Annotated in this window: 55 protein-coding genes and 1 tRNA gene (1 of these 56 cut by a window edge); 25 read left to right on the top strand and 31 right to left on the bottom strand. The window is 71.6% G+C overall.

The window, feature by feature from the left end; translation table 11 throughout:
- Window positions 1-967: the 3' portion of a magnesium and cobalt transport protein CorA gene (locus tag C4U03_RS33770; RefSeq protein ID WP_200827653.1), read on the top strand. The gene continues 137 nt to the left of window position 1, outside the view; only the last 967 of its 1104 coding nucleotides appear in the window; its start codon lies beyond the left edge, outside the window; its stop codon occupies window positions 965-967.
- Window positions 968-1089: 122 nt separating this feature from the next.
- Here the strand turns inward: C4U03_RS33770 and C4U03_RS33765 are convergent, their stop codons facing one another.
- The 8 genes from C4U03_RS33765 to fbaA form a co-directional block, all read right to left on the bottom strand.
- Window positions 1090-1953: a hypothetical protein gene (locus C4U03_RS33765; protein WP_103943869.1), complete on the bottom strand. Its 864-nt coding sequence runs from the start codon at window positions 1951-1953 to the stop codon at window positions 1090-1092.
- Between the two features lie 108 nt (window positions 1954-2061).
- Entirely contained in the window at window positions 2062-4317 is a 2256-nt protein-coding gene (locus tag C4U03_RS33760) for an esterase-like activity of phytase family protein (protein ID WP_103943868.1), read from the bottom strand.
- Window positions 4318-4423: 106 nt separating this feature from the next.
- The gene (locus C4U03_RS33755) at window positions 4424-5350 is read right to left on the bottom strand and encodes a glycerophosphodiester phosphodiesterase family protein (RefSeq protein WP_103943867.1); all 927 of its coding nucleotides are present in this window, start codon (window positions 5348-5350) and stop codon (window positions 4424-4426) included.
- 204 nt (window positions 5351-5554) lie between these two features.
- Entirely contained in the window at window positions 5555-6838 is a 1284-nt protein-coding gene (locus C4U03_RS33750; RefSeq protein WP_103943866.1) for an adenylosuccinate synthase, read from the bottom strand.
- A 270-nt stretch (window positions 6839-7108) separates the two neighbouring features.
- The gene (locus C4U03_RS33745; RefSeq protein WP_200827652.1) at window positions 7109-7528 is read right to left on the bottom strand and encodes a DUF3151 domain-containing protein; all 420 of its coding nucleotides are present in this window, start codon (window positions 7526-7528) and stop codon (window positions 7109-7111) included.
- A gap of 49 nt (window positions 7529-7577) precedes the next feature.
- The gene (locus C4U03_RS33740; RefSeq protein ID WP_235018307.1) at window positions 7578-8093 is read right to left on the bottom strand and encodes a GNAT family N-acetyltransferase; all 516 of its coding nucleotides are present in this window, start codon (window positions 8091-8093) and stop codon (window positions 7578-7580) included.
- 103 nt (window positions 8094-8196) lie between these two features.
- Complete coding sequence (locus C4U03_RS33735; protein WP_103943863.1) at window positions 8197-8655, bottom strand: winged helix-turn-helix transcriptional regulator; 459 nt, start codon at window positions 8653-8655, stop codon at window positions 8197-8199.
- A gap of 127 nt (window positions 8656-8782) precedes the next feature.
- Complete coding sequence (gene fbaA / locus C4U03_RS33730; RefSeq protein WP_103943862.1) at window positions 8783-9805, bottom strand: class II fructose-bisphosphate aldolase; 1023 nt, start codon at window positions 9803-9805, stop codon at window positions 8783-8785.
- A gap of 315 nt (window positions 9806-10120) precedes the next feature.
- Between fbaA and C4U03_RS33725 the strand changes: the two genes are divergently transcribed.
- Both C4U03_RS33725 and C4U03_RS33720 read left to right on the top strand, forming a co-directional pair.
- Window positions 10121-10825 (top strand): DedA family protein, encoded by a 705-nt coding sequence (locus C4U03_RS33725; RefSeq protein ID WP_235018306.1) that lies wholly within the window; start codon window positions 10121-10123, stop codon window positions 10823-10825.
- 69 nt (window positions 10826-10894) lie between these two features.
- Window positions 10895-11299, top strand: coding sequence for a hypothetical protein (locus tag C4U03_RS33720; RefSeq protein WP_103943861.1), 405 nt, complete (start codon window positions 10895-10897; stop codon window positions 11297-11299).
- Window positions 11300-11351: 52 nt separating this feature from the next.
- On the opposite strand, the gene pyrE is transcribed toward C4U03_RS33720, so the two are convergent.
- A complete protein-coding gene (gene pyrE / locus C4U03_RS33715) occupies window positions 11352-11888 on the bottom strand; it encodes an orotate phosphoribosyltransferase (RefSeq protein WP_103943860.1) in 537 nt (178 codons plus the stop codon).
- A gap of 145 nt (window positions 11889-12033) precedes the next feature.
- On the opposite strand from pyrE, the gene C4U03_RS33710 reads away from it, so the two are divergent.
- Complete coding sequence (locus tag C4U03_RS33710; protein WP_235018305.1) at window positions 12034-12606, top strand: hypothetical protein; 573 nt, start codon at window positions 12034-12036, stop codon at window positions 12604-12606.
- Window positions 12607-12753: 147 nt separating this feature from the next.
- On the opposite strand, the gene C4U03_RS33705 is transcribed toward C4U03_RS33710, so the two are convergent.
- From C4U03_RS33705 to C4U03_RS33695, 3 genes are all read right to left on the bottom strand, one after another.
- Window positions 12754-13341 (bottom strand): tetratricopeptide repeat protein, encoded by a 588-nt coding sequence (locus C4U03_RS33705; protein WP_235018304.1) that lies wholly within the window; start codon window positions 13339-13341, stop codon window positions 12754-12756.
- Between the two features lie 118 nt (window positions 13342-13459).
- A complete protein-coding gene (locus C4U03_RS33700; protein ID WP_103943858.1) occupies window positions 13460-14806 on the bottom strand; it encodes an NYN domain-containing protein in 1347 nt (448 codons plus the stop codon).
- Between the two features lie 376 nt (window positions 14807-15182).
- Window positions 15183-16784 carry an alkaline phosphatase D family protein gene (locus C4U03_RS33695; protein ID WP_103943857.1) on the bottom strand — a complete coding sequence of 534 codons (1602 nt, stop codon included), beginning with the start codon at window positions 16782-16784 and terminating at the stop codon, window positions 15183-15185.
- A gap of 262 nt (window positions 16785-17046) precedes the next feature.
- Between C4U03_RS33695 and C4U03_RS33690 the strand changes: the two genes are divergently transcribed.
- Both C4U03_RS33690 and C4U03_RS33685 read left to right on the top strand, forming a co-directional pair.
- On the top strand, window positions 17047-17943 hold the full coding sequence (locus C4U03_RS33690) for an SDR family oxidoreductase (RefSeq protein WP_103943856.1): 897 nt from the start codon (window positions 17047-17049) through the stop codon (window positions 17941-17943).
- 33 nt (window positions 17944-17976) lie between these two features.
- On the top strand, window positions 17977-19611 hold the full coding sequence (locus tag C4U03_RS33685; protein ID WP_103943855.1) for a long-chain fatty acid--CoA ligase: 1635 nt from the start codon (window positions 17977-17979) through the stop codon (window positions 19609-19611).
- Window positions 19612-19687: 76 nt separating this feature from the next.
- Here C4U03_RS33685 and C4U03_RS33680 read toward each other — a convergent pair whose 3' ends face one another.
- Together C4U03_RS33680 and C4U03_RS33675 are read right to left on the bottom strand one after the other, a co-directional pair.
- On the bottom strand, window positions 19688-19882 hold the full coding sequence (locus C4U03_RS33680; protein ID WP_103943854.1) for a DUF397 domain-containing protein: 195 nt from the start codon (window positions 19880-19882) through the stop codon (window positions 19688-19690).
- A gap of 2 nt (window positions 19883-19884) precedes the next feature.
- A complete protein-coding gene (locus tag C4U03_RS33675) occupies window positions 19885-20733 on the bottom strand; it encodes a helix-turn-helix domain-containing protein (RefSeq protein ID WP_103943853.1) in 849 nt (282 codons plus the stop codon).
- Between the two features lie 240 nt (window positions 20734-20973).
- Here C4U03_RS33675 and C4U03_RS33670 point away from each other — a divergent pair, with 240 nt between their 5' ends.
- The 4 genes from C4U03_RS33670 to C4U03_RS33655 all read left to right on the top strand — a co-directional run bounded on the left by C4U03_RS33670 (window position 20974) and on the right by C4U03_RS33655 (window position 24379).
- On the top strand, window positions 20974-21432 hold the full coding sequence (locus tag C4U03_RS33670; protein ID WP_146087613.1) for a hypothetical protein: 459 nt from the start codon (window positions 20974-20976) through the stop codon (window positions 21430-21432).
- Entirely contained in the window at window positions 21429-21701 is a 273-nt protein-coding gene (locus C4U03_RS33665; protein ID WP_103943851.1) for a hypothetical protein, read from the top strand. Before C4U03_RS33670 ends, C4U03_RS33665 begins: the two co-directional genes overlap by 4 nt.
- 429 nt (window positions 21702-22130) lie before the next feature.
- Window positions 22131-23363, top strand: coding sequence for a PucR family transcriptional regulator (locus C4U03_RS33660; RefSeq protein WP_146087612.1), 1233 nt, complete (start codon window positions 22131-22133; stop codon window positions 23361-23363).
- Window positions 23364-23626: 263 nt separating this feature from the next.
- Window positions 23627-24379: a MerR family transcriptional regulator gene (locus C4U03_RS33655; RefSeq protein WP_103943849.1), complete on the top strand. Its 753-nt coding sequence runs from the start codon at window positions 23627-23629 to the stop codon at window positions 24377-24379.
- 50 nt (window positions 24380-24429) lie between these two features.
- Here C4U03_RS33655 and C4U03_RS41445 read toward each other — a convergent pair whose 3' ends face one another.
- Window positions 24430-24627: a VOC family protein gene (locus C4U03_RS41445; protein WP_327374190.1), complete on the bottom strand. Its 198-nt coding sequence runs from the start codon at window positions 24625-24627 to the stop codon at window positions 24430-24432.
- 36 nt (window positions 24628-24663) lie between these two features.
- On the opposite strand from C4U03_RS41445, the gene C4U03_RS33645 reads away from it, so the two are divergent.
- Both C4U03_RS33645 and C4U03_RS33640 read left to right on the top strand, forming a co-directional pair.
- Window positions 24664-25233, top strand: coding sequence for a TetR/AcrR family transcriptional regulator (locus C4U03_RS33645; protein ID WP_103943848.1), 570 nt, complete (start codon window positions 24664-24666; stop codon window positions 25231-25233).
- A 230-nt stretch (window positions 25234-25463) separates the two neighbouring features.
- Window positions 25464-26225 carry a glucose 1-dehydrogenase gene (locus C4U03_RS33640; RefSeq protein WP_103943847.1) on the top strand — a complete coding sequence of 254 codons (762 nt, stop codon included), beginning with the start codon at window positions 25464-25466 and terminating at the stop codon, window positions 26223-26225.
- 231 nt (window positions 26226-26456) lie between these two features.
- Here the strand turns inward: C4U03_RS33640 and C4U03_RS40775 are convergent, their stop codons facing one another.
- From C4U03_RS40775 to dnaK, 6 genes are all read right to left on the bottom strand, one after another.
- Entirely contained in the window at window positions 26457-26624 is a 168-nt protein-coding gene (locus tag C4U03_RS40775) for a hypothetical protein (RefSeq protein ID WP_160147184.1), read from the bottom strand.
- Window positions 26625-27067: 443 nt separating this feature from the next.
- Window positions 27068-29659, bottom strand: coding sequence for an ATP-dependent chaperone ClpB (clpB, locus tag C4U03_RS33630; protein ID WP_103943845.1), 2592 nt, complete (start codon window positions 29657-29659; stop codon window positions 27068-27070).
- 21 nt (window positions 29660-29680) lie between these two features.
- Complete coding sequence (locus C4U03_RS33625) at window positions 29681-30127, bottom strand: heat shock protein transcriptional repressor HspR (protein WP_103943844.1); 447 nt, start codon at window positions 30125-30127, stop codon at window positions 29681-29683.
- 4 nt (window positions 30128-30131) lie between these two features.
- Entirely contained in the window at window positions 30132-31292 is a 1161-nt protein-coding gene (gene dnaJ, locus C4U03_RS33620) for a molecular chaperone DnaJ (RefSeq protein ID WP_103943843.1), read from the bottom strand.
- A gap of 134 nt (window positions 31293-31426) precedes the next feature.
- Window positions 31427-32050 (bottom strand): nucleotide exchange factor GrpE, encoded by a 624-nt coding sequence (gene grpE / locus C4U03_RS33615; protein ID WP_103943842.1) that lies wholly within the window; start codon window positions 32048-32050, stop codon window positions 31427-31429.
- A complete protein-coding gene (dnaK, locus tag C4U03_RS33610) occupies window positions 32047-33897 on the bottom strand; it encodes a molecular chaperone DnaK (RefSeq protein ID WP_103943841.1) in 1851 nt (616 codons plus the stop codon). The genes grpE and dnaK overlap by 4 nt, the downstream gene beginning before the upstream one ends.
- A 542-nt stretch (window positions 33898-34439) precedes the next feature.
- Here dnaK and C4U03_RS33605 point away from each other — a divergent pair.
- The 6 genes from C4U03_RS33605 to C4U03_RS33580 all read left to right on the top strand — a co-directional run bounded on the left by C4U03_RS33605 (window position 34440) and on the right by C4U03_RS33580 (window position 39961).
- On the top strand, window positions 34440-35051 hold the full coding sequence (locus C4U03_RS33605) for an RNA polymerase sigma factor (RefSeq protein WP_103943839.1): 612 nt from the start codon (window positions 34440-34442) through the stop codon (window positions 35049-35051).
- A complete protein-coding gene (locus tag C4U03_RS33600) occupies window positions 35051-36193 on the top strand; it encodes a CU044_5270 family protein (RefSeq protein ID WP_103943837.1) in 1143 nt (380 codons plus the stop codon). The genes C4U03_RS33605 and C4U03_RS33600 overlap by 1 nt, the downstream gene beginning before the upstream one ends.
- Before the next feature lie 120 nt (window positions 36194-36313).
- Window positions 36314-36895: an RNA polymerase sigma factor gene (locus C4U03_RS33595; protein ID WP_103943905.1), complete on the top strand. Its 582-nt coding sequence runs from the start codon at window positions 36314-36316 to the stop codon at window positions 36893-36895.
- Window positions 36888-38033, top strand: a complete 1146-nt coding sequence (locus C4U03_RS33590) for a CU044_5270 family protein (RefSeq protein WP_103943835.1) — start codon at window positions 36888-36890, stop codon at window positions 38031-38033. The genes C4U03_RS33595 and C4U03_RS33590 overlap by 8 nt, the downstream gene beginning before the upstream one ends.
- A 165-nt stretch (window positions 38034-38198) precedes the next feature.
- Complete coding sequence (locus C4U03_RS33585) at window positions 38199-38750, top strand: RNA polymerase sigma factor (protein WP_103943833.1); 552 nt, start codon at window positions 38199-38201, stop codon at window positions 38748-38750.
- Entirely contained in the window at window positions 38747-39961 is a 1215-nt protein-coding gene (locus tag C4U03_RS33580) for a CU044_5270 family protein (RefSeq protein ID WP_103943831.1), read from the top strand. Before C4U03_RS33585 ends, C4U03_RS33580 begins: the two co-directional genes overlap by 4 nt.
- Before the next feature lie 71 nt (window positions 39962-40032).
- Here C4U03_RS33580 and C4U03_RS33575 read toward each other — a convergent pair whose 3' ends face one another.
- On the bottom strand, window positions 40033-40740 hold the full coding sequence (locus C4U03_RS33575) for a hypothetical protein (protein ID WP_103943829.1): 708 nt from the start codon (window positions 40738-40740) through the stop codon (window positions 40033-40035).
- Between the two features lie 588 nt (window positions 40741-41328).
- Between C4U03_RS33575 and C4U03_RS33570 the strand changes: the two genes are divergently transcribed.
- Window positions 41329-43485, top strand: coding sequence for a (Fe-S)-binding protein (locus C4U03_RS33570; RefSeq protein WP_407701465.1), 2157 nt, complete (start codon window positions 41329-41331; stop codon window positions 43483-43485).
- A 75-nt stretch (window positions 43486-43560) separates the two neighbouring features.
- Here C4U03_RS33570 and C4U03_RS33565 read toward each other — a convergent pair whose 3' ends face one another.
- Window positions 43561-44301, bottom strand: a complete 741-nt coding sequence (locus C4U03_RS33565) for a hypothetical protein (protein WP_103943827.1) — start codon at window positions 44299-44301, stop codon at window positions 43561-43563.
- A gap of 159 nt (window positions 44302-44460) precedes the next feature.
- On the opposite strand from C4U03_RS33565, the gene C4U03_RS41440 reads away from it, so the two are divergent.
- Window positions 44461-46503: a BTAD domain-containing putative transcriptional regulator gene (locus C4U03_RS41440; RefSeq protein WP_200827650.1), complete on the top strand. Its 2043-nt coding sequence runs from the start codon at window positions 44461-44463 to the stop codon at window positions 46501-46503.
- Window positions 46504-46633: 130 nt separating this feature from the next.
- Here the strand turns inward: C4U03_RS41440 and C4U03_RS33555 are convergent, their stop codons facing one another.
- Window positions 46634-47503, bottom strand: coding sequence for a deoxycytidylate deaminase (locus C4U03_RS33555; protein WP_103943825.1), 870 nt, complete (start codon window positions 47501-47503; stop codon window positions 46634-46636).
- Entirely contained in the window at window positions 47500-48075 is a 576-nt protein-coding gene (locus C4U03_RS33550) for an adenylyltransferase/cytidyltransferase family protein (protein ID WP_160147183.1), read from the bottom strand. Before C4U03_RS33550 ends, C4U03_RS33555 begins: the two co-directional genes overlap by 4 nt.
- A gap of 103 nt (window positions 48076-48178) precedes the next feature.
- On the opposite strand from C4U03_RS33550, the gene C4U03_RS33545 reads away from it, so the two are divergent.
- The 4 genes from C4U03_RS33545 to C4U03_RS33530 all read left to right on the top strand — a co-directional run bounded on the left by C4U03_RS33545 (window position 48179) and on the right by C4U03_RS33530 (window position 50958).
- Entirely contained in the window at window positions 48179-48916 is a 738-nt protein-coding gene (locus C4U03_RS33545) for a helix-turn-helix domain-containing protein (RefSeq protein WP_103943821.1), read from the top strand.
- Between the two features lie 220 nt (window positions 48917-49136).
- Window positions 49137-50036, top strand: a complete 900-nt coding sequence (thyA, locus tag C4U03_RS33540; RefSeq protein ID WP_103943819.1) for a thymidylate synthase — start codon at window positions 49137-49139, stop codon at window positions 50034-50036.
- Complete coding sequence (locus C4U03_RS33535) at window positions 50033-50527, top strand: dihydrofolate reductase (protein ID WP_103943817.1); 495 nt, start codon at window positions 50033-50035, stop codon at window positions 50525-50527. The genes thyA and C4U03_RS33535 overlap by 4 nt, the downstream gene beginning before the upstream one ends.
- Entirely contained in the window at window positions 50524-50958 is a 435-nt protein-coding gene (locus C4U03_RS33530; RefSeq protein WP_103943815.1) for an HIT family protein, read from the top strand. Before C4U03_RS33535 ends, C4U03_RS33530 begins: the two co-directional genes overlap by 4 nt.
- Here the strand turns inward: C4U03_RS33530 and C4U03_RS33525 are convergent.
- Entirely contained in the window at window positions 50953-51927 is a 975-nt protein-coding gene (locus C4U03_RS33525) for a dCTP deaminase domain-containing protein (protein ID WP_407701466.1), read from the bottom strand. The genes C4U03_RS33530 and C4U03_RS33525 overlap by 6 nt on opposite strands.
- Before the next feature lie 178 nt (window positions 51928-52105).
- On the opposite strand from C4U03_RS33525, the gene C4U03_RS33520 reads away from it, so the two are divergent.
- Window positions 52106-52179: transfer RNA gene (locus C4U03_RS33520), tRNA-Gly, on the top strand.
- Between the two features lie 89 nt (window positions 52180-52268).
- Here C4U03_RS33520 and C4U03_RS33515 read toward each other — a convergent pair.
- The 5 genes from C4U03_RS33515 to C4U03_RS40770 all read right to left on the bottom strand — a co-directional run bounded on the left by C4U03_RS33515 (window position 52269) and on the right by C4U03_RS40770 (window position 55746).
- Entirely contained in the window at window positions 52269-53618 is a 1350-nt protein-coding gene (locus tag C4U03_RS33515; RefSeq protein WP_103943811.1) for a tyrosine-type recombinase/integrase, read from the bottom strand.
- Window positions 53618-53878: an excisionase family DNA-binding protein gene (locus C4U03_RS33510; RefSeq protein ID WP_235018303.1), complete on the bottom strand. Its 261-nt coding sequence runs from the start codon at window positions 53876-53878 to the stop codon at window positions 53618-53620. The genes C4U03_RS33515 and C4U03_RS33510 overlap by 1 nt, the downstream gene beginning before the upstream one ends.
- Complete coding sequence (locus C4U03_RS33505) at window positions 53875-55233, bottom strand: replication initiator (RefSeq protein WP_103943902.1); 1359 nt, start codon at window positions 55231-55233, stop codon at window positions 53875-53877. The genes C4U03_RS33510 and C4U03_RS33505 overlap by 4 nt, the downstream gene beginning before the upstream one ends.
- Before the next feature lie 143 nt (window positions 55234-55376).
- Window positions 55377-55532, bottom strand: a complete 156-nt coding sequence (locus tag C4U03_RS41435) for a hypothetical protein (RefSeq protein ID WP_200827649.1) — start codon at window positions 55530-55532, stop codon at window positions 55377-55379.
- Between the two features lie 43 nt (window positions 55533-55575).
- Complete coding sequence (locus C4U03_RS40770; RefSeq protein WP_160147182.1) at window positions 55576-55746, bottom strand: hypothetical protein; 171 nt, start codon at window positions 55744-55746, stop codon at window positions 55576-55578.
- Between the last annotated feature and the right edge of the window lie 79 nt (window positions 55747-55825).

The following is a 55825-nucleotide window of genomic DNA, read 5'->3' as shown; positions in this document are numbered from 1 at the left end:
GCAGCGCGTCGACACCGAGACCGTCGCCGACGCGGTACGGCTGGTCCGGGACGGCGAGCTGAACCGCAACGACAACGGCATGGGCTTCGTGTGGGTGGGGCTGCACGAGCCCGACGCCGCCGAACTGGAGCGCCTGGCCCCGGTCTTCGGCCTGCACCCGCTGGCGGTGGAGGACGCCATCCACGCCCACCAGCGACCCAAGCTCGAACGCTACGACGACGTCCAGTTCTTCGTGATGAAGACGGTCGGCTACGCCGAGCACGGCCCGGACGGCAGCGACCTGGTCGAGACCGGCGAGATCATGGTCTTCTGCGGCGCCGACTTCGTGGTCACCGTGCGGCACGGCAGGCAGGGCGAGCTGGGCCCGGTCCGCACCCGGCTGGAGGCCGACCCCCGGCGGCTGGCCCTGGGACCCACCGCCGTCCTGCACGCCATCGCCGACCGGGTGGTGGACGGCTACATGTGCGTGGCCAACGCCGTCCAGGAGGACATCGACGAGGTGGAGGAGGCGGTGTTCTCCCCCGAGCGCACCGACGAGTCCCGCCGCATCTACCGGCTCAAGCGCGAGGTCATCCAGCTCAAGCGGGCGGTCGGCCCGCTGGCCGGCCCGCTGCGCAGCCTGGCCGGGCGCCGCTTCGTCCCGGCCGAGATCAAGGAGTACCTGCGCGACGTCGAGGACCACCTGACCCGCGTCCGCGAGCAGGTCGAGTCCTACGACGAACTGCTCAACCCGATCCTGCAGGCCCACATGACCCAGGTGACGGTCGCCGACAACCAGGACATGCGCCGCATCTCCGCCTGGGGCGCCATCATCATGCTGCCCACCGCCGTCACCGGCATCTACGGCATGAACTTCGACAACATGCCCGCCCTGCACACCGAGTGGGGCTACGTGCTCGTCCTGGCCGTCATCGGCGTCATGTGCCTGGCCCTGCACCGGGGCTTCCGCCGCAACGGCTGGCTGTAGGACCGTCCGCAGGCCGGCCGCGGTCCCCGCCGGGACGCGGCCGGCCCCGGTGGCGCGCGGCGGGAGGCGGGACGTCCGGGGCCGCGGCGAACGGGGCACCCGGCGAAGACGGCGATTGAGGATCAGTCGAAGAGGTCACCGGCCGAGGCGGCGCTTACGGCCCGGCGAAGCCAGACACCGAGCTGCTCCAGGTCGGTGCAGCCGACGATGCGGGCACGGACCTCGTCGGTCACCTCGACGCCGCGGCTGTCCAGCACGGTCAAGACCGCCTTGGCCAGGCCCTCGGCCTCGGCCTCGGCCTTGGCCCGGCGGAAGTAGTCGCTCTTGTACTCGTGCTGCTTGGTCTGCATGATCGCCTCCAGAAGCTTCCCGGCCGCTTGGGGAAGCATTGCCAGCAGTTCGTCAATATATGCCTGGGCCTCGGCCGTGCCGTCCAGACCGGCGCGGTGGAAGACGTCGAACATGCCGGCGAAGACCTTCTCCGCCTCCGGTTCGGTGCCGTGCACCAGCGCCGACAGCACCGCCAGCTCCACGTTCCGCGTCGCCTCGTCCGGATCGATGATCGTCGGCATCTCGTCCGGCCCCAGTACCAGCGGCGTGATCACCAGGCCCGGGTGCCCCATCTGGATCGGCACCCGAGCCTGCCTGGCGACACCACGGTCCGGGCAGATCACCAGCAGGGCCACCGGGCATCGCCGCCGGCTCCACAGCGTCCCCAGGTAGGCCGGCCAGCTCCAGCGCTTCTCCTTGACCGGGCCGCGCTGCACCTCCACGATCAGCGCCAGCGCCGGATTGTTCCCGGACAGCAGGCTGACCACCGAGTCGGCGCGGTACTCCGTCGGCTTGTAGTCGTTCAGCGCCCCGGACTCGACCCGGGCCTCCTCGAAGTCCGGGACCTCCGGGTGCACCAGGCGCAGCAGGTCCGCGGCCAGTGATGGTCGTTCCTGGATCAGTTCGAGCCAGATCTCGTGTTCTCGTGTCGGCACATGTGGACACTAAGGGTGGTCATTCGTATGCGTAGGGCAAACGACGATAAGCGGGGGTTATTCCGATTGGTCCCCGCCGCCGTGGGTGGCGGCGGGGGTCGGTGCAGGTCAGTGGCCGAACAGGTGGCGGGCGGTGCCGGGTGAGGAGAAGACGGTCTCGCCGGTGGCGTCGTTGACGCCGTCGTTGTCGGTGACGATCCAGACGCGGCCGTCTCCGGCGACGGCCAGGCCTTCGACCTTTTCCTGGACGTGGCCGCCGAAGCCTCGCAGGTCCGGCAGCAGGTCGCGGTCGAGCCGCTTGGGCAGCACCGGGAGGGTGCCCGCGGCGGGCGTGCCGGTGGGCAGAGGTATGGAGTAGATCTTCTTGTGTGCGGCGGATGGGCCGGCCGCCTTGTCCCGCTCGACCACCGCGAGCCGGTCGCCGGTCACGATCAGCTCCGACAGCCCGTTCCAGTTGCCGGACGAGGCCGACGGCTCCAGTTCGTAGCCGAACCAGGCCCACGCGCCGGTGGCGACGCTGTAGCGGCCCAGCCGGACCACGTCGGCCGGGTCGCCCGGCAGTGGCCGCTGCAACGTCACCCAGACCTGCTCGTGGGCGCCAGCGCCGGTCACCGCGACGCCTTCCAGGCCCTGCTTGCCCACCCGCGCGGCGATGTCGTCCGGCAGCGGGATCTCCTGCTGGACGGCGCCCTGCTTGTCCAGCCGGACGAGCAGGTTCCGCTCGTACAGGGTGCCGGTCTGGCTCGCGTCGCCCTCGGACGCCAGCCAGAACCCGCCGTGCGGCCGGGCGATGATGCCCTCGGCGTCGTAGGCGGCCGGGGCACCGCCCTTGGTGACGGTCAGGGCCTTGGTGATCGTGGCGGGGCTCGCCTGGGTGTTGATCCGGTAGATCTTGGTGGGGGCGTAGAACGAGTCCGACACCGCGTACAGGCCGTGCCGGTCACCGGGCACCGGCGACAGGCTCGACAGCGCACCCCAGCCGATCGGCTCCCTGGCCACCAGGCCGGGCACGTTGGGCTTGCCCAGCCGGAAGACCTGGACGCCCGCCCGCAGTCCGATGTCGGCGTCGTCCTCCTCGCTGGAGACGATGAACAGGCCCCGCGATGGCACCGGCAGCAGCCCCTCAGGTCCGGCGTTGGTCGGCAGGAACTGCACGAACCTCGGCTTGGACGGCCGGGACACGTCGTAGACGGCGACGAAGTTGGCCCGCTCGGAGCCGACGAAGGCGTACCGGCGGCCCTGGTAGGTCGCCACGGCCAGGCCCTCGGGCTCGGTGCCCTTGTTGCCCGTGCGGTCCTCGTTGTGGTGGCCGTAACGGACGGCCAGATGCTCGAAGGTGTTGCCCGCGTCCCACAGCACCCTGCCGGTGTCACTGAAGACGGTCCAGCCCCGGCTGCCGCCCTTCCAGTCGCCCTCGTTGGCGGTGGCCAGGGTGTGGTCGTCGATCCAGGCGACGGCGTCGGGCTCGCGCGGCACGTCCTTGATGGAGCCGGTGAGTTCCACCGTGCCGTTCTCGTCGGTGTCGATGCCGGTGACGGTGACCCGGCCCGTCGAGAAGACCCGTTCGACCTTTCCGGTGCGCAGGTCGACGACGGCGACGCCGTTGTTCTCCTGCAGCGTCACGGCGACCTTGCCCGCGTCGTTGATCGCGACGTACTCGGGCTCGGGGTCGGCCGGGGTGTCCAGCCCGGCCTGGGCGAACGCCGGCAGCGCGGTGCCGTCTGCGGCCGTGAACGGCACCTTGCGCAGTCTCCAGCCCGCCGGGTCGCCGCCGGTGAGATCGAGGATCTGCAGGAACCCGCCGGGAGCCTGCGGCAGGCCGCCGTCGCCGGCGTCCTCGTCCCGCTCGTTCTCGATGGCGATCGCCGCGTACCGCCCGTCTTTGCTGAGCGCGATCGAGTCGGGCTGTCCGCCGAGTTCCAGGCTGCGCACCCTGGTGCGGTCGGCGAGCCGGATCACGTCCAACCGGCCGGACGGGTCGGTGTGGCTCTCACTGGTGTCGATGACGGCCAGCACGTACGGCCCGGCCACGGCGACCGAGGTGGGCTCCTCACCGTCGGCCAGGGGGAACGTCCCACGGCCCTGCGGCCTGCCCGGGTCGGAGATGTCCAGGAACCCCAGCCGCCCGGCCGCCGCGTCGGTGTAGACCAGCGTCCGCCCGTCCTCGCTCACCGCGCTGATCTCCGCCACGGTCGCGTCTTCGGCGGGCGTCCCGGCGGGCCGGTTCTCCAGCACCGGGTAGGTGGCCGCCCGCTCGAAGAGCCCCTGCGGGCTGGCCTCCGCCGGCGGTACGGCGACCAGCCCGGTCAACCCGATCGTGATGGCGGCGGCGGCCAGGCCCGTCCGCCGGGTGCGTGACTTCATCGCGGCTCCCGTTCGACTGTCGAAGATCGGGACGAAACTGGCAGCCTGCGGAGTCCGGCCGGCGAACCCGGAGCGGCCTCCAGATGAAGATCGCAGGTGGGAGCCGCTAGGGGAGGTGGGCGGCCGGGGTGCAGGGGGCCGGGCGGGGCAGGTCGTAGGACGTCAGGACCTGGTGGAGACGGTCGGGGTAGTCGGTGACGATGGCGTCGACACCGTACTCGATGAAGCGGGCCATGTCGCCGGGGTCGTTGACCGTCCAGACCGCGACCGGGAGGCCGAGGCCGTGGGCGTCGTGCACCAGCTGGGAGGTGACCAGGTGGTGTTCGGGGGAGATGACGCTCGCGCCGGCGGCCACGGCGGCGGCGGTGGGGTCGTCGGGGGACAGCCCGGCCAGCCAGCCGGTGCCGGCGGCGAGGGTCTTGCGCTCGACGAGGGCGACGCGGGCGGCCTGCGGGGCGTGGCTGCGGGCCTCGGCCAGGACGCGCCAGTCGAAGGCCAGGAAGCGGGAGCGGGCCAGCAGGCCGAAGGCGTCGAGGACCTCGGCGACGGCGACGACGAAGCGGCGGATCTCGTCGTCCGGCCAGCCGGGGTCGGTCTTAAGCTCGACGGCCGGGCATATGCCGTCCAGGCCGTGCAGCAGCTCGCAGACCTCCGCCAGGGTAGGCAGCCGGGTGCCGGGCAGCGGAAGCTGGGTGAGGATGAGCGGGTCGCCGTCCTGGCCGGGGCCGATCCTGCGCACCCCCGCGTCCACCGTTCTGATCTGGGCGAGCGTCAGGTCGCGGATATCGCGGCCCACGTACGGGAAGAGTGGGTCGCCGGGGGTGGCCGGGGCGGTGTCGGTGGTGGTGAGCGGGGACAGCGCCTGGTCGTGGTTGACCACCACCACGCCGTCGGCGGTCAGGCCCACGTCGAACTCGATGGCGTCGACGCCGAGTTCGAGGGCGTACGCGAAACCGGGCAACGTGTTCTCCGGTCGCAGCCCCCGCGCTCCCCGATGCCCGTGCACCTCGACGCGTCCGTTCTGGAACGTCACCCCGGGCACGTTACGCGGAGTAACCAAACGTCCCCCGATCAGCCGGTTACGGCCTTCGGAACGGCCGCCGACCCAAGAGTAGACACCCTGGTGGCGTGTGCATCGGCTGTTTGGGCAACAGAAGCGCCGATCGTGGCGGATCGCACAGGATCAAAGGTGCATACGGTACGTGACCGGCGGGCGCGGCGCGCCCGCCGGCGGAGGTCACACCAGCGGGCGCAGCGACAGGGTCTGGTCGCGGCCGGGGCCGACGCCGATGGCCGAGATCTGCGCCCCGGACATCTCCTCGACCGCCCGGACGTAGGCCTGCGCGTTCGGGGGCAGGTCCTCGAACGTCTTGGCGCCGGAGATGTCCTCCTTCCAGCCGTCGAAGTACTCCAGCACGGGCTTGGCGTGGTGGAACTCGGTCTGGGAGGCGGGCATCTCGTCGTGCCGGACGCCGTCGATGTCGTAGGCGACGCAGACCGGCACCTGGTCCAGGCCGGACAGCACGTCCAGCTTGGTGAGGAAGTAGTCGGTGATGCCGTTGACCCGGGTGGCGTAGCGGGCGATCACCGCGTCGAACCAGCCGCAGCGGCGGTCGCGCCCGGTGGTGACGCCGTACTCGCCGCCGGTCTTGCGCAGGTACTCGCCCATCTCGTCGAGCAGTTCGGTGGGGAACGGCCCGGAGCCGACCCGGGTGGTGTACGCCTTCAGGATGCCGATCACCTTGTTGATCTTGGTGGGGCCGATGCCGGATCCGGCGCAGGCGCCGCCCGCGGTGGGGCTGGAGGAGGTGACGAACGGGTAGGTGCCGTGGTCGATGTCGAGCAGGGTGCCCTGCGCGCCCTCCAGCAGCACGACCTTGTCGTCCTCCAGGGCCTTGTTGAGGATCAGGGTGGTGTCGGCGACGTACGGGCGCAGGCGCTCGCCGTACTCGACGTACTCCTGCACGATGGGGCCGGTCTCGATCCGGCGCCGGTTGTAGACCTTGGTGAGGACCTGGTTCTTCTCGCGCAGCGACAGGTCCAGCTTCTGGGTGAGGATGTTGGGGTCGAACAGGTCCTGCACCCGGATGCCCATCCGGTTGATCTTGTCGGCGTAGGCCGGGCCGATCCCGCGGCCGGTGGTGCCGATCCGCGCCTTGCCCAGGTACCGCTCGGTGACCTTGTCCAGCGCCCGGTGGTGCGGCATGATCAGGTGCGCGTTCGCCGAGATCAGCAGGCGCTCACAGGAGACGCCGCGCTCGGCCAGCCCGTCGATCTCACCGAGCAGCACGCCCGGGTCGATCACCACGCCGTTGCCGATGACCGGCACCACGTCCGGCGACAGCACCCCGGACGGCAGCAGGTGCAGGGCGTAGCTGTTGTCCCCGATGACCACGGTGTGGCCGGCGTTGTTACCGCCCTGGTAGCGGACCACGTAGTCGACGTCCCCGCCGAGCAGGTCGGTCGCCTTGCCCTTGCCTTCGTCCCCCCACTGGGCTCCGACAAGCACGATGGCAGGCATCAGGTCATCCCCTTCCGCGGCACACCGGCGGCGCGGCGCACATCCCCTCTCATGACGAAGGCCCCTGTGCGCAAGCGCTAAGGGGCCTCTTGCGTGCAAATCGTACCCGGAGTCGGGCCGCCGGGAAACCGCGCCAGGCCGATCACAGGTCCCTGAGCAGGCCGTTGACGTCCCGGAACCGTGACGAGTGCGGCATCACGGCACCTGCGGGGCGGCGGTGACGCAGGTGCCGCAGGTGCCGCAGGTGCCGTGACCGGGCCGGCCGTGTCGTCAGGCGTCCAGGTGGTCGGCGGCGGTGGCGCTGCTGTCGCGCAGGAACGTGCGGCAGCGGTCGGCCTCCTCGTTCTCACCGATGGCGGCGGCGGCACGGGCCAGCGCGTGCAGGGCGCGCAGGAAGCCGCGGTTGGGCTCGTGCTCCCAGGGGACCGGGCCGTGCCCCTTCCAGCCCGCCCGGCGCAGCTGGTCGAGCCCCCGGTGGTAGCCGGTCCGGGCGTAGGCGTACGACTCGATCACGTTGCCGTTCTCGAACGCGCGGTCGGCCAGCGCCGCCCAGGCGGCCGAGTGGGTGGGGTGCTTGGCGGCCACCTCGACCGGGTCCACGCCGTCGTTCAGGGCGGTCTGGGCCTCGGTGTTCTCCGGAAGTCGGGTGGGCGGCGGTCCGCCGAGCAGGTTCTGGGTCATGTGCGCCATCGTAATTCGGACGGCGGGGCGGGCGTCCCGGCGGGTCGGGGCGGATCGGTCAGGCGGGCGCGCCGAGCGGTAGCCGGAAGTGGGCCGAGCCGTCCTCGTGCCAGGGGCGGACCAGGGGCCAGGCCGTCCGGATGGCCGACAGGGCCGGGCGGTTGCCGGGCAGCACTCCGGCGTCGAACGCGGTGATGCCGCGCCGGGCGGCCGTCAGGGCGAGGCAGCCGACCAGCAGCCGCCCCACCCCGTGCCGCTGCCAGGGGTCGGTGACGAGCACGGCCAGTTCGGCGCGGTGGGGGTCGGCGGGGGCGCGGACGTACTCGGCGATGCCCACGATGTCGTCGTCGACCAGCGCCACCAGGGCCTCGCGGTCCCAGTGGTCGAGGCGGTCCAGGTGCCGGACGTAGGTGTCGGGGATGTGCGGGGTGCCGGCGAAGAACCGGGAGTACAGGCTGTGCGTCGAGAGCCGGCCGGACATCCGGCGCAGCCGCGGCCCGTCGGTGATCCCGTACGGCCGCACGCGCACGTCGCCCAGCCACGGGGAGCCGCCCTCGTCTTTGAGTTGCGTCATAAAACTCATTGGATCCCAAAGAGTTTCGTGAAGCAACCCTCTATCGGTCACACTGCCGGCGGAAGGCAGCGGGAGGGAACGGTCAGCCGGTGGGAGGGGACGGTCAGCCGGCGGGCCGGGCGCCGGGGCCCGGACGGGGCTCGACGTCGGAGGGGCCCAGGGCGGCGCCGCAGGAGTCGCAGCCCAGCCGGTCGGTCAGGGTGCCGCCGCAGCCGCGGTGCACGACGACCATCGGAGGGCCGTCGGCGGCGTAGTAGCGGTCGCCCCACTTGAGCAGCATCATCATCACCGGCCACAGCTCGACGCCCTTGCGGGTCAGCCGGTACTCGTAGCGGTCGGGGCGTTCCTGGTAGCGGTGCCGGCGCAGGATGCCCTCGTCGCACAGCCGGTTCAGCCGGTCGGTCAGCACGTTGCGCGCCATGCCCAGCCGCGCGGCGAAGTCGTCGAAGCGCCGCACCCCTTCGAAGGCGGTGCGGATCACCAGCAGCGTCCAGCGGTCTCCGACGACCTCCAGCGACCGGGCGATCGAGCAGTTCTGGCTCTCGTACGTGCGGGGCAACACGGCTACGAGGCTACCCGGGTTGCGTCAGAAAACGCCCTGTCGAGCAGCCGCCCGTCACGCGAACGGCCGTGGCCGCGCTCCCGAGGGGGCGCGGCCACGGCCGGACGGGACGTGGGACGTGCGGGCGTCAGCCGAGCTTCTTGCCCGCCGACAGCAGGTTCTCGCAGGCGGTGACCACGCGGGCGGCCATCCCGGCCTCGGCGGCCTTGCCGTAGGAGCGCGGGTCGTACTGCTTCTTGTTGCCGACCTCGCCGTCCACCTTCAGCACGCCGTCGTAGTTGCGGAACATGTGGTCGGCGATCGGGCGGGTGAAGGCGTACTGGGTGTCGGTGTCGATGTTCATCTTGATGACGCCGTAGGAGATCGCCTCGCGGATCTCCTCCAGGGAGGAGCCGGAGCCGCCGTGGAAGACCAGGTCGAACGGCTTGTCCTGGCCGTGCTTGGCGCCGACCGCCTCCTGGATCTCCTTGAGCACCTCCGGGCGCAGCTTGACGTGGCCCGGCTTGTAGACGCCGTGCACGTTGCCGAAGGTGGCGGCCAGCATGTAGCGGCCCTTGTCACCCAGCCCGAGGGACTCGGCGGTGGCCAGCGCGTCGCCGACGGTGGTGTAGAGCTTCTCGTTCATCTCGCCGACGATGCCGTCCTCCTCACCGCCGACCACGCCGATCTCCGCCTCCATGATCACGCGGGCCTTGGCGCACTCCTCCAGCAGCTCCGCGGCGATCTGCAGGTTCTCGTGCAGCTCCACCGCCGAGCCGTCCCACATGTGGGACTGGAACAGCGGGTCCAGGCCCTTGGCCACCCGCTCCTGGGAGATCTTCACCAGCGGCCGCATGAAGCCGTCCAGCTTGTCCTTGGGGCAGTGGTCGGTGTGCAGCGCGATGTTCACCGGGTACTTGTCGGCGACGACGCGGGCGAACTCGGCGAACGCCACCGAGCCCGTCACCATGTCCTTGACGGCGGTGCCGGACAGGTACTCGGCGCCGCCGGTGGAGACCTGGATGATGCCGTCGCTCTCGGCCTCGGCGAAACCGCGCAGCGCCGCGTTCAGCGTCTGGCTCGAGGTCACGTTGATGGCGGGGAAGGCGAAGCCCTCCTGCTTGGCGCGGTCGAGCATCTGCGCGTAGACCTCAGGGGTCGCGATGGGCATTGTGAACGTCCTTTCTTTCACGCCTGTCCGCAGCGAGGTGCCATGACCGGCCCTGTGACTGGGGCCCGCCCCATCGGGGGACGCCACCGGCCAGCCTACGGCCAAGTATCCCGGACCGGCGGCCGCGAAACACCTCCGGGGTGCTCTGGACCGATCCCGGTTCCCCTGGTGACAGGGCATGTCAGGGGCGGTGTCACGAAGCCGGGCCACCGGTGCGGGACGGCGGGGACGCGGGGCGGCCACCGGGACGCCGGAGGCGGGACGGCCTTGGCTCTTCGGGAGGAAAGGCGTGGCCTGGACAGATAAGCTCACACCGTGGAACTCGCGGTGAACTTTCTCGACCCTCAGTCCCTGATCGTCACGTTCGGCGTGATCGGCATCCTGGCGATCATCTTCGCCGAGACCGGGCTGCTGTTCGGTTGCATCCTGCCCGGTGACTCGCTGCTGTTCGCGGCGGGTGTGTTCACCGTGGGGTCGGCGGCCAGCGGCATCGGCCTGGACCAGCCGCTGTCGCTGCCGGTGCTGCTGGTCGGGGGGCCGCTGTGCGCCATCGCCGGGGCGCAGCTCGGGCACTGGCTCGGCGCCAAGTACGGACGCCGGCTGTTCGACCGGCCGGACTCGAAGATCTTCCGCCAGGAATGGGTGGAGAAGGCCGAGCACTACTTCGACAAGTTCGGCCCGGCCAAGGCCGTGGTGCTGGCCCGCTTCATCCCGATCGTGCGGACGTTCCTCAACCCGCTGGCCGGGATGCTGGGCATGGATGCCCGCAAGTTCTTCCTCTGGAACGTGATCGGCGCCGTGCTGTGGACCGACGGGCTCTTCCTGGCCGGCCACTTCCTCGGTTCGAAGATTCCGAACATCGAGACCTACATCATGCCCGGAATCGTGGTGATCGTCCTACTTTCGATCATTCCGATCGTGCGTGAGGTGATGAAGGGACGCCGCGAGGCGCGCCTGAACGCCGACAAGAATGCAGCAGAACAGTCGCGAGCGTCGCTGAGCGGTGACAGTTCTCGCTAACCTCCCCATGTGGGACGTCACCGGTCGGACCCTAGAGGTCTTGCGCGCATACTCTTCGCGACCCTTGCCGTGGCAGCGGCACTGGCTCTCGTCGTCATCGGCGGGCTCGCGCTGGTCAACGCGCTCACCTCGCCGCCGCCGGGGCCCGCGCCGAGTTCGGCCCTGCCCTCGACCCAGAGCGTCGAAGAACCGGGCGGCTCGCAGGAGCCGCCCTCCGTGGACCCGTCGGCGGCCCCGCTGGTGATCACCGTCACCGGACGGCCCACCACCGTCTTCGTGAAGGTGCCCGGCAGCGACGGGGCGGTCCTGCTGCGCGGCGAACTCGGTCCGGGCGAGACCCGCAAGTACGACCAGGCGCCGCTGGACGTCGTCGTGTCGGACTCGGCCTCGGTCGAGGTGCGGATCTACGGCGAACTGCAGACCGACACTGACGGCGGACGCGGCCAGTGGGCCGTGCCCGCCAGGTCCGGCTGACCCACCCCACGTCCCTCCACCGCCCGGCCCGTGTCGCAGGCCGGTGAACGGGTCAGTCGACGCCCAGGTCGGAGACCTGGTAGGCGGAGCGGTAGTCCAGGCCCTCGGCGCGGATGCGCTCGGCGGCCCCCCGTTCGACGATGGTCGCCACCCCGACCACCTCGGCGCCCGCCTCACGCAGCGCCTGCACGGCGGTGAGGACGGAGCCGCCGGTGGTGGAGGTGTCCTCCACGGCCAGCACGCGCCGGCCCGCCACGTCCGGGCCCTCGACCCGGCGCTGCAGGCCGTGGGTCTTGTCGGCCTTGCGGACGACGAACGCGTCGAGCCGGCGGCCCTGGGCGTGTGCGGCGTGCAGCATCGCCGCGGCGACCGGGTCGGCGCCGAGGGTCAGCCCGCCCACCGCGTCGTAGGCCAGGTCGGCGGTCAGGTCGAGCATCACCCGCCCCACCAGCGGGGCGGCCCGCCCGTCCAGCGTCACCCGGCGCAGGTCGACGTACCAGGTGGCGCGCCGCCCGGACGACAGCGTGAACTCGCCGTGCACGACGGCCTTCTTCTTGATCTCTTGCAGTAGTTCTTCGCGGTCGTTCACGACAAGAACCCTAGTCGCGCCCTGGTGCAGCCTGCGCGGCACGGTGCACCGGGACGGGGCGCGGCGTGGCGGGGCATGCCACGGCGGGCCGGGCGGGTGTACCTTCGGTTGATGCCGCGCCGTTTCCACAGGGTCGCATAGCGCCATGACGCCCGGCTCGCTGATCCTGCTGCACCCTCCCCACGCCACCGCCGGCGCCTGGGGAGGGCTTCCCGAACTGCTGCGCTCGTACGGGCTGGACGTGATCGCCCCCGACATCCGGGAGGGCGGCGGGATGCGGTATGTGGCCCGTGCCTCGCTGGTGATCTCCGCCGCCGGTCCGAACGTGCCGCTGGTGCTCGTCGGCCGGGGCGCCGCGGGCCCGCTGCTGCCGGCCGTCGCCGCCGCCCAGCGCGCGGCCCACCGGCCGATCGGCGGCTACGTGTTCGTGGACGCCGACCTTCCCGTGCACCGCCGCCCCTCCGGTCCCGACCACGACGGGCACGACCACGGGCACGACCACGGGCACGGGAACGGCAACGCCTTCGGCCCGGCCGAGGGCGCGGTGCCGGTCCCGGCCGACTGGCCGGAGGCGCCGTGCGGATATCTGAGCACGCGCGACGAGCAGAACCCGCCGATACGCCAGGCCAGGCTGCGCGGCTGGCCGATCAGAACGCCGCACGCCCACTCCGGCGGCGACATCGCACGAGCACTGAACGACCTCATCGCCGCCCTGTGAAGCCACCCGGCGGACCTTGGCAGGCGCACGTGGCCACCTGAGGAGCCTCGCGGATGTGACATCGCGCGAGGCGCCGCGCGGATCGCCGGGCACGGTGCCCGAAGGACCGCAGGGGCCCGCCCCGGCGGGTCGCGCGCCGGGCGCCGGTCAGGGGGCCTTGAGCAGGTCGTCCAGCATCGCGTCGTACTCGTCCTCGGAGCGTCCGAGGTCGATCCTGGCCCGGTAGCGCAGCCGCAGCAGTCCCTCCAGGCTGTCCTCGGCGACCACCAGGTCGTCGCCGGGGCCGGTGCGGCGCTCGCGCAGGGCGAGCACCATGTCGGCGCCCGCCGTCGCCCACTCGTACGCCCCGGCCAGGTCCCCCTGCGCGTACAGCACCTCGGCCACGGTCCGGTAGACCTCGGGGTCGCGTGGCGCGTCCGCGCGGATCTGCTCGATCAGGTCCCGTGCCTCGTCGGGGCGGTCCAGCTCGAACAGCGCGTCGGCGAGGTAGGCGCGCGGGTCGCCGTAGGTCTCGCCGCCGTCCTCGATCGCCTGACGGTAGAGCTCGGCCGCCTTGCCATGATCGCCCGCGTGCTGCCACTGCTCCCCGGCGCGCAGCAGCACCTTGGCGCGGGAGACCCCTCCGGACACCGACGCGGCCAGCTCCGACAGCCGCCGCGCCGCCGACGTGTGATCGCCCGTGCGCAGGGTGGCGAACTCCAGATCGTCGAGATCGTCTTCCGTCACATGCGTCACGCTTCAACGCTACCCGCCGGTCGGCACCCGAAGCGGGGGATTTGCGGATGATCGCGAATCCGATTCGATTTCGTCCCGGCCCGCCCGACCTGCGACGCGACGGCCGGTCACCCGGGGGTTACCGGCGAGAGCGCTCCAGGGCGTCCCAGAAGCCGCGGCGCAGCGCGTGCCGTACCTCGTCGTGCAGCAGGAAGTCGATCGGCAGCGAGGAGCCCTGCAGCAGCCGGGCCTCCAGGTCCGAGGGCATCCGCGGCTTGCGGGCCAGCACCGCCTCCAGCCAGAGCGCGGGCGCGTCCCGGGCGACCGACTCGCCGAAGTCCTGGCCCTCCTTGTGCGCGGCCTTCACCGCGTCCGCCAGCGTCGGGGTGCTCTGCTGCACAGCAGGCAGCGGGGACAACTGCTGCTGCGGGCCGGTGTAGGAGATCGGCGGCGACGACGGCTGGGGGATCGGCTGCGGGCCGGTCGGCGTGGGCGAGGGCGGCGGCCCGTACTGCGTCATCCCGCCGGGTGGGGAGGACGGCGGGGAAGGCGAGGGAGTGGGGGCGGACGGGATCGGGGGCGAGGGGGCGGGAATCTGCGGGCCGGTGGACGCCGAGCCGTTGACCCCGCCGAACCCGCCGAAGCCGGAGCCCGCGGGCGGTCCGGACGGCTGGTCGAGGGGCGGGGAGCCGTAGTTGCGCGTGCCGGTGGTGCCCAGCGAGCCGCCGTACCCCGACCCGGAGCCCGCGCCGTTCGGCAGCGGGTTGGAGCCGGTGTTCGCCGAGGACGTCCCGCCGCCGGAGGAGGTGGGGACCGGTGGCTGCCCGGTGAGGGGGGAGCTGGGCGGCGGGCTGCTGAGCGGACCGGTCGGCAGCGGCGCGAGCGACTGGCCGCTGCTCTTGCCGTGCCCGTTGGACAGCGGCGACACCGGGGCGCCGCCCTGGTCGAGCCCGCTGAGCAGGGTGACGTACGGGCGCAGATGACCGGAGCCGATCTCGATCAGGTCGTCGCACTCCTGGCGCAGCACCCGCGAGATCGTCCAGTTGCCGTCCACCGCGACGTGCACCACGGTGACCCGCACGCCGAGCTCCTGGGCGTCGCAGATGGCGGTGGACAGGTCCTCGTCCCCGCTGACCAGCACCGCGTCGGCGATGGCCCCGTTGCGGGCCAGGGCCAGCAGGTCCCGGTGGATCTCGGTGTCCACGCCCTCACGGCGGCCCGGCCGGATGCGTCCCAGCCGCAGCTTGAGGCCGGGCAGGTCGGCCAGCGCCTCGTGCTCGGGGGAGCGCCGCCCCTCGACGGTCGCCTCGTACCAGTAGCAGCGCAGCAGCGGCATGCCGGTGCGCTCGCGGCCAAGGTTGCCCAGCAGTTGCAGGAGCCCGGCGAAGTCCCAGGAGACGGCCTCCCGATGGCGGGTCCCATGCACCGCCATCGCGCCGTCGGCCAGCAGGTAGCCGGCGTCTACGAACAGCGCACAGCGATCCATGTCGCACCGCCCTTTCTCGCTACGGGGACCCTCGGCAGCCGGCTCCGCGACGGAGCCGGGGGCCGCCGCCGACCCTGCCGGTGGCCCACGTTCCATCTCAGCGGACGCGGGGCTGCGAGGGATCCCGGGCATCACTAGCGTAGTGAAGGCCTGTTGTGCCGTAAGCCGATACGGCGATTCGCCGCCGATGCACGACCGACAGCCTCCACGGACACTGCGAGGGGACGCTACCAGGGCCTCTGGCCATCCGGAATGCCTCGTCCATAGATCTTTACAGCCGAGTTCGACGGTCGGTTCGATCGTAGATGGAGCCACAGAGACCCGCCTTAAGAGCAGGTCAAGAGTTCCCGCCCGGCGACGGCGGTCTGCGTCCCGTTCAGGCCGACAGGTCCGCCGTGCCGCGTTCGGTGAGCGTGGTGCCGTCGGCGGCGGCCTCCCAGCGCACCCGGGACGTCCGGCCGTCGACCTCGATGGTGGCGATCATGTTGTCGAACCACGGGCCGCGGGTGAGCCGCCACCGCAGCGGCGGCTTCGGGACGCGGGCGAGCGCGGCCAGCCCCCGGAAGGCCCAGGCCATGCCCCGCCGGCACGCCAGCACGTTGGCCAGCCGGAACCTGCCCTGCAGCGGGTTGCGCAGCGGTGAGCAGACCACCTGGGAGATCGGCGTCGCCCCGCTGTCGGGGGCGGTGACCCGGGCCAGGTAGGAGTAGTGCACATCGCCGGACAGGAACGCGATGCTCGCCGGGGCGGGGCCGCGCTCCTGGCGGGCCACCGCGAGCACGTCGCCGGCCACCGAGCGGAAGGACGCGTCGAAGGCGGCCCAGTGCTCCAGGTCGGCGGCCTGCCGGACCTTCTCGCCGAGCCGGGCGCCGGCCCGTCCCCAGGCGCCGCCGGCCATCGCCTCGTTCCAGTTCTCGGCGTTGTGGATGGCCCGGGGCAGCAGGTACGGCAGCGAACTGGCGAGCAGCAGGTGGTCGACGCCGCCCCGGCACTGCTCGCGCAGCCACTGGTGCTCGGCGTCGTCCAGCATGGCCCGGCGGTCGGGGGTCAGCAGCCGGGCGCAGCGGCTGTCCACCATGACCAGCCGGGTGCCGCCGAAGTCGCGGGTGTAGCTCCAGCGCGCCTTGTCGGGCTCCTTGTCGGCCCGCTCGGCGAACTCGTCCACGATCTCCCCGGCGTCGCCGTCGGCCGCCCGGACCCGCGCGTACAGTTCGTCGGCGGCCCGTTCCTCGGGCGACATGTTGCCCAGGTGCTGGTAGATCCAGTACGACCCGAGGCCGCCGGTGATGCGCCTGCGCCACCAGGGCAGGGCCCACATCTGCTCGCGCCAGGTGTAGGAGGTGTTCCAGTCGTCCCGTACGTCGTGGTCGTCGAAGATCGTGTACGTGGGCACGGTGGACAGCAGCCAGCGGACCGCCGGGTCGGTCCGCCAGGCCAGCCGGTACAGGTAGGTGTACTCCTCGAAGTCGGCCAGCTCGTCCACCGGCTCGCTGTCGGTGCCGCGCCGCCGGCGGATGAACTCGCGGATCTCCTCGCCGAGCTCGTCGGCGTACACCTGGTCGCCGATCATCAGCAGCGCGGTGGGCCACTGGCCGGACCCCTCGGCCAGCCGGTGCGCGTACGCCGACAGGGCGTCCGGCCCGTGCTCGCCGCGGGGGTCGGGGCTGCGCCGGCAGGAGCCGAACGCCAGCCGTACCGGGCCACCGTCCCGCCGGGTGTGGATCACGCTGTCGGGGAGGCTCCGCTCACCCGGCTCGGGCCAGGCGACCTGGCCGTCCAGCAGCACCTGGTAGGGGGTTTGCGAACCCGGCTCCAGCCCGTCGATCTCCACCAGGGCGTAGTGGTGACCGTGGACGGTGAAGGTCGGAGAGGACGCGCCGAGGACCTCCACCGTGCAGGGGCGGTCGGTCTCCACCCATACGGTCGCGGTGCGCTCGCCGACATGACGGAGGAGGGGTCCGAGAACCAGTTCGGTCATATCGCGCATCTCTAGTCCACCGGACGCCTCCGCGTCCACCGGGCGGACGCCGGGGGTGGGGCTCGGCGGGGCGTCGTGGGTCTCGCAGTGCCAGTCCTAACTGGCGATTCGTGCTCGCCGGATGCTCGGTGACTGCTCACAGTCACCCGGTGACTCCGCAAGCGTTTGGGGGCTACCGGCCAGTAGGAAGAATGGTCTACTCTGCGGTAACTGCCAGTTGAGACTGGCAGCGTACGGCGTGGGGAAAGGAAGGACGATCACCATGGCGAAACCCGGGATCGCCGGCCAGGTCGTGGTGGTCACCGGTGCCGCCCGTGGCCTGGGCGAACTGCTGGCGCGGCGGCTGGCCGCACGCGGCGCCCGGCTGGCGCTGCTCGGACTGGAGCCCGCCGAGCTGGCCCGGGTCGCCGAGGCGTGCGGCGAGGACGCCGGCTGGTGGGAGGCGGACGTCACCGACGACGCGGCCATGGCCAAGGTCGCCGGGGAGATCGTCGAGCGGTACGGGCGCATCGACGTCGTGATCGCCAACGCCGGCATCGCCACCGGCGGGCCGGTGCAGTACTCCGACCCCCGCACGTTCGCCCGCGTCATCGAGGTCAACCTGCTGGGCAGCGTCACCACCGCCCGCGCCTTCATCCCCGCGCTGCGTGAGAGCAGGGGCTACTTCTTCCAGGTCGCCTCGCTGGCCGCGCTGTGCGCCGCGCCCATGATGGCCGCCTACTGCGCCAGCAAGTCCGGGGTCGAAGCGTTCGCCCACTGCCTGCGGGCCGAGCTCGCCCCGCACGGCGTACGGGTGGGCGTCGGCTACCTGAGCTGGACCGACACCGACATGGTGCGGGGCGCCGACGAGAACGAGGTGCTGCGCGAGATGCGCGCCGGGCTGCCGTTCCCCACCAACCGCACCTACCCTCTGGAGCCCACCGTGGACCGCCTGGTGGACGGCATCGTCCGCCGCCGCCCCCATGTCTACGGCCAGCGCTGGCTGCCGGCCCTGCAACTGGCGCGGGCGTTCGTCCCGGCGACCGTCACCCGCCACGCCCGGCGCGTGATGGGCGACTTCGAGACCCGCTGGCTGGCCGCGGGCGCCGACACGCATCTGGTCGGGGCCGGTGGCGCCGCGGCCTCGGCCGCCGATCCCGCCGGTCCCGCCGGCACGTGAGATCCGGTCACCCCCTCTGATCTGGAGCCATCGATGCTGAGCACGATGCAGGACGTTCCGCTGCAGATCCGCCGGCTGCTGGAGCACGGCACCGCACGGCACGCCTCGGCGACGGTGGACACCGCCACACCCGGCGGCCTGCGCCGTGTCTCCTACGCCGAGATCGGGGTGAACGCCGCCAGGCTGGCGCACGCGCTGCGCGAGCTGGGAGTCGGCGAGGGCGACCGCGTCGCCACGTTCATGTGGAACAACGCCGAGCACGTCGAGGCCTACTTCGCCGTCCCATGCATGGGCGCGGTGCTGCACCCGCTCAACATCCGGCTGTCCGGCGACCAGATCGCGTTCATCGCCGACCATGCCGAGGACCGCGTCATCATCGTGGACGGCACGCTGCTGCCGCTGCTGGCCCCGCTGCTGCCCCGGCTGAAGACCGTCGAGCACCTGATCGTCAACCGGGCGGGCGGCGCCGACCCCGGCGCCTTCACCGCGCCCAAGGGCGTGACCGTCCACGACTACGCCGAGCTGCTGGCCGGTTGTCCGGCCGGCTACGACTGGCCCGAGGTGGACGAACGGCAGGCCGCCGCGATGTGCTACACCTCCGGCACCACCGGCGACCCGAAGGGCGTCGTCTACAGCCACCGGTCGATCTACCTGCACGCGATGGCCGCGGCCATGCCGGACGCCTTCGACCTGTCGGCGCACGACAAGGTGCTGGGGATCGTCCCCCAGTTCCACGTGCTGGCCTGGGGGCTGCCGTACGCGGCGTTCCTGACCGGGGCGTCTCTGGCGATGCCGGACCGGTTCCTGTCACCTGGGCCGCTGGCCGCGTTCATCCGCGCGTCCCGGCCCGGCAAGGGCGCGGGTGTGCCGACCGTCTGGCAGGGGCTGCTGGCGCACGTCGAGGGCGACCCCGACGCCGACATCTCCTCCCTGCGCGAGGCGGTCGTGGGCGGCTCGGCCTGCCCGCCCGCGCTGATGGACGCCTACGACCGGCACGGCATCACGTTGTTGCACGCCTGGGGGATGACGGAGATGTCGCCGCTGGGCACCGTGGCCCGGCCGCCGGTCACCGCCACGGGCGAGGAGGTGCGCGCCCACCGGCTGACGCAGGGCCGCTTCCCGGCCCCCGTCGAGGCCCGGTTGGTCGGCCCGGACGGAGTGGTGTTGCCGCACGACGGCGAGAGCGTCGGCGAGCTGGAGGTCCGCGGCCCGTGGATCACCGGCTCCTATTATCGGGCCGAGGACCCCGACAGGTTCCACGACGGCTGGCTGCGCACCGGCGACGTCGGGCACATCAGCCCTGACGGCTACCTGACCCTGACCGACCGGGCCAAGGACGTCATCAAGTCCGGCGGCGAGTGGATCTCCTCGGTCGAACTGGAGAACCACCTGATGGGCCACCCGGCCGTGGCCGAGGCCGCGGTCGTGGGCGTCCCCGACGACAAGTGGGGCGAACGCCCCCTGGCCACCGTGGTGATCCGGGACGGCCACCAGGTCACCTTCGACGAACTACGCGACTTCCTGGCCACCCGAGTCGCCCGCTGGCAGGTACCCGAACGGTGGGCGATCGTGACGGAGGTGCCGAAGACCTCGGTCGGCAAGTTCTCCAAAGCAACCATCCGGGCCTGCCATGCGGCCGGGGAGTACGACGTGGTCTACCTGCGCTGACACCGCCGACAGGCGGTGTCAGCGCAATGAGAAGCCCCCGGCCCGTTGAGCCGGGGACGGTTGTGCGGTCAGACGTTTAGTTGGCCTTGATGGTGCTCAGGAGGCTGCCGAGGGCGTCGCGCGTAACGTTCAGGTGCGGGCCGTCGGGGTTCTTGCTGTCCCGGATCCCGATGGTCCCGCTGAGCGCAGCCAACTCGACGCAAGCCTCGTTGCCGCCGCCGCTGCGGCTGCTCTTGCGCCACTGTGGGCGTGGGCTGGGGAAGTCGCCCATGTTTACGTCTCCTTCATGATGGTGCCGATGAGCGCCGCCGACTCATCTTCTGGTAGGGCCGACTCGGCGAGGCGGTCGTATATCAAGCTACAAGCACGCACCTGTGAAGCGTTCTCTTCGTACCTGCCGCCGACGATGGTCTCCAGGTACGCGACGTTCAGATCCACTACCGAATTGAACTCGAACAGCACCAGGTTGCCGCCACCAATGGACGCGTAGTGGCCCCGATCGATCGGGATGATCCGGACCGACACATGCGGCCGGGTGGATGCCGCCAACAGGTGACCGAGCTGATCGCGCATCATGTCCCGGCCGCCGACCGGGCGGCGTAGTACCTCCTCGGTGAGGATGAATTCCAACCGGGGTGGGTTCTTCCGCTTCAACATCGCCTGCCGGGTCATGCGGACTTGGACGCGTCGGTCGATCTCCTCCTCGGGCAAGTCGGGGAAGTGCTTGGCGATCAGGAGGCGGGCGTAGTCCTCGGTCTGGAGCAGTCCGGGGACGAGTTGCACCTGGAACATACGGATCCGGTCGGCCGCGTGCTCCAGCTCCGCGTAGCTGCCGGCCAACACATCGGTGAACGGCGCCCACCATCCGCGCTGGCGGACCTGCTCGGTCAGTCGGATAATGCCGCGCCTGGTCGTCTCGTCGGCGGGGCCGTAGGCGTCGAGGATCTTCTCGACGTCGGCCACGGTGGGGATGCGTCGTCCGCCTTCGATCCTGACCAGCTTGGTTCGCTCTATGCCGATCAACTCGGCGGCGTCTTCCTGGATGAACCCTGCCTCGTCGCGGTACCGCTTGAGCAGTGCCGCAAGCTTGCGCTGCCGAGCGGTCGGCCCTTGCTCTGCCATGTGCGCCACCTTGTCACGGTACGGGTGTATCAGGTGTAGCTTCGTGGACACATTGGGTCAACGAATTTGCACATGTGCCTTGTGATCTAGCACTTGTGCATGCATGGTGGAGGAGCGGTTGCGCCGGAGGGCTATGCAGGGTGATCCGGCGAGACCGTCCCAGACATGAAGCGGCCCCGGTCCAGCGATTGCAGCGCTGGCGTCCCCCGGGGCCTGACCAGGATGGAGGTCCTGGCTGTCATGGATCGTACCGAGACCGAACGCGCTCCGGTGGCGTCCGCCCCGTGGGCGGGCCGTGGGCCGTCCACGGCCGAGCGGCAGATTCGCGAGATTCGCCGCCGGTACCCCCGCGCCATGGTGTGGCTCGGCGAGGAGACCGGCGCGTGGTGGGCGTTGCCCGACTACTACCGGGAGCACTACCCCCAGTCTCCCCGGCCGGTGCCCGCGCGACTGACCCAGCGCCCGCCGGTCGGGGACATCTCCCAGACCCCTCGCCTGGCCCGGGCCCAGCAGCCCCGGCTGGGTGAGGGCGGCGCGGTGGCGCGGTCGATGCCCCCACACCACCAGGCGTCCCGCGTCACCGTGCCCACCAGTCCGCCCGCGCCGCCGCCTCGCGGGCGGCATGCCGCCCGTCGTGACGAGCGCGGCATGTGGCGGCGTGCCGGGGTCCGGCTCGGACTCCTCCAGGTCGCGGCATGATCGCGGCCGATGACGCGCGCCGGCAGGCGCTCCACGGACTGGCCGGTCCCCTGCGTGGCCAGGGGTACGCCGTCGCCGTCGAGTCCCACCACCTGACCGTCACCGACGACGAGGGCCGGAGGGTCGAGGTGTGGGCGCAAAAGCGCGCGTCCGACGGCGGCCGGTTGTGGTTCGTACGGGCGGGCGGCTTCCCGATCTGCGAGGCCGACCGGCCGATGGACGCGATCGTCGCGGTCAAGGGCGCCTTGGCGGAGGGCGGCGACCGGTAGAGCCGGGGCGGCGGCAGGTACAGCCTCGCGGGGAGGGCCGCCGCCCCTCACAGACGCGGGCGCGCCGGCGGGGAGGAGGGCGGCGCGCCCGCTCTCGAACGGAGGGATAGGGACGAGGCCCGCCGTCCCGTGCCGGGGGTTCGGCCCGAGCACGTTCCGTTGTCGCCATCAGACTTTCAGTGTTCCAGTTGCAGCTGGCATGACCAGGGTTCGTGACCGTGTCCCACTGCGTGGGAAAGGGCTACCAGCGGGTAGGGATGTGGCGTAACCTGCCGCCATGCCAGTTCAGGCTGGCAGCTACGACCCGGGCAGCGAGGTGGGCGAGATGTTCGCGTTGGCGAGACCGGCGGCCGATGATCTCCACGGCGGTGGGCGGCCGACTCCGGACTCGGCCCCGTACGGCTGTAGGCGACGATCGTGACGGCGTTGATGAGTGATCACCACCTCCCGCCCTGGAGCCTGGTACCGGTGCAGGCGGCGGCGCTGCTGCGCCACCACCGGCTCGATCTCGCCACCGAGATCGTCGACGAGGTGGCGGCCCAGGTCCCCGAGTACTCCTGGCAGACAGACCCGGAGCGGCGGGCCGCGCTGGTGGAGACGATCCGCCGGACCGTCGCCGAGTTCGCCGACCTGATGGGCGGGCCGGCCACCGGCTGGCCGCGCCACATGCTCGACCTGTTCGGCGAGGCGGGCGCGCAGGAGGCACGGGCCGGGCGCGGCCTGGACCGGCTGCAGTCCGCGCTGCGGGCCGGGGCGCGGGCCGTGCTGCGCTGGCTGGCCGTCCAGTCCGAGCGGCTGCGGCTGCCGCGCAGCATGTACCGGGCGTTCGCGGAAGCGGTGTTCACCTCGCTCGACGAGTTCGCCGACGCCGCCGCCGAAGGCCACCGCCGGGAACTGGCCAAGCAGGGCGACGACCGCGTGCGTCACCGCGTCCGCCTGCTGTCCCTGCTGGTCACCGAGCCGTCCGTGGCGCCTGAGGTCATCGCCGACACCGCCGCCCAGGCCGATTGGACCGTGCCGCGCACCACGGCGGCGCTGGTCTTCGCGCCCCTGCGGGCCGAGGTGTCCGGTCCGCACGCCGAAGAGCCGGTGCTCCCAAGCCTGCCCGCCGAGGTGCTGGCGGACGTACGGGGGGCGCGGCCGTGGGGCGTCGTACCCGACCCCGACCGGCCGGGCGGACTGCCGTACCTGGCGGAGCTGCCGTCTCCGTGGATGATGGTGATAGGCCCGACCGTCACCGTCGACAAGGCCGCCGCCTCCCTGTACTGGGCCAAGCAGACGCTCGGGCTGGTGGAACGGGGCATCATCGCATGGCGCCCCGGCGATGGACCGGTGGTCCACTGGGCCGATCACCTGCCGACGCTGGTGCTCTTCCAGCGCGAGGAACTGCCCCGGATGATGGCCGAACGACTGCTGGCGCCGTTGCTGAAGCTGCGCCCGCGCGAGGCCGAACGGCTCGGCGCCACCCTGCTGGCCTGCCTGCAACACGGGTTCAACGTCAAGGGCGCCGCCAAGACCCTGCACGTCCACCCGCAGACCGTCCGTTACCGGATCAACCAGCTCCAGGACCTGTTCGGCGAGGACCTGCACGCCACCGATCGCCGCCTGGAGATGGAGATGGCGCTGCACGCCTGGCTGGCCACCATGTCCGCGCAGGACTGAGCCGGGCCGCCGCCGGCCCTGCGAGCTGTGGCATCTGCCGGTTTTCGGTGGGCTGATCACGCCAGTGCCGACTGGTGAGGTCTGGACGCCGAGCAGTACGGTGGGCGTACGGGCGAGCCGGAGGCGCCCGGCACGGGCCGGACCGGAGAGCGCACGGCGATGGTGAGCGTGCGGGCAGGCGGGCGGAGCGGGCTCCACGGATGGGCACACGACCAGGTAGGGCCGCGCCCGCGAGGCGCGTCACGGGCGAGCGGGGAGCACGCATGAGCAAGGCGCCGGCCAGGTCAGGGCAGGAGTACCGGATCGAGGAGCTGGCCAGGGAGGCGGGCATCCCCGTCCGTACGCTGCGCTACTACCAGGAGCGCAGGCTGCTGCCCCCGCCCCGGCGCGAGGGCCGGGTCGCCGTCTACTCCCGGGCGCATCTGGACCGGCTGCGGCTCATCGCCGAACTGCTGGACCGCGGCTACCGGCTGGACGGCATCGAGGAACTGCTGGCCGCCTGGGAGCAGGGCCGCGACGTGGGCGAGCTGCTGGGCTTCCAGTGGGCGGTGTCCGCGCCCTGGAGCCGGGAGGCCGAGACCGAACTGACCATGGACGAACTGGCGGAGATGTTCGGCGACCAGCTCACCCCGGACGTGCTCGCCGAGGCCGAGGAGCTCGGCTACATCAGGGTCGACGGCGACCGGGTCGTCCACCGCATCCCCCGCCTGCTGGAGGCCACCGCCGCCCTGGTGCAGGAGGGCGTCCCGCTGTCGGCGATCATCGCGGTGAGCTGGGAGCTGGAGGCCGCCTTCGACCGGATGGCGTTCGCGTTCGTCCGGATGGCCCGCCGCCACCTGCTGGACCCGATGGGCGACCCCCCGTCACCGGCCGAGCTGGCCCGCCTGGCCCGGACCGTCGAACGCCTGCGCCCGGTCGCCCGCACCGTCGCCGACGAGCACTTCGCCCGCGCCATGGACCGCCGCATCCGCAAGGAACTCCCCGACCTCGGCAACCGCCTCGACCCACCCGCCTGACCCGGTGACCTCGCCAGTGCCGCCTGGTACGCCCGGCGGGCCGGTCGGTGTCACAGGACGGACAGGATGACCAGCCGGTTGCCGTCCGGGTCGAGCACGCGCGCCATTCGCTCGCCCCAGGGCTGGTCGGCCGGCTCCTCCAGGACGCGTACGCCCTGCGAGCGCAGCCGTTCCACGGCCGCGTCGCAGTCACGGGCGTAGCCGCACAACTCCGCCCTGGACGCGCCGCCTCCGGGAGAGTGATTTATTGACCGTTCGTTCTGGAAAGTGTTACGGTCCGGGGCGTGGCCAGGAGCAAAGAGTTCGATCCGGACGCGGTGCTGCAGAAGGCGCTGGAGCTGTTCTGGGAACGCGGGTACGAGGCCACCTCGATGGCCGATCTGGTCGAGCGTCTCGGCATCGCCCGCGCCAGCATCTACGGCACCTTCGGCGGCAAGCACGCCCTCTATCTGAAGGCGCTGGAGCGTTATCTGGAGCAGAGCGACGTCATCGAACGGCTCTCACAGCCGGGACCGGTGCTGCCCGCCGTGCGCGCCCTCTTCGACGCCTACGTGGCCGAGTGCCTGGACGACCGGCGAGGCTGCATGGTGGTCAACACCGCCGTGGAACTGGCGCCGCGCGACCCGGTGATGGCCCGGCGGGTCACCGCGAGCTGGGACGGGCTGGAGGCGGCGCTCACCTCGGCGCTGATCAGGGCCCGCGCGCAGGGGGAACTCGGCGCCGGCAAGGACCCCCGGGCGCTGGCCCGGCTGCTGCTGGTGCTGTTGCAGGGCATCCGCGTGCTGGGCCGCGCCGACCCCGACCCGGCCCGCCTGCGCGACGCCGTCGACCAGGCGATGGCGACGCTGAACTGATCCTGGGCCGATCCCCGGACGGAGTCCTCCGCAGAGCTTCTCCTGCCCAAATTCAAGAACGATCGGTCTAATTTTGAGGTCCGGTCATGGCCGGAATGGCGCTGTTCCCCCGCGTCCCCGGGCGGGGATGTCACCGCCGGTGGCCACGGCTTCGCGCCCGGCGTCGCCGCTGTGGCCTTCGCCCTCGCCGCACTGCTCGCACTCATCCACTCGAGAACACGGAGGAAGGCATGAACGCACGTTTCACCGAGAAGGTCGTACTCGTCACCGGCGCCACCGGAGGGGTCGGCGGCGCCACCGCCCGAGCCTTCGCCAGGGAGGGCGCCACCGTGATGCTGGCGGGCCGCGACTCCGGCCGTCTCACCGAGACCGCCAAGCTGATCGAGGCCGAGGGCGGGACCGCCGACACGGTCGTCGCGGACCTCACCAGGCCCGGCGACGCGGCCGCGATGGTCGACGCGGCGGTGTCCCGGCACGGCCGGCTGGACGTCGCCTTCAACAACGCGGGAGTGTTCGGCATGCTCGGGCCCGTCGCCGACTACGACGAGGAGGTCTGGGACACCGTGCTGGCGACCAACCTCACCGGCGTCTTCCTGTCGATGAAGCACGAGATCGCCCACATGCGCGAGCACGGCGGCGGAGCGATCGTCAACGTGTCCTCCAATATCGGCGACCACTACCGGCTGCCGGGGGCGAGCGCCTACGCCGCCTCCAAGTCCGCCGTCACCGCCCTCACCCGTACCGCGGCGCTCGAATACATCGGCGAGGGCATCCGCATCAACGCCGTGAGCCCGGGCCCCGTTGACACCCCCATGTCGTTCCGCCCGGGCGAGACCCGCGAGGAACGCGACGAGCGCTACAAGGCCGCCCTGCCCATCGGCCGGGTCGCCGCCCCCGAGGAGATCGCCGCCGCCGTCCTTTGGCTGTGCTCGGACGAGGCCGCCTTCGTCGTCGGTCAGGACCACGTCATCGATGGCGGCGCCACCGCCTGACCGGCGGCTCGGCCCCGGACCGGGCTCGGCGACCCCGGCGATGGCCGCGGCCGGGATGTCGCGGCGAAGGGCCGCCCCAACTGTGCGGGGCGGCCCTTCAGGGTCGGTGGCTTCGGCTCACTGCGGCCAGTGGGGTCCGCGGACCGGCCGGACGGGGAGAACGGGCCTCGGGTCGGTGTTCGCCGAGGCGGCCGGTCCGGCCGGTCGCGGAGAGGAGGGCCCGCCGGACGGTCAGCGGCCCCGGCTCATGTTGCGGGTGGGCAGGCGGCGGGCGTTGGGGCGGGCGCCCCGGGACAGGGCGGCGCTCTTGCGGTCCGGTACGCCGCCGAAGCGGGATGCCGGGCCGGAGCCCTTCCTGGCCTTCTTGCCGACGTTCTCGGTGGAGTTCGTGTTTCGCATAAATGACACCTCCGGGCATGGTGAATAACGGCCTCGGCGGCCGCTGGAAAAGGAATGGAAGGCTCACCTGAACGCGCGGGAAAACGTCGTCGTCCACAGGATTTTGGGCGGCGGCGTCACCGCCCGGACGCCTGACACGGCAGGACGCCGAGGGTGACGACCGCATACCTGTCCCGGCAGAACGCACGACGAACATGGTCGTACGGGAAGACCGGAACGCTGCGAGCAGACGAGGAACGGATGCCGGAACGGCGAATCAGGGAGCAGATGCGCGCCTCGGACCAGAAGGCCGGTCGGAGGGCGGCGGGCTCAACCCAGAGGGATCAGATCTCCATGCGCAGAACATTAGCAGCACACCCGCACCGGACGTCAACCCGATATCGGAGAAAAAGAAAAAGGCCGCCCCCGGAGCACGGGAGCGGCCTTTCGCCGGAAGGCCCGGACTACTTGGTGAGGGTCACCGCCGGGCGGACGACGAGCCGGTCGGCGGACTCGTCGAGGTCCACCACCACCTCGTCGCCGTCCCCGACCGCGCCGGACAGCAGCTCGCGGGCCAGCTCGTCGCCGATGGCCGTCTGCACCAGGCGGCGCAGCGGGCGGGCGCCGTACAGCGGGTCGTAGCCGGTCAGGGCCAGCCACTCGCGGGCCGCCTCGGTGACCGTCAGGGTGAGCCGGCGGTCGGCCAGCCGCCGGGCCAACCGGTCGACCTGCAGGTCCACGATGCGGGTCAGCTCGTCGGTGGACAGCGCGTCGAACAGGATCACATCGTCGAGCCGGTTGAGGAACTCCGGCTTGAAGCTGGCCCGCACAGCGGTCATCACCGACTCCCGCTTGGCCTCGGCGCCCAGCGTGGGATCCACCAGGAACTGCGAGCCCAGGTTCGAGGTCATGATCAGGATGGTGTTGCGGAAGTCGACCGTACGGCCCTGGCCGTCGGTCAGCCGCCCGTCGTCGAGCACCTGGAGCAGGATGTCGAAGACCTCCGGGTGGGCCTTCTCCACCTCGTCCAGCAGGACCGCGCAGTACGGGCGGCGCCGCACGGCCTCGGTGAGCTGGCCGCCCTCCTCGTACCCGACGTAGCCGGGCGGGGCGCCGACCAGCCGGGCCACGCTGTGCTTCTCGGAGTACTCCGACATGTCGATGCGTACCATGGCGCGCTCGTCGTCGAACAGGAACTCCGCCAGCGCCTTGGCCAGCTCGGTCTTGCCGACCCCGGTGGGACCCAGGAACAGGAACGAGCCGGTCGGACGGTCGGGGTCGGCGATCCCGGCGCGGGCCCGGCGGACCGCGTCCGAGACGGCCTTGACCGCGGCGGCCTGCCCGATCAGGCGGCGGCCCAGCTCCTCCTCCATGCGCAGCAGCTTGGCGGTCTCGCCCTCCAGCAGCCGGCCGGCCGGGATGCCGGTCCAGGAGGCCACCACGTCGGCGACATCGTCCGGGCCGACCTCCTCCTTGACCATGGCGTTACGGCTCTCGGCCTGCTCGGCGGCGGTGGCCAGCTCCTTCTCCAGCGTCGGGATCTCCCCGTAGGTGAGGCGGGCAGAGGTCTCCAGGTCGCCGTCGCGCTGGGCCCGCTCGGCCTCGCCGCGCAACTGGTCGATGCGCTTCTTGAGCTCGCCGACCCGGTTCAGCCCGGCCTTCTCCTGCTCCCACCGGCCGACCAGTGCGCTGAGCTGCTCGTTCTTGTCGGCCAGGTCGCGCCGCAGCCGCTCCAGGCGCTGCTTGGAGGCCTCGTCGGACTCCTTGACCAAGGCCAGCTCCTCCATCCGCAGCCGGTCCACGGAGCGCTGCAGCTCGTCGATCTCCACGGGCCGGGAGTCGATCTCCATCCGCAGCCGGGAGGCGGCCTCGTCCACCAGGTCGATGGCCTTGTCCGGCAGGAACCGGGCGGTGATGTAGCGGTCCGACAGCGCGGCGGCGGCCACCAGCGCCGAGTCGGCGATCTGCACCTGGTGGTGCGCCTCGTAGCGGCCCTTGAGCCCGCGCAGGATCGCGATGGTGTCCTCGACCGTGGGCTCGCCGACGAACACCTGCTGGAAGCGCCGCTCCAGGGCGGCGTCCTTCTCGATCCGCTCCCGGTACTCGTCCAGCGTGGTGGCGCCGATCATGCGCAGCTCGCCGCGCGCCAGCATCGGCTTGAGCATGTTGCCGGCGTCCATCGCGCCCTCGGCGGCGCCCGCGCCCACCATGGTGTGCAGCTCGTCGATGAACGTGACGATCTGGCCGTCGCTGCTCTTGATCTCGTTCAGGACGGCCTTGAGCCGCTCCTCGAACTCGCCGCGGTACTTGGCCCCGGCGACCATGGCGCCCAGGTCGAGGGCGACCAGCCGCTTGCCGCGCAGCGACTCGGGCACGTCACCGGCCACGATCCGCTGGGCCAGGCCCTCCACCACGGCGGTCTTGCCGACGCCGGGCTCCCCGATCAGCACCGGGTTGTTCTTGGTGCGGCGCGACAGCACCTGCACCACCCGGCGGATCTCGGTGTCGCGGCCGATCACCGGGTCCAGCCTGCCCTCGCGGGCCCGCGCGGTCAGGTCGACGCCGTACTTCTCCAGCGCCTGGTAGGTGTCCTCGGGGTCCTCGCTGGTGACCCGGGCGTGCCCGCGTACCTTCTCGAACGCCTCCAGCAGCGCCTGCGGGGTGGCACCCGCCTTGCGCAGCACCTCGGCGGCCGGACCCCCGTCGGCGGCCAGGCCGACCAGCAGGTGCTCGGTGGAGACGTACTCGTCCTCCAATTGCCGGGCACGGTTGCCGGCGGTGTTCATCGCCACGATGAGCTGCCGCGACATCTGTGGGCTGCTCACCGTGGAGCCGGCGGCCTTGGGCAGGGAGTCCAGGCGTTCCTCGGCGTCGCGGCGGACGGCCTTCCAGTCGGCGCCGACGGCCTCCAGCAGCGGGACGGCCGTGCCCTCGGGCACGCTCAGCAGCGCCACCAGCAGGTGCAGCGGCTCTACCTGGGGGTGGCCCTCGGCCGCCGCCCGGCGGACCGCGACCGACACCGCCTCCTGGCTCTTGCGTGTCAGCTTGTAGTCCACGTGTTTCTCCCCGATGCGAAGTCAGGACTGCGAGTTGCGGTCGCGCCAGAGCACGACACTGGTGCGGCGGATCGGGACGAGGTCGCCGCCGGCCGGGCCGGCCGGGCCGCGCCGCAGTTGGGCGGCCAGCCGGGCGGCCACGGCCCGAGTGGATTCGAGTTCGTTGGACAGCTCCTCGACGGCGGCGCGCAGGCGGGCCAGCTCGTCGCGGAGCCGGTCGTTGTCGCGCTGGAGCTCCAGGATGTGCTTGATCCCGGCGAGGTTGATGCCCTCGTCCTGCGACAGGCGCTGGATCTCGCGCAGCATCACGATGTCGCGCATCGAGTAGCGGCGTCCCCGGCCCGCCGTCCGGCCGGGGCAGACCAGCCCCAGTCGGTCGTAGGTGCGCAGCGTCTGCGGGTGCAGCCCGGACAGCTGCGCCGCCACCGAGATCACATAGACCGGGGTGTCGTCGCCGAAGTGGTCCATCGGATCACTCCTTCGCCTGGTGCAGCAGTTCGGAGCGCAGCGCGTCGCCGTTCTCGACGGCGCGCAGCTTCTCCAGCGCCTCGCGGGTGGTGTCGTCGATCTTCTGCGGCACCTGCACGTCGATGGTGACGAGCAGGTCGCCCTTGGTGCCGTCGCGGCGGGTGGCGCCGCGTCCACGGACCCGGAACGTACGGCCGTTGGGGGTGCCCTCGGGAATCTTCAGGGTGACCGGCATACCGCGGTGGGTGGGCACCTTGATCTGGGCGCCCAGCGCGGCCTCGGCGAAGGTCACCGGGACGGTGAGGGTGAGGTTGTCGCCGCTGCGGCCGAACACCTTGTGCGGCGTGACCTTGATGGTGACGTACAGGTCGCCGGCCGGGCCGCCGCTCTCGCCGGGCGCCCCCTTGCCCTTGAGCCTGATCTTCTGTCCGTCGGCCACCCCGGCCGGGATCCGGGCCTGGATGGTGCGGGTGCCGGTGGCCCGGCCGCTGCCGTGGCAGGTCGGGCACGGGTCGTCCACCACCAGCCCGCGGCCGCGGCACTCGCGGCAGGGCTCGGAGAACCCGAAGCTGCCCAGGTTGCGGGTCTCCTGCCCGGTGCCCTCGCAGGACGGGCAGACCCGCGGTACGGTGCCGGCCTTGGCGCCGGTGCCCCGGCAGTTCGCGCAGGCGGCCTCGCTGGTCAGCCGGAGCGGGACGGTGACCCCGTCCATCGCCTCGCCGAACGACAGGGTGACCTCGGTCTCCACGTCGGCGCCCCGCCGGGCGCGGCGGGCGCCGGCGCGGGTGCCGGTGCCCCGGTTGAATATCCCGCCGAACAGGTCGCCGATCCGTTCCCCGGCGGCGCCCCCGGCCGTCTGGCCCTGCCCGAACAGGTCGCCGAGGTCGAAGCCGAACCCGCCGCCCTGGCCGCCGCGGAAGCCCCCGGAGCCGAACAGCCGGCGGGCCTCGTCGTACTCCTTGCGGCGCTTGTCGTCCGACAGCACGTCGTAGGCCTCGGAGATCTCCTTGAAGCGCTCCTCGGAGTCGGCGTCGCCCTTGTTGGCGTCCGGGTGGTACTTGCGGGCGAGCTTGCGGTAGGCCTTCTTGATCTCGTCCTGGGTGGCCGTCTTCGAGACACCAAGGGCCTTGTAGTAGTCCTTCTCCAAGAAGTCCTTGGTGCTCACGGTGCCCCGCTTTCGTACGTGTGCGTGTGGTGCGTTCTGTTGTGCGTCTTCGTCGTCAGGTGGTGCGGGGGGCCCCGGACGGCCCGCATGCAGGGCGCGGGCCGTCCGGGACGCCGCTCGTCGTCACGTGCCGTTCACTCGTCGGAGGAGTCGTCCTCGCCGCCGGAGCCGTCCTCGGGTTCGGCCACCGCGACCCGGGCGGGCCGCATGATCCGCTCGCCGATGCGGTAACCGGACTGCAGGACGTCCACGCAGGTGGTCTCGGTGACGTCCGCGGAGTAGGAGTGCATCAGCGCCTCGTGGACGGTCGGGTCGAACGGCTCGCCCTTCTCGCCGTAGCGTTCGAGGCCGAGCTTGCCGAGCGTGGCGTCCAGTGCGTCGGCGATCGACTTGAACCCGCCGGTCAGCTCGCCGTGGTCGCGGGCGCGGTCGATGTCGTCCAGGATCGGCAGCAGCTCGGTCAGCACGTTGGCCAGCGCCTGCTCGCGCACCGCCACCCGGTCCCGCTCGACCCGCTTGCGGTAGTTGACGTACTCCGCCTGCAGGCGCTGCAGGTCCGCGGTGCGCTCGTCGAGCTGGGCCTGCAGAGCGGCCGTCTCCTCGTCACTGGGCGCAGAGGGCGGGGCCGACCCGGCGGCGGGCTCGGCAGCGGCCTCGGCGGCCTGCTCCCGGACCTCGCCGGTCTCCGGGTCGATCCTCCTGCGATCACGGATCACCGGGCCCTCGCGCTCCTCGCCCTTCTTGGAAGGAGAGGTCACGCGGCACCACCCTTCTTGTCATCGTCCACGATCTCGGCGTCCACGACCTCGTCGTCACCGCCCTGGTCACCGGCCGCGGCCCCGTCCGGGCCCGGCTGGGCGCCGGCCTCGGGGTTCTGGGCGTACATGGCGGCGCCCATCTTCTGGCTGACCTGGGCCAGCTTCTCGGTGCTGGTGCGGATGGCGTCGGTGTCGGTGCCCTCAAGGTTCTTCTTGACCTCGGCGACCGCCTCCTCGACCTCCTTCTTGAGGTCCGCGGGGATCTTCTCGTCGTTCTCCCGCAGGAACTTCTCGGTGGAGTAGGCGAGGGTGTCGGCCTGGTTGCGGACCTCGGCCTCCTCCTTGCGCCGGCGGTCCTCCTCGGCGTACTGCTCGGCCTCGCGCATCATCCGGTCGATGTCGTCCCTGGGCAGCGCCGAGCCGCCGGTGATGACCATCGACTGCTCCTTGCCGGTGCCGAGGTCCTTGGCGGAGACGTTGACGATGCCGTTGGCGTCGATGTCGAAGGTGACCTCGATCTGCGGGACGCCGCGCGGCGCCGGGGGCAGCCCGGTGAGCTGGAAGGTGCCCAGCTTCTTGTTGTACGCGGCGATCTCGCGCTCGCCCTGGTAGACCTGGATCTCCACGGACGGCTGGTTGTCGTCGGCGGTGGTGAACACCTCCGACCGCTTGGTCGGGATGGTGGTGTTGCGCTCGATGATCTTGGTGAAGATGCCGCCCTTGGTCTCGATGCCCAGGCTCAGCGGGGTCACGTCCAGCAGCAGGACGTCCTTGACCTCGCCCTTGAGCACGCCGGCCTGCAGGCTGGCGCCGACCGCCACCACCTCGTCGGGGTTGACGCCCTTGTTGGGCTCCTTGCCGCCGGTCAGCTCGCGGACCAGGTCGGCCACCGCGGGCATCCGGGTGGAGCCGCCGACCAGCACCACGTGGTCGATGGCGGAGACGTCGATCCCGGCGTCCTTGACCACCTGGCGGAACGGGCCCTTGCAGCGGTCCAGCAGGTCGGAGGTCATCCGCTGGAACTCGGCCCGGGTGAGCTTCTCGTCGAGGTGCAGCGGACCCTCGGCGGAGGCGGTGATGTAGGGCAGGTTGATCTGCGTCTCGGTGGAGCCGGACAGCTCGATCTTGGCCTTCTCACCGGCCTCGCGCAGCCGCTGCAGCGCCATCTTGTCCTTGGACAGGTCCACCCCGTGGGCGTTCTTGAACCGGGTGACCAGCCAGTCGACGACCGCGTTGTCCCAGTCGTCGCCGCCCAGGTGGTTGTCGCCGCTGGTGGCCTTGACCTCGACCACGCCGTCGCCGACCTCCAGCAGGGACACGTCGAAGGTGCCGCCGCCGAGGTCGAAGACCAGGATGGTGGCCTCGTTCTCCTTCTCCAGGTGGTAGGCCAGCGCCGCGGAGGTCGGCTCGTTGATGATCCGCAGCACGTTCAGGCCGGCGATCTGGCCGGCCTCCTTGGTGGCCTGGCGCTGGTGGTCGGAGAAGTAGGCCGGAACGGTGATCACCGCGTCGGTGATCTTCTCGCCCAGGTAGGCCTCGGCGTCGCGCTTGAGCTTCTGCAGCACGAACGCGCTGATCTGCTGGGGGGTGAAGTCCTTGCCGTCGATGGCGGTCTTCCAGTCCGTGCCCATCTCGCGCTTGACCGACCGGATGGTGCGGTCGACGTTGGTCACGGCCTGGCGCTTGGCCACCTCACCGACGAGAACCTCGCCGTTCTTGGCGAAGGCGACGACGGACGGCGTGGTCCGCGACCCCTCCGCGTTGGCGATCACGGTGGGCTCGCCGCCCTCCAGAATCGCGACGACCGAGTTGGTCGTCCCGAGGTCGATACCGACCGCACGTGCCATGGTCTTCGTCCTCCGTCGTAACTCGGCCGTCCCCCGGGGCGGCCGTCTCGGTGCCCGCGCACGGCGGGCACGTGGCTTGAGTCCCTCTGCCGCAAGGTTGCCGCGTGCCGACCCTGTTGTCAAATCACTTGAGTCGACCCGACTCAACTTTGCTGCTGTCCTCTCTAACAAGACGGTTGAGCCCGCTATTCCGGTTCCCGAATCCGGCGGAACCGGGGAAGGCGGCCGGGGCCCGCGGACAACAACGGACGATCGCTGTCCACGCCGACGACAAGGCCGGGCGGTCCTGGAGGTCGGTCGGACGGACGAGACGCCGCATCACGGGTGACCCCGACTGGACGATGGCCCCTGGAACCCGCCCCGGTGGAGCGGGGTCGTCGCGCTGTCGAGGCCGGGGGCGTGAAAGCGATCGGGCCTTTCGCCGGAGTAAGGGTGACCCTTGACCCCAACGCCCCGAGAGAGCCGTGTATGACGGAGAAACACCGAAAGATCGTGCCTCACGCAGCCGTCCCGACGGGTGCGTGCCCGACGGAGACGAGCGCATGACCGCGCAGGCCCGGACGGCCGCTCACCCCGGGGAGCCCGTGACGGCCACCGCGCGGCAGGAGCAGGACGCGGCGGACCTCACGCGGTCCCTGCGGGATCCCGAGCATTTCACCGCGATCTACGACCGCCATTTCACCGCCGTCTACCGCTACGTGGCCGGACGGCTCGGGCCGCAGGTCGCCGACGACCTGGCCGCCGAGACCTTCCTGGTCGCCTTCCGCAAGCGCGAGGCGTTCGACCCGCGGCGCGGCGCCCTGCGGCCGTGGCTGTTCGGCATCGCCACCAACCTCGTCGCCCAGCACAAGCGGGACGAGACCCGCCGCTACAAGGCGCTGGCCAGGGCCGGCGCCGAGCCGTCCAGCACGGCGGGCCACGAGGACCGGGTCGTCCGCCTGGTCGCCGCCGAGGGGATGCAGCCCCGGCTGGCCCGCGCCCTGGCCTCGCTGTCACAGGCGGAACGGGACGTGGTGCTCCTGGTGGCGTTGAGCGGGTTCGCCCACGACGAGGTCGCCCAGGCCCTCGACATCCCCTACGGCACCGTGGGCTCGCGCCTCAGCCGGGCCCGTAAGAAGCTGCGCGCCGCCCTCGACCTGGAGGTTCTCCCCTGATGAACGAGCTGCAGATGATCAGCGAGATGCTGGACGAGACGCCGGCGGAGCAGACCGCGGCGCAGGGCCGCCGGCGGCTGCTGTCGGAGATCGCGAACCCGCGACCGGCGGCACCGGCCCGCCGCCGGTTCCCGCTGCCGCGCTGGAGCCCGGGCCTCGGCCTGGCGGGCTTGGCGGGGGTGGCCGCCGCCTCCGTCGCGGTGGCGGTGGCGGTGTCCGGGACGACCTCGCCCGCACCGCAGTCCCCCGGGCAGACGGCCACCGGGGAACTGTCGGCCCGCACCATCCTGGTCGCCGCCGCCGAACAGGCGGAGAGCACGACGGAGACCACCGGTAAGTACTGGCACACCGCGACGATCGACCGCCACTCCTTCCGGGTCGGGAAGGGCGACGGCGCCTACACGGTCGTCTGGCGGCAGCGCAGCGAGGGCTGGACGCCGAGCACCCCGGGCGGTAAGCAGTACGGCCGCCAGCAGGACCTGGGGGCCACGCCGGCGACACCGGCGGACACCGCCGCATGGCGCCGGGCGGGTTCTCCCGCCACCTTCTCGGTGTCCGTGCCCGTCGGCCCCGGCTCAAAGGTGCGCAAGCCGCTGAAGCTGAAGACCCAGCCGGGAAGCCCGCACCTGAGCGGCTCGCCGCTGGTTGACCGGGACAAGGTGTTCTGGCTGGGCCGCAACGTCACCGTGAAGGACCTGCGCGCCCTGCCCGCCGACCCCGCCAAGCTCAAGGCATCCCTGCTCAAGTGGTACCGGGGGCACGGCACCGAGTCCTCCGGCCAGGCCATGACGTCCGACGCCTGGCTCTTCGAAGTGACCCGGGGGCTGATCGTCGACATGCCGGTCACGCCGAAGGTCCGGGGCGCCGCCTTCCGGATGCTCGCCGACCTGGACACGGTCAAGGCGATCGGGCCGGTGCGCGACGGCGAGGGACGGACCGGCACCGCCGTCGCGACCACCGAGCGCACCCCCAACGGCGTCCTGGAGCACCGCCTGATCATCGACCAGCGGCGGGGGACGGCGCTGGGCACGCAGATCGTCGTGGTGCGGCCGGCCGGCGCCAACGCCGCCCTGCCTGCTGGGGCGACCCTGGTGTCCACCTCCGTGATGGCGGGCGGCTGGACCGACACCGGCCCCCGCTGACCGGGGCTCGGCCCATCCGGCCGGGGCGGGAAAGCGGACGGCGGTCACGGGTGATACCCCGTGACCGCCGTCCGCTTTCCCGGAAAGGTCCCTGATGATCGGACAACCCCGGTGACCGCCATGTCCCACTCGGAGAAACCGGCCCTGGCCCAGCCCCGGCCGGTGCGGAGCCTGTCGGAGCGCTTCGATGAGGTCTTCGACGCCCACTTCGACGAGATCCACCGGTACGTCGCCGCCCGGCTGGGCCCGGACGCGGCCGAGGACGTGGTGGCCGAGACGTTCCTGACCGCGTTCCGCAAGCGGCACGCCTACGACGCCGACCGTGCCGCCGTTCGGACCTGGCTGTTCGGCATTGCCACCAAACTGGTCGGCAAGCACCGCCGGGCCGAGGTGCGGGCGCTGCGGGCGCTCGGCCGCCGCGGCCCCGACCGTCCCGCCGCCGGCCCCGAGGAACGGGTGCTGGAGGAGGTCAGCGCCCGGCGGCTGCGTCCCGAACTGGCCGCCGCGATCGCCGGCCTCAACCGGGGCGAACGCGATGTCCTGCTGCTGATGGCGCTGGCCGGGCTCGGCCATGACGAGATCGCGGCCGTGCTCGGCGTCTCGTACGGCACGGTCGGCTCCCGGCTGAGCCGGGCGAGGAAGAAGCTGCGCGCCGCGCTCGGCGGCGTCAACCCCATGCTGGAGGAGGACGGCCGTGGATGAGATCACGATGGTGCGGGAGCTGTACGGGAGCCCGGAACCCGACCCGGCCGCGCGGGAGCGGATCCGCGCACGGGTCGTCGGCGGGCGGCCCGTGCGCCGGCCGCACCGGCGGATGACGTTCGGGCTGGGGCTGGTCGCCGCCGCCACCGCGGTGGTCGCAGGGGCGAGCCTGCTGAGCGGCGGGACGACCAGGACGCCGGTCGTGCTCGGCACCACCGGGGGCGATGACGGGTCGGCCCGTTCCATCCTGCTGGCCGCGGCCGACAGCGCCGAGAAGGAGCAGCCGGGACGGTACTGGCGGCTGCACACCACGTACGCGGACACCTACCGGGTGAAAGCGGGCTACAACGTCGAGGGCAACCGCTGGGAGTCCGACCGGTGGATGGCCCGCTCGAAGGACGAGCCCGACCACAACTTCGACCGGGACCTGCCCAGCAGGCCGCAGACCCCCGCCGACGAGGCCGCCTGGCGCCGCGCCGGATCGCCGAAGACGTGGAAGGTGATCTCCAGCGGCCGGCCGTACACCCTCACCACCGAATCCACCGGCTGGCGCTCGGCGACCATCTCCGCGGAGCAGAAGCGCCGCCGTGACGACCGTGCGTGCGGGGACGGGTCCCCGGCCGGACCGCAGGGCTGCAATCCGATGCTCGGACCCTCGACGGAGGAACGGGTGCTGACGGACCCGGGCCTGTTCAGGAAATCCCACGCCGAGCTCCGCGCCAAGCGCGTGCGCGCGCTGGTGGAGTCGGAGCCCCACCTGGAGAAGGAGGCGGCGGCCCGGTTCGACCTGCCGATCATCTCCCTGTTCCTGACCACCCGGCCGGCCTCCCCGCAGGTGCGGGCGGCGGCGTTCCGGCTGCTGGCCGACACCCCGGGCATCCGGTCGATCGGCACGGTCACCGACCGGGCCGGACGGCGCGGCATCGGCCTGGCGGCGCGCGCCACGAAGGACGACGGCGGCGGCACCGTCTACGACGAGGTACTCATCCTGGAGCCGAAGACGTACCGGATCCTCGGCGAGCAGCAGATGATCGTCAAGGCGGCAGGCCCGTACCGCGGGATGGCCCCGGGCACCGTCCTCAGCCACACCGTGGTCCACCACGCCGGCTGGACCGACGCCAAGCCCGCACACCCCTGACACGTTCGCGGCAATGGGGAGCGCTGCCGTCCACGGCGGCGCTCCCTCCCGTGGTGCAGGGGAGGGGACGGGGACTCGGCGAGACCCCGGAACCGGATCGGTAACGACGGGGCTTCCCGGCCCACTTCCTGGTGACAGAGCACTGGGACGGACGGAGGGTGGGCGGTGGACGACGAAGCGGAACGCTTCACGGCGATCTACGACGCCTGTAGGCAGCACGTGTGGGCGTACGCGGTCAGCCGGGCGGGACGGCAGATCGCCGACGAGGTGGTGAGCGAGACCTTCACCATCGCCTGGCGACGGCTGGCCGACGTGCCGGAGTCCCCGCTGCCGTGGCTGCTGGGCGTGGCCCGCAACGTGCTGCGCGACGGGCACCGGGCACAGGCGCGGCGCGCGGCGCTGGAGGCGGAGTCGCGGGCGTGGGCCGGTCGGGGCGAGGACGACATCGCCGACAAGGTGGCCGAGCGGCTCGCGGTGCTGCGGGCGATGGCCGCGCTCCCCGAGGACGACCGGGAGATCCTCATCCTGATCGCCTGGCACGGGCTGACGCCGCGCGAGGCCGCCCGGGTCGTCGGATGCAGCGCCCCCGCGTTGCGCGTCCGGCTGCACCGGGCGCGCAAGCGGCTGGTGCGCGCGGTCGACGCCGCCGCCGAGAGCAGGGGTGCGGTGCATCCCGTCCGTCCCCGGATGCCGATCACTGGAGAGGAAGCGCGATGAGCGACGTGAAGGACGTGATGCGGCAGCTGGCGGAGGCCCGGCCCGGCCACCTGGATCCCGGAGCCCCGGTGGAGCCGCACACCCGGAACGCCGAACTGCCGCGGATCATGGCGGCGGCGCGCCCGTCCCGGGCCCCGGGGAAGGCGCGGCGGCCGATGTGGGGGCTGGGTCTGGTGGGCCTGGCCGCCGCCGTGCTGGCGGTGGCCATGGCCGTCACGGGCACGGACGGACCCGCCCCGAGATCGTCCGGCGGCGGTACGGCGGCACCGGCGGTGCGCGGCGGTACGTCGGCACCGGCGGTGCGCGAGGTGACCATCAACGCCCGCACGGCGCTGCTGGCGGCCGCGCACGGGGCGCAGCGGCAGCCGCAGCGGACCGGCCGCTACTGGCACGTCAGGACCCTGTTCGGGACGCTCGAACAGGTCGGCCCGGCGGGCGGCCGGTACGCGGTCCTGCACCGCTACCAGCACGATGCGTGGAACCCGCGCTCGCCGGACGAGGAGGGCTGGTTCCGTTCGGAGGAGCTCGGCGCCAGGCCCGCCACCACCGCCGACGAGGCCGCCTGGCGGGCGGACGGATCCCCGACGGCCTGGGTCACCGGCCCCAAGCCCAAGGCGGGCGGCGGCAAGCCGCCGAACACCAGGGTCCCGGACCTGGAGATGAATCCGAAGGACAGCGCGTTCGCCCACTCGACCGGCAGGGCGTCCGACGCGCCGGACGAGCTCAACGTCACCCAGGACGAGCTGGAGCGCGCCGCCGCAGACCCCGCCGAGCTGCGTGCCCTGCTGCTCGCGCACCCGCTGGGCGAGGCGCACGACGGCGAGAACACCGACGCCGAGCTGTTCGAGACCGCCGCCGGGATCCTGATGACCAAGCCACTGCCGCCCGCCAAGCGCGCGGCGATCTACCGGCTGCTGGCCGGCATCGACGGCGTCACCGCGACGGACGGCGTCAAGGACGCCGCCGGCCGGACCGGCACCGCCCTGAAGATGCGGCAGCGGTACCCCAACGGCTCGGTGGAGATCCACTTCATCGTCGACCGGGCCACCGGCGCCGGGCTGGCCAAGGAGATCCACTACCTGAAGGGCGAGGGCGACAGGGCGTGGATGAAGCCCGGCACTCGCTGGTATTACGAGGTCGTGACCTCGCAGTGGGTCGACGTCCTCCCGGACATGCCCCGCGGCCCGCGGACGGGCGGAGGCGGTCCCTGACCGGTCCCCAGCACCGCGAACTGACGCGAACTGACAGACGCCCCCCGGCCGCCGGGGGGCGTCGTGGTGCGTCAGTAGCGCTTGCTGCGGTACTGCCAGGTGGCCACGAACTGGTTGCTGGCGGCGTTGGCGGGCAGCCCCAGCACCTGGTTGACGGCGAATTCGTGGCCGTTGCAGCCGGTGGCGAGGCCCAGGGCGTAGGTGATGTCGGCCACCTTCATGCGCGTCACCAGCGTCCCGCCGGACATCCACGGCAGCGCCCAGTCCACGACCGGCTCGATGACGATCGGCTTGGCGGCCGAGCCGATCGTGCAGGAGCCGCCCAGGTCGTCGCCGATGATCCGGGCGGTCAGCCCGACGGTGTGCGGGACGAGCGCGCCGGGCTCGACCAGCCCGGTCGGAGTGATCTCCAGCTTCCACCCGGTGGGGTGCGGCACCTCCCACCGCGTCCCCGGCACGCCGGTGACGAACGGGATCGGCTCGGCCCGCAGCCCGCCCAGCTTGGCGACGGTGGTCCCGTCGGTGAGCCTGCCCTGCGCGATGGTCAGCCGGACCGGCTCCTGGGTGTGCGCGTGCATCCGGCCGATGCTGACACCGATCAGGGTGTCCTCGGCGGTCATCGTGTGGCACTTCCACGTACCGGCCACCGCGCCGGCGGGCAGGGCCGGGCAGTCCGCGAAGTCGGCGTCGGACGGGGTGGGGGCGGCGGCCGTGGCGGGTCGCGCGGCCAGGCCCAGGAGGGCGGCGGTGACGGCGACGAGGACGGCGGTGCGCTTCAAGGGCTGCTCCCGGTGATCGGCCGGACCCGAGGCCCGGAACGGTGGCACCGTCGGATCCCGCGGCCCCCGGCGCGCGCCTTCCGCTGATGATCCCGGCGCTGTGGACCTTAGGTGAGCACGGTCACTTCCGCCAAGACCCAAAAGCCTCATTCGGCACGATCGGTTTCCCCCGTCCCATCACGGAGCGTGGACAACGAGCCTCCGCCGCGCCCTGCCGCTGGGCGGAAGGACGCGCATGGCCGGGAAAAGCCCCGGCGGCATCGGGTGATCACCGGGGAGACGTCCTCATGGACAAGGAGCTCCCTTGAGAAGAACCCTCCGTCTGACGGCGGGCGGCGCGTCACCGTGCGGGCAGCGGGCAGCGGGCAGTGGGCAGGTTGTGCGAGGCCACAGTGCGGCCGGCGGGAGCCGCGTTCGCTTGCCCCTGGAGTGTGACGGGCGGTATATCACGGATTGCCGGACGGTGGCGTGTGCAGGGTGTTATGGCTCGTATGCTACCAACGAGTAGTAATCCGGCCCCGGATGTAAAGCTGTTCGGCGCGCGCCCTACGCTGACAGCCGACGCCCGTACCTCAGGAGGACGGAACCTTGCAGTACGCGGTCACGTTGATCGTTGGGCTCGTCGGTACGGCGGTGGCGCTAGCGCTGGCCGGCCGGCGGGTGAAGTTCCTGTGGAGTTGGTTCAAGAGCGGTCAGCCGGACCCCGAGCGGGTGCTCCAGGTCAAGCGTGACCCCAAGGCCGACGTCGAAGGCCAGGTCGTCGAGGTCCTCGGCCAGCGCAAGCTGCTGAAGTGGACCGTGGCGGGCGCCGCGCACTTTGCGGTGATGTGGGCCTTCTTCCTGCTGGCCACCGTCTACCTCGAGGCCGGCGTCCAGCTGCTGTTCGGGCTGCACGCGCACATCCCGTTCCTGCAGACGTGGGGGCCGATCGGGTTCGTCCAGGACACCATCGCGCTGGCCTGCCTCGCCGGCCTGGCCACGTTCACGGTCATCCGGATCAAGAACTCGCCCAAGCGACTGGACCGCAAGTCCCGGTTCAAGGGCTCGCACACCGGCGGCGCCTGGCTCATCCTGTTCATGATCTTCAACGTGATCTGGACGATGTTCGCCTTCCGCGGCATGGAGGTCGCCAACGAGAACTTCTCCTACGGGCGGGCCGCCTACGCCTCCTACGGGGTCGGCCAGCTGCTGAAGAACATCGGCGAGCCGGAGTCCGGCCTGATGGTCTTCCTGGAGGCCGCCTTCCTGCTGGCGCACATCGGCGTCGCGCTGGTCTTCCTGGTCATCGTGGTCAACTCCAAGCACCTGCACATCTTCCTGGCCCCGCTGAACGTCATGTTCAAGCGCCGCCCGGACGGCCTGGGCGCCGCCCAGCCGATGATGAGCAACGGCAAGCCGCTGGACTTCGAGGAGGCCGACCCCGACGAGGACACCTTCGGCCGCGGCAAGATCGAGGACTTCACCTGGAAGGGCTACCTCGACATGGCCACCTGCACCGAGTGCGGGCGTTGCCAGTCGCAGTGCCCCGCCTGGAACACCGGCAAGCCGCTGTCGCCGAAGATGGTCGTCCTCGACCTGCGCGACCACGCCTTCGCCAAGGCCCCCTACCTCCTGGCCTCCGAGGAGGAGCGGGAGAAGTTCACCGACGAGCAGAAGATCGCCATGCAGGTGGACAAGGAGCTCGTCGGCGAGGACGGCGTCATCCACCCCGACGTGCTGTGGTCGTGCACCAACTGCGGCGCCTGCGTCGAGCAGTGCCCGGTCGACATCGAGCACATCGACCACATCCTGGACATGCGCCGCTTCCAGGTCATGATCGAGTCCTCGTTCCCCTCCGAGGCCGGCGTCATGCTCAAGAACCTGGAGAACAAGGGCAACCCGTGGGGCATGTCGGAGATGAAGCGCCTCGAATGGATCGAGGAGCTGGACTTCGAGGTCGAGGTCGTCGACGAGAAGATGCCCGCCGACGCCGAGTACCTGTTCTGGGTCGGCTGCGCCGGCGCCCTGGAGGACCGCGCCAAGAAGACCACCAAGGCCGTCGCCGAGCTGCTGCACATCGCGGGCGTCAAGTTCGCCGTGCTCGGCCCCATGGAGGCGTGCACCGGTGACCCGGCCCGCCGCCTGGGCATGGAGTTCGTCTTCCAGATGCTCGGCCAGCAGAACGTGGAGACCCTCAACGAGGCCGGCGTCAAGAAGATCGTGGCCACCTGCCCGCACTGCTTCAACACCCTGGCCAACGAGTACCCGCAGATCGGCGGGAACTACGAGGTCGTCCACCACACCCAGCTGCTGGCGCACCTGGTCGAGACGGGCAAGCTCACCCCGGTCACCCCGATCGAGGAGAACATCACCTACCACGACCCGTGCTTCCTGGGCCGCCACAACAAGGTCTACAAGCAGCCGCGGGACATCATGGCCACCGTCCCCGGCGTCAAGACCCAGGAGATGCACCGCCACAAGGACCGCGGCTTCTGCTGCGGCGCCGGCGGCGCCCGGATGTGGATGGAAGAGCGCATCGGCAAGCGCATCAACACCGAGCGCGTGGACGAGGCCCTGGAGACCAACCCCGACACCGTCTCCACCGCCTGCCCGTTCTGCCTGGTGATGCTGGGCGACGCCATCAACGAGAAGAAGAACGCCGGCGCCGCCAAGGAGACCCTGGAGGTCGTCGACGTCTCCCAGCTCCTCATCCGCTCCGTCAAGGGCGAGGGCGCCGCTCCCAAGGAGCCCGTCGCCGCCGAATGAGGCACGCAGTGACGAGGCCCCGCCGGCGTCCGGCGGGGCCTCGCCGCCTTGCGGGGCGGACGCCCGCGGAACGGGTCAGCCTTCGAGCTCGTCGGTGTCGATGACCTGGCCGGCCGGCGGCGGGCCGATCGTGACCGGCTCCTCGTGGCCGGAGAAGTCGATCAGGACGTCCGGGCCGGCGTCGAGCCGCAGCACGTGCGGGTCGCCCTCGGTCGCCACGTACAGCGTGCCGCCGGAGCCGTCCTCCAGCCCGATCGCGGCCCGTCCGTTGATCCGGGCGGTCGCCCCCTTGGTCAGTTCGCCCTCGGGCTTCAGCAGGTCGTCGAACATCTTCGCGGGATCCGTGAACGAGATCAGTTCGGCCAGGTCCTTGTCCTTGGTGCTGGTCTTGAAGTACTTGCCCGACAGCAGGTTCACCGCGCTCGGACCGCCGGCCTCCCGCCAGAACTCGTCGTTGCCCTTCAGGTACAGGGTCGAGCCGATCCGGGTCAGGTTGACCTGCATGTCCCCCCTGACGGTCACGTCGCCCATCGCGGCGCGGCCGCCCGAGTACCGGAAGTTCAGCTCGGCCTTCTCTCCCTCCTCCACGACGTGACCGCGCATCCGCATCGAGGAGGCCGACAGGGCCGCCCGCTCGGCCCGCTGGAAGATCTCCGCCGCGGACAGCCGCTCGACGCCGTTCGGAGAGGTGGTGGCGGTGGGCCGCGGGGTCGCGGAGCCGGCCGTCGGCGCCGCCGCGTCCCCGGGGTCGCAGCCGACGGCCAGCGCGCCGGCCAGCAGCAGTGAGGCCAGCGCGAGGGGTTTGGGCGTGTGCATGGGGGTCCCCCGATCCGTTCGGTTCCCGTCTTCGCGACCAGCTTGCGAACGGCCCCGGCGGAAACGCTGTCGTTATGCTGTGGAGTACTGCGGTGGGACTGCCGTCCCACTGCGGCCCCGCTGCCGGACCCGTCCGTGTTCCCCGCATGGGAGGCCCGTGTGGGCGACGACCTGCGCTTCGAGATCCTCGGTCCGCTGCGCGCCTGGCGGGGCGACCAGCGTCTCGACCTGGGGCCCGGCAAACAGCGGGCGGTGCTGGCCGTACTGCTGCTCAACGTCGGCCGGCCGGTGTCCACCGAGGCGATCATCGACGCGGTCTGGCCGCGGACCCCGCCGGAGAACGGGCCCAATGTCGTCCAGAAGTACGTCGCCGGGCTCCGCCGGGTGCTGGAACCCGGCCGCTCTCCCCGCACGCCGGGACGGCTGCCCGCGCTCACCGAGGCGGGGTACGTGCTGGACTGCCCGCCGCGGGGCCTGGACGCCGAGGTCTTCAGGGCGCGCGTCGCGCGGGCGCGGCGACTCGGGACGACGGGCGGCGCGGAGATGCGCGCGGCCCTGGAGCTGTGGCGCGGCGAGGCGCTGGGCGGCCTGCGCGGCCCGCTGTTCGACTCGGCCCGCAGACGGCTGGCCGAGGAACGGGCCGCCGCGTTCGAGGCGTACGCGGAGATGGAGGTCGCGGCGGGCGAGCACGCCGGGCTGGTGCCCGAGCTGGTGCGGATGGTCGACGAGTTCCCGCTCCGGGAGGAGCTGCACTACTGGCTGATCCTCGCGCTGTACCGGTCGGGACGGCAGGCGGAGGCACTGATCGCCTACCGGGACGCCAGGGAACGCCTGGTGGAGGAACTCGGAATCGAACCGGGGGAGCGGCTGCGCGAACTGCACCTGGGCATCCTGCGCGGCGACCCGTCACTGTCCGCACCCGCCAGACCTCCCTTCCCCGCCCCGCCCACCCCACCTCCGTCCTCCGAGCCGGCGCAGACCTCACCCGCCCGGTCCGTGTCACCGGGGCGGGCGGGGGCCTCGCCCGCCCCGCCCGCCGAGCCGGTGGAGAGCCCGACCGCCCGACCTTCACGCCTCGGGCCGGCGGAGGTCTCGCCTTCGTCCTCAGGGCTGATGGACGCCTCGGCCGCCTCGCTCCCGTCCTCCGGGCCGGCGGACGACCCGGCCGTTCGACCTCCACCACTTGGACAGGTAGGGACCTCGCCTTCGTTCTCTGGGCCGGTGGACGCCTCGGCCGTCCCGTCTTCGTCCTCCGGGTCGGTGGATGGCCTGGCCGGTCGGCCTGCATCCCCTGGGGCGAAGGAGGGCTCGGCCGTTTCGCCTTCGTCCCCTGACCCGGCGGAGTCCTCGGCCATGCGGCCCGTGCCACCGGGGCGGGTGGAGGACTCGTCTTCCGATGCGGTGGAGGGCCGGGCCGCTCGGCCTTCGTCCCTCGGGCCGGTGGGGGCTCCGCATGTTCAGCCTCTGCCGGATCACCCTCAGACGCTTCCGACCCCCCCAGGGGCCACGACGATCCCGATGGGGCCGATGGGCCCACTGGTCTTCGGTGCTCCGGTGGTGCCGAGGGCTCCGCGCCGGTCGTGGCTGCCGTTGCTGGCGGCGATCATGGTGCCGCTGGCGACCTTCGGCACGGGGACCTGGGCGTTGTTCGCCTACCTCGCGGGCCGGCGGCACAGCCGGGCACTGGCCTTGGCGGCCGGCGGCTATTTCGCGCTGACCTCCTTCCTGCTGGCCGTGATGATGGGCACCGACGCCGAGACGCTCACTCCGCTGGACGGGCTGGCGATCTCGGCCCTCCTGGTCACGATGTTCGGCGGGGTCGTCCACGGAGCCGGGGTGGCGTCCGCGCCGTCGACCGTGCCCCCCGAGTCGGTCCGGCGGATCCGCCGGGAGCAGGCCCGCGCGCTCGCCGACCACTACCCGGAGATCGCCGTGCGGCTGGGCATCGGCCGCCCCGACTTGTCACGCCTCTACGACGACGGCGGCCTGGTGGACGTCAACGCCGCGCCCGAACACGTTCTGGCGGCGCTACCCGGCGTCACCCTTGAGCAGGCCCGGCTCATCGCGCTGGACCGGGACCGCCACGGCCCGTTCGCCTCACCCACCGACGTCGTGACCCGCGGGCTGCTCCCCGCACCCATCGTGGCGTCCCTGCACGGCGTCCTGATCGCCGTACGCCCCGTTCCTCCGCCGGCGCGGTGATCGCTCACCTTCGCCGGGACGCTGCCGGTGCGAGGGGCAGGGGTTCACCAGTGCTCGGCTCGATCACGGCCGGCCGGTGAGGTCTTGCCCGGTGAACGCCGGTGGACACCGCACTGGCGAGGTGAGCCCCTTACCGGGACGGGTCGAGCTCCGCGCGCTCGGGCAGGTCGGGACCTTCACCCTCGGACAGGTCGACCCAGAACAGCTCGACGCCCGCGGCCCGGAGGATCGCCTCTCCGTCCAGTACGGAGTACACCCCGGTGAAGAAGCAGCGCCGGAAACCCGTCTCCGCCACCAGGCGGGCGCAGGCCGGGCAGGGGAACGTGGTCACGAACAGGTCCGCCCCGGCCAGCCGGACGCCCTCGCGTGCCGCCGTGGCCACCAGCGCCGCCTCCGCGTGGATGGCGGTGGACAGGTCGGCGTGGACCCCCCGGCTGTACTCGTTGCGGGGATCGCCGTCGAAATAGGGGGCGTACTCGGTGGGATGGTGGTGATTGTGGGCCGTGCCGAGGATCTCCCCGTCCCGAACCGCGACCGCGCCGACCTGACGCCACCAGTCCGAGCTGTGCCCGGCCTCCTCCTGGGCCACGCGCAGGTACGTACGGGCCAGCTCCTCGGCGCTGATCGTCACCGACTGGCCGACCGGCCACGCGGCCTTGCTCCACGGCCGGTCCCAACGCAGGAACGTCCGCTCGAACACCGGGTCCAGACCGTGGGCGTGCGCGATGCTGCGCATGATCTCCTCGTCCGGCATGACCAGGACCGAGGCGGTCAGCGCGTCCGGCAGGTCCGCCGGCTCGACCACCCGCACCCTGCGGCCCGGCCGCAGGCAGGCGGCGGCGCGTTCGGGGGACAGCGCCCGGATGTCCTTGCGCAGGGCGGGGAAGACCTCCCGGAAGCCGGCCCCCAGCAGCAGCACCTCGTCGGCGTCGGCATGACGGTCCAGGAACGCCTCATAGCCGGCGTGCAGGACCGGCAGGTAGAGCAGTACCTGCTTCACCGGTCGGCCGTCACCCTCGGCTCCGGCTCGGCCAGCCCCAGCTGGATCCGGCGCAGCCGTGCCGACGTGCTGATCGTCGCCATCCGCTCCAGCACCCGCACCTCACCGCAGTAGTGCGACTCCAGCTCCTCGATCTCCGCCGGGGTGTAGGTCTCGGCGGTGGCCACCAGCACGTCGGGCCGGACCGCCTTGATCAGCTCCCACTTGGGACGGTTCAGGTGCTTGAGGGTGACCAGGCCCACCCCGCGCTGGTGCGTCACCATCCGCAGCCGCTCGATCTCGGGCACCGCGGGCCGGTGCGGGCCCTTGCGAGCCCTGATCTTCTCGTCGCTGTCTATTCCGACGATCAGGAAGTCGCCGAAACCACGGCAGGCCTCCAGATACATGGAATGCCCCTCGTGCAGGATGTCGAACGAGCCATTAGTCAGCACGATTCGGTAATCCACCGCCCGCAGCGCGCTGACGATCTCCTTGATCCGCTCGTAGTCCTGGACGTACCGCAGCTCGAAATTGGAGGCATCGGCGAAGAACCCGCGACTGACCAGCGGCCGGTTCTCCGCGTTCCCTGCCACCACCGCAGCACCTCCCGTTGGGCGACTTTGCGTCGATAGCACATGGTAGCGCGCGGCCGACACGCGACGGCCGAGGTCACCGCGGCTCCGCTACCATGACGCGATGGTCCCGACGTCTGGCACCCGCACCGCACGACAGGCGCGTCCCGCGCCCGCGGCGGATCTGCAGGCCTATCTCGCCAGCGCGCTGACGGGGCTGGACGCCGAGCGGCGCGCGGAGGTCTTCGCCCTCTCCGACGTGGTGGCCGAGGTCTGCCGCGCGGCAGGCATCGACCTGTACGAGCCCCGGCAGCGCACCGATCCGGTGCACCACCACCACATCCCCGACGGGGAGGTCTTCCGGCTCGACCGCCGCCGGGTCACCCGCGCCGACCTGCTGATTTACCTGGCCCACCAGCCCAGCACCGGGTCCGGGCAGGAACTGGTGATCGCGCGGGGCGCGCTGGTGCCGATCGTCGTGGTCGCCTACGAGGACGCCAAGGTCAGCCGCATGGTCACCGGGCTGCCCGGGACCGTGCTCGTCCGCCACCGCGACCTGCCGTCGCTGACCGAGCGGCTGGCCGAGCAGCTGGAGGCACTGCGGCCACTGCTGGTCCGCAGGCGCGCGGAGTTCGCCGAGCACACCCGGGACACCTTCGGCGAACGGCTCCGCCGGCTGCGGCAGGCCCGTGGCCTGACCCACGAGGACCTGGCCGCCGCGATGCGCGTCCCCGGCCTGATCAGCGCCACCGAACTGGCGGACTGGGAGACCGGCTCGGACCTGGAGAGCGACCTGCACCTGGTGCAGCTGCGCGAACTGGCGGCCGCGCTCGACGTCCCGCTCGCCGACCTGCTCGACTGAGCACCGCACCCCTGCGCCGTCCGGTGCTCTCCGTCGTTTCGGCCACCGGCCGCGCTGGGGTGGCGTGTGATTTGCGCTGTCCCGGTCGGCCGGGTGGTCCGGTGGCGGCCCGGTTGGGTGTCCGCCCGGTCCGGCCGATACCCTGCATGGACGCCGGATCCGCCGGGGGCAGGCTCCTGCCGGCGGACCGGGAGGGCACACCGAACCAGGAGAGGCCACATTGCGTTACTCGCCTTACCGCGAGCGCACTCCCGACGGGCAGTACCGGGAACTTCTCAGGCGGATCCTGGAGACCGGTTCCCCCGTTCCCACCCGGCAGGGGCCCGCTGCGATAACACTGATGCAGCAGACCATGCGTTTCGACCTCTCCAACGGTTTCCCGCTGATCACCGAACGCAGCATCAAGTCGTTCTGGAACAAGCCGATCGGTGAGCTGTGCGCCTTTATCAACGGTGCCAGGACTTTGTCGGAGCTGGAGAAATTCGGCTGTGACTGGTGGGGGCCCTGGGGGACGGAGGCCAAGACCGCAAAGCGCGGCCTGCCGCCCGGGGATCTGGGACCGGGATCGTACGGCGCCGCGTTCCACGACTTCTCCACCGTGGAGGGGGCCGAGGGCTTCGACCAGTTTCGGCATCTGGTCGAGCAACTCCGGGAACTGCCCGGCGACCGGACGCACTTCGTCTCGCCCTGGATCCCGCAGTACCTGGTCCGCGGTGCGGGCAAGACGCCCAAGGCGACGATCGCCCCCTGCCACGGCTGGGTCCACGTCCGCGTGCTGGACGGCCGGCTGCACCTGCACATGTTCCAACGCTCCGGGGACGTTCCGATCGGCGTCCCGTCCAACATGGTCCAGTACGCGGCGCTGCTGCTGATGCTGGAGCACCTCACCGGTTTCGAAGCCGCCGCCTACTACCACACGATCTCCGACGCCCACATCTACGAGGACCAGGTCGACGCCGTCCGCACCATGCTGGAACGCGAGCCGCGCCCGCTGCCCACGGTGCGCCTCAACGACCTCGGCCGCCAGGTGACCGACATCCACGGTTTCCGGGCCGACCACTTCGAGCTGACCGACTACGACCCGCACCCCGCGATCCGTTCGATCCCGGTGGCGCCGTGATCGTGTCGCTGATCGTCGCCGCCGCCGCGAACGAGGTGATCGGCCGCGACGGCGACATCCCCTGGCACCTGCCCGGCGACCTGCGCAGGTTCCGCCGCCTCACCAGCGGCCACGCGGTGGTGATGGGTCGGCTCACCCACGAGTCGATCCTGTCCCGCCTCGGCCGCCCGCTGCCCGGCCGGACCTCCGTGGTGGTCAGCCGTACGCTGCGCGAGGCCCCCGGAGTTTTGGTCGCCCCCTCCGTCCCGGAGGCCCTGCGGATCGCGCGGGAGCAGGAGACTGGCGGCCAGATCTTCGTGATCGGCGGGGCGTCCGTCTACCGGGAGGCCCTGGACGCCGTGGACCGCGTCCACCTGACCCGCGTCCACCAGGACTTCACCGGCGACACGGCGATGCCCGGGAACTGGCTGGACGGCTTCACCGAGGTCTCCCGTGAGGGCCCACTTGAGGAGTCCGGCCTGACCTACTCGTACGTGGACTACGTGCGATGAGCCTCTACTGCCTGGACAACCACCGGACGCCCGAGCAACTGGAGGAGATGCGCCGTCTGGAAGCGGCCGGCATCTGCCTGTTCTGCCCGGATGGCCTGCGCTCCCACCCCACCCAGCGCATCATCCGCGAGACGGCGCACTGGCACATCACGCCCAACGCCTACCCCTACAAGGGAACGGCCGTGCACCTCCTGCTCGTACCGCACGAGCACGTCACCGACCTGGCCGACCTCTCCGAACCGGCCCGGCTCGACTTCTTCCAGGCCCTCCAGTGGGTCCGGAACGAGTACGACCTGACCTACTACGGCCTCGGCATCCGCAACGGCGACTGCCGCTACACCGGCGGCACCATCGCCCACGTCCACGTCCACCTCCTGGTGGGCGACACCACCCCGGACAGCCCCCCGGTCCGCTTCCGCTTCAGCTCATGACCGTCTGCGAATCGCGCTGCGGGCGAAGAAGCTCACCACCGCCGTGGCGACGACCGTGCTCACCGCGTAGACGGTCACCAGCCCGGTGACCAGGACCAGCCGGTCCTGGCTCAGCTTCTCGGGCAGGTCGCCGATGAGGTTGACCAATGTGGTGAGCACGACGCCGAGCATGGTGACCGCGATCAGGTAGATCCCGAACACCACGATCATGTTGCTGGTGTTGTTGACCCGGTCGATGGTGGTCTGCGCCTCGGTGACCTGCCGCTTCACCTCGGCCACCTCGGCGTCCACCTGCCGGCGCAACTGCTCCCAGTCCCGGTCGCGCCGCGCGCTCTCGGCGTCGACGGCCCGCTCCAGATCCTTCACGCTGCGGAAGTACGCCAGCCCGCCCTGTCCGGTCCCGTCCACCCCGGTACGGAACAGCCGGTCGCGCAGGAACTCGAAACCGACGTTGGACACCGCCGTCCGCTGCTGCGGCGGCTCGATCCCGATGACCTGCAGATAGGCGATCGGATCGCCCTTGCGCATGGTGATGGGCCCCGGCCCCACGTTGGCGATCACGAAGTACAGCGGCTCACCCTCGCCGCCCACCGGCCGCCAGTGGCCGTCGACCTTCTCCCGCCCGTACCCCGGATGCACGGTGGTGCCCTGCAGAATGAGCAGCCCCCGGGCCGACCAGCGGAACTTCGGCCCGATGACCGCCGCGACGTCGAAGTCCATCGAGAACCTCTCGATGGTCGAGATGAGCGCCGAATCCCCCGGCGCCAGCGTGAACTCCCCGACCGGCGGCGTCCCGGCGTCCACCGTCTTGTACCCGGACGCCCCCGGCTCGGTCGGGATCACCAGCAGATCATCGGCCAACCGCAGGTCGTACCCGGCCCCGAGCACATGCCCCGGACTCCAGGACCCCTCCCGAAACACCCGATCGGGCGTACTGATCGCCCTGAGCAGAGAGGCCCCGGAGAGCATCCCCCGCGGCTCCCGACCGGCCGAGCCATCATCCATGATCGCGAGCCTAGCCACCCCCACCGCCCCCGTCCGCCCCTCACCGCAATCCCCACCCCCCGCCGCCGCCATCCCCTCTGGGGCTGCCCCACCCCGCCGAGTCCGGTAACATGTCAACGCAGCCATCCCCGGATGGCGGCAGGCGAGTGTAGTTCAATGGCAGAACTCCAGCTTCCCAAGCTGGTAGCGCGGGTTCGATTCCCGTCACTCGCTCCATGAAGAAGGCCCAGGCCAGGGACATGATCCCCAGACCTGGGCCTTTGATCATTTAGGCGCTGTGGCGCCCTCGTGCAACAAGCGTGCAATTAGGCCACGGGCACGAGCTTGCCGGCCGCCCCGTCCTCGTCGTCGCCGCCCTTGGCTTGCTGGACCTGGACGAGCGCGTCAAGGCCGTCCGCGATGGCCCGATCAGCGCTCTTGGACCGGTGCTGGTAGCGCAGCGCCGCCCGCTCGTTGTCGTGGCCCATCCGCGCCATCAGGTTCGCCAACGAGACGCCCATGTCCGCGGCCAGGGTGTTGCCGGTGTGCCGAAGGTCGTGGAAGTGCAGGCCCGGAACGCCCATCGCGCGGACCACGTGCGTCCACCGGGTGACCTTGTTGAACCCGCTGCGCCGCATCGGGCCGCCCTTGACCCCAGTGAAGACCAGGGCGTCACCGCCCTTGCCGGTGTACTTGTCGAGGTGAGCCACCAGGTCAGGGATGATCGCGGCCGGGATGGAGACGGTACGCAGGCCCGCCCGGGACTTGGGAGGACCGAGGATCATCTGTCCGTTGTCGCGCTCGACGAAGGCCGCCCGGACCCGGACCGTACGGTTCTCGGTGTCGATGTCGCACCGCCGCAACGCGGTGATCTCCCCCCATCGCAGACTCGCGAACGCGGCCAGCAGGATGAACGCCCTGAGCCGGTCGTCCCGGACGGTGTCCGCGTGCCCGTCCTCGGCCAGCTTCCACAGTGCCCGCTCGGCCTCAGCGCGGGTCACGAACGTGTGCGGGAAGCGCCGCATGGTGCCGCCCTTGACCCGGTAGCGAAGCCGGTATTCACCGCTGTCGAGCTTGCGGAAGTTGCCGACTGGCCGCACGCCCACCCGCTCGGCCAGCTCGAAGACCTGGGCCACCGTCAGAACCGGCCGTTCGGGAGCGTGCTCGGTGCCGGCCCCGCGCACCCGGCACGGGTTACGAGTCAGGATCTTGTCCTCGTCCACCGCCGTCATCAGCACGGCCCGCAGCAGCCGGTACGCCTTGGCCGCCATGGTCGCCGAGACCCCGGCGGCGAGTAGATCGGCCCGCCAGCCCCGGATCATGGACGTGCTGAGCTTGCCCAGCTCCACACCGCCGAGGTAGGGCGCGATGTGCTTTCTTAGAAGCCACTGGTACAGCTCCACCGTCCGAGGCCGCAGGCCGGGGCGTTGTTCGATCCACTTCGCGGCGTAGTCCCCGAGCTTGACCTTGGCCCGCTGTGGGTCCGTCCAGTCGCCGTTGAAGATCTGTGCTTCGGTGAGCGTCAGCCAGCGCTCCGCATCGCTTTTGCGCTCGAACGTCTCCGGCGCCGTCCGACGCTGCCCGTCCGGCCCGATGTAACTGGCCTGGAAACGTCCGGACGGGAGCTTACGGACATTGCCGAACCGCCGCCGACCCGGCTTGTTGCCCTTGGCCATCAGGCAGCCCTCCAGACGTCCGAGGCGGTCATGGGCTCCACCAGCCGAGCCGCGATGAACTCCCGAAGCGCCGACTCGGGGATACGGACGTGTCCGCGCTTGCCCTCCTCACCGAGCCGGACGAAGCGGATACGCCGCTCAGCGATCAGCCGCCGGGGGAACCGCTCCGAGGTACCGAGCACCTCGGCGGCCTGAGCGACGGTCAGCAGACGATCGATCTGGGGCAATGGCGTCAACGCCCTGTCGTTCCTGGCGGTCACGCAGAACTCCCATCTCTCGGGTTGATCGGTGGCAGGGGTGTGCCGGTCAGGGCAGCGGTGAGCAGCACCTCGCCGGGGGTCAGGCCCTGGCCGATGTAGCGCCAATCGGCGATGACGAGGACCTGGTCCTCGTCGGTGAGGGGCAGGCGTCCGGTGGTGATCTCGTGTTTGCGTTGGTTGTGGGTGGTGCGGTCGGTGCGGAGCCGTCCGAGGGTGGTGGAGTAGTGGCGGGATTTGGTGGAGAAGTGGCCGCGGAAGCCGAGCATGTGGGCCCACTCGGCAAGCCGTAGTTCGGCCATCTCTTCCAGGGCGCCCAGGCGCAGGCATGCGGTGATGAGTCGCCGGGCGTGCGCGCTGACGGGCAGGGCGTTCGGGTCGTCGGTGGCGCGGATGCGTCGGTCGAGGGTGCCGACGCATTCGGCGGCTTTGGTGGCGTATTTGGCGATGTAGCCGGCCACCGCCTTGTCTGTGAGTTCCCCCGTGGTGGTGATCGGCCGGACGTCGAGCTGAGTCCCCCAGGCCAGCGAGCGCGCCGGAGCCTCGTTGCTGTCGGGGGTGGTGACGGTGACCGCGCGGGCGGCCTGCTGGACCGCTTCGGCCAACGTTGCGTAGGTGACCCAGCCGGGCGGGGTGGCGGCGGGTCCGCCGGGTCCGTCGAGGCGGATCACGGCATGGAAGTGCACGACGCCGCGCCGTTGGTATTCGGCGACCTTGGCGAACGACACGGTCAGCGCGTCGCCCAGCGCTGTGACGGTCAGGCCCGCCGCTTTGGCCAGGCGCCGCCGCAGCGCGAGGGTGAAGCGCCGCCACAACTCCGGCGCCAGGGCATTGAACAGCACGGAGCCGGTGTGGTCGTAGCAGTCCGGGCACAGCGGCTCCCCCAGCCGCGGATCATCGGCGGAATGCCGGGCGGTGCACGACAGCCGCCGCCCGTGCGGGCACTTCCCGGCGTCACGACGGGGGTGGCAGGGCTGGACGGTGCCGCCGGGCTTTTCGCGTCGGGCGTGCACCGGCCCGAAGGAGGGTGCGGTGAGGGTGACGAACGCTGCCGGGTGGGCGGTGACCGATTCGGGGACGCCTTTGCCGCCGACGAGGCCCGCTCTCACGAGGTGGTAGGTGTCGGCGCGGTAGGTCTCGGCGCAGGCCGGGCAGCGGGAGGCCCGCCGGGTCTTGCACGCCACCCGCAGCGTCCCGCCCGGCTCACAGGATGTGGTGTAGCGGTGCAGCACCTCACCGGTCAGCGGGTCGAGATGCTCGACCCGGCCGCGCAGGTGCACCGGCTGCACACACCCACCCAGGGCACGGGTGCGCGCGGCCCACTGCCGGAAGTCGGACCGGTTCATCTTGGCGGCCATGTCGCGGACGGCCACCGGGGACAGGGCGGCATGGGGCACGATGGGCGGGTCTCCTGTCCGTTGTTCAGACGGTGAGGGGATGGCCCCCGACGTGGCGGCGTGTGCTTGCCGGCTGTGCGGCCACGCCGGGGGCGGCTACTCGGTTAGAGGGCGGAGGCGAACGCGGCCAGCGCGTCAGCGAGCGCGGCCAGGCCGCCACCGATGGCGGCCACGGTGTCGGCCGCCCCGAGGGGGTGGCGGAGCACGTAGAGGGCCAGGACGAGCCAGCAGGCGAGGAAGCCGCAGCGGCGAACGAACACGGGCGCATCTCCGATCGAGGAGTCGAGGTCGAGGGGCCGGGGGTTAGTCGTGGCCGTGGCCGTGGCAGTGCGGGCAGGTGCCGCCGTCGCCGGTGAGGCCGGTGCCGCCGCAGTGGCAGCACACCCACCGCCGCACCGCCACCGGCGAGACCGGCGGCCGGTCGGCCGAAGCGGTACCGGCGGCGGGAGGCCCGGCCGGGTCGGGGGTGGGCATCAGGCGACCTGTCCGGCGGCGGGGTCGTGGTCGGCGGGGTCGGGGGTGATGTTGTTCCAGTAGCTGTTGCGGGCGTCGT

It is taken from the genome of Thermomonospora echinospora (genome assembly GCF_900108175.1).
GTDB lineage: Bacteria > Actinomycetota > Actinomycetes > Streptosporangiales > Streptosporangiaceae > Thermomonospora > Thermomonospora echinospora.
Note: the sequence above shows the minus strand (reverse complement) of the source record. Positions and strands in the feature narration are given on the sequence as shown.

Coding starts and splice junctions, on each gene's coding strand:
- C4U03_RS33505 (WP_103943902.1), bottom strand. CDS start 55,233: ATGGCCGCCAAGATGAACCGGTCCGACTTCCGGCAGTGGGCCGCGCGC.
- C4U03_RS33665 (WP_103943851.1), top strand. CDS start 21,429: ATGATCGCGGCCGATGACGCGCGCCGGCAGGCGCTCCACGGACTGGCC.
- C4U03_RS33530 (WP_103943815.1), top strand. CDS start 50,524: ATGAGCCTCTACTGCCTGGACAACCACCGGACGCCCGAGCAACTGGAG.
- C4U03_RS33605 (WP_103943839.1), top strand. CDS start 34,440: ATGACCGCGCAGGCCCGGACGGCCGCTCACCCCGGGGAGCCCGTGACG.
- C4U03_RS33525 (WP_407701466.1), bottom strand. CDS start 51,927: ATGCTCTCCGGGGCCTCTCTGCTCAGGGCGATCAGTACGCCCGATCGG.
- C4U03_RS33640 (WP_103943847.1), top strand. CDS start 25,464: ATGAACGCACGTTTCACCGAGAAGGTCGTACTCGTCACCGGCGCCACC.
- C4U03_RS40775 (WP_160147184.1), bottom strand. CDS start 26,624: ATGCGAAACACGAACTCCACCGAGAACGTCGGCAAGAAGGCCAGGAAG.
- C4U03_RS33695 (WP_103943857.1), bottom strand. CDS start 16,784: ATGACCGAACTGGTTCTCGGACCCCTCCTCCGTCATGTCGGCGAGCGC.
- C4U03_RS33660 (WP_146087612.1), top strand. CDS start 22,131: ATGAGTGATCACCACCTCCCGCCCTGGAGCCTGGTACCGGTGCAGGCG.
- C4U03_RS33700 (WP_103943858.1), bottom strand. CDS start 14,806: ATGGATCGCTGTGCGCTGTTCGTAGACGCCGGCTACCTGCTGGCCGAC.
- C4U03_RS33750 (WP_103943866.1), bottom strand. CDS start 6,838: ATGCCTGCCATCGTGCTTGTCGGAGCCCAGTGGGGGGACGAAGGCAAG.
- C4U03_RS33680 (WP_103943854.1), bottom strand. CDS start 19,882: ATGGGCGACTTCCCCAGCCCACGCCCACAGTGGCGCAAGAGCAGCCGC.
- C4U03_RS33515 (WP_103943811.1), bottom strand. CDS start 53,618: ATGGCCAAGGGCAACAAGCCGGGTCGGCGGCGGTTCGGCAATGTCCGT.
- C4U03_RS33655 (WP_103943849.1), top strand. CDS start 23,627: ATGAGCAAGGCGCCGGCCAGGTCAGGGCAGGAGTACCGGATCGAGGAG.
- C4U03_RS33670 (WP_146087613.1), top strand. CDS start 20,974: ATGGATCGTACCGAGACCGAACGCGCTCCGGTGGCGTCCGCCCCGTGG.
- fbaA (WP_103943862.1), bottom strand. CDS start 9,805: ATGCCCATCGCGACCCCTGAGGTCTACGCGCAGATGCTCGACCGCGCC.
- C4U03_RS33595 (WP_103943905.1), top strand. CDS start 36,314: ATGTCCCACTCGGAGAAACCGGCCCTGGCCCAGCCCCGGCCGGTGCGG.
- C4U03_RS33625 (WP_103943844.1), bottom strand. CDS start 30,127: ATGGACCACTTCGGCGACGACACCCCGGTCTATGTGATCTCGGTGGCG.
- C4U03_RS40770 (WP_160147182.1), bottom strand. CDS start 55,746: ATGCCCACCCCCGACCCGGCCGGGCCTCCCGCCGCCGGTACCGCTTCG.
- C4U03_RS33710 (WP_235018305.1), top strand. CDS start 12,034: ATGACGCCCGGCTCGCTGATCCTGCTGCACCCTCCCCACGCCACCGCC.
- C4U03_RS33745 (WP_200827652.1), bottom strand. CDS start 7,528: ATGGCGCACATGACCCAGAACCTGCTCGGCGGACCGCCGCCCACCCGA.
- C4U03_RS33740 (WP_235018307.1), bottom strand. CDS start 8,093: ATGACGCAACTCAAAGACGAGGGCGGCTCCCCGTGGCTGGGCGACGTG.
- dnaK (WP_103943841.1), bottom strand. CDS start 33,897: ATGGCACGTGCGGTCGGTATCGACCTCGGGACGACCAACTCGGTCGTC.
- C4U03_RS33690 (WP_103943856.1), top strand. CDS start 17,047: ATGGCGAAACCCGGGATCGCCGGCCAGGTCGTGGTGGTCACCGGTGCC.
- C4U03_RS33565 (WP_103943827.1), bottom strand. CDS start 44,301: ATGCACACGCCCAAACCCCTCGCGCTGGCCTCACTGCTGCTGGCCGGC.
- C4U03_RS33545 (WP_103943821.1), top strand. CDS start 48,179: ATGGTCCCGACGTCTGGCACCCGCACCGCACGACAGGCGCGTCCCGCG.
- C4U03_RS33760 (WP_103943868.1), bottom strand. CDS start 4,317: ATGAAGTCACGCACCCGGCGGACGGGCCTGGCCGCCGCCGCCATCACG.
- C4U03_RS33675 (WP_103943853.1), bottom strand. CDS start 20,733: ATGGCAGAGCAAGGGCCGACCGCTCGGCAGCGCAAGCTTGCGGCACTG.
- C4U03_RS33685 (WP_103943855.1), top strand. CDS start 17,977: ATGCTGAGCACGATGCAGGACGTTCCGCTGCAGATCCGCCGGCTGCTG.
- C4U03_RS33580 (WP_103943831.1), top strand. CDS start 38,747: ATGAGCGACGTGAAGGACGTGATGCGGCAGCTGGCGGAGGCCCGGCCC.
- C4U03_RS33600 (WP_103943837.1), top strand. CDS start 35,051: ATGAACGAGCTGCAGATGATCAGCGAGATGCTGGACGAGACGCCGGCG.